Origin of the sequence: Streptomyces roseochromogenus subsp. oscitans DS 12.976 (genome assembly GCF_000497445.1) — a bacterium.
GTDB classification, from domain to species: Bacteria; Actinomycetota; Actinomycetes; order Streptomycetales; family Streptomycetaceae; genus Streptomyces; species Streptomyces oscitans.
Genome location: NZ_CM002285.1, coordinates 1446830 through 1504500, shown reverse-complemented (window position 1 = coordinate 1504500; position 57671 = coordinate 1446830). Strand labels below are relative to the sequence as shown.

The following is a 57671-nucleotide window of genomic DNA, read 5'->3' as shown; positions in this document are numbered from 1 at the left end:
GCAACAGAATCGAGGTCTCGATTTCCCCCGCGTGCATGTCGGTGAGCAGCGAGGTGCGCACCCCCGCCCGCTCCCGCGCCGCCTCCCAGTCCTCGACGGCCGGGAACAGCGCCATCCGCTCACCGCGCGCGGATGCCTCCTGGACTACGTTGCCCAGGACGTAGTTGCCACCGTGCCCGTTGACCACGACGAGCGCGTCGACGCCCGAACGGCGCAGCGACGCCGCGATGTCCGAGACCACCGCATGCAGGGTCACGGCGGAGATGCTGACGGTCCCCGGCCATTGCGCATGTTCGTGCGAGCAGGAGACCGTCACCGGAGGAAGGAGGTGCACCGGGTACGCGGCGGCGATCTCCCGCGCCACGGCACAGGCGACCAGCGTGTCGGTCGCCAGCGGAAGGAACGGACCGTGCTGTTCGAAACTGCCGACGGGAAGGACGGCGACCTGTGCTGAGACGCCCGCCCCCCGCGCCCTCACGTCGTCCGTGGTGTCCGTCGGGACCACCCCGTACGCCACGCTGTTCGTCCCCCCGCCTGCCGCCGCACGCGCGCCCGAACCACTCATCTTTTCATGGCCTTTCGTCTCTGTTTAGGAATCAGATCATGACAGAAAACACCGGCGTCAACCTCGGCGTACTCGGCACGAAGTCCTCGCGGCGTTCGGGTGCGGAACGTGTGGTGAATGCGCCGCTGCCCACCGTGTACGGGAAATTCCAGGCGATCGGCTACCTGGACCACGACCGCGGTGACGAGCAAGTGGCTCTGGTGTACGGCGAGATCGGCACCGAGAACGTACTGACCCGGCTGCACTCGGAGTGCCTGACCGGGGACGCGTTCGGCTCCCGGCACTGCGAGTGCGGCGACCAGCTGGCGTCGGCGCTGCGCGCCGTCGTCGCCGAAGGCAGCGGCATCGTCGTCTACTTGAGGGGCCACGAGGGCCGCGGCATCGGACTGCTCGCCAAGCTGCGTGCGATGGCCCTGCAGGCGGAGGGCCTGGACACGGTGGAGGCGAACCTCGCGCTCGGCCTGCCCGTCGACGCCCGCGACTACCGCGTCGCGGCCGAGATCCTGCGCGACCTCGGGGTGCGCTCGGTACGCCTGATGTCCAACAACCCGCGCAAGCGGGAGGCGCTGGTACGGCACGGCGTCCAGGTCGCCGAGCGGGTGCCGCTGCTGATCGAGCCGTGCGAGAGCAACATCACCTATCTGCGCACCAAGCGGGAGCGGCTGGACCACATCCTGCCCCATCTGGACGCCGTCGCCCACGGCTCCTGAAGACTGGACGGCCGGCTCGGCGCCCGCCGCCTCCCCCACGGGCGGCGGGCCCCCGGCCGGTCAGTCCACCAGCGCCTCGTGCACCAGCCGCCGCAGCTCCGGGAAGATCTTCAGCGTCTTCGGGCGCACCTGCGTCATGAACTGCACGGTCAGCTCCTGCGCCGGATCGACCCAGAACGCGGTCGTGGCCGCGCCCGTCCAGCCGTACGTGCCGAGGCTGGACGGGGCCAGGGTGCGGGACGGGTCGGTCACCACCGACACGTTGAAGCCGAAGCCGAGCCCGTCGTTGCCTGGCTCCTGGTGGACGGGGGCGCCGAAGGTGCGCAGGACGGCGTCGCCGGGCAGCTGGTTGCGGGTCATCAGCGCGACCGAGTCCGCGGACAGCAGCCGGACGCCGTCCAGTTCGCCGCCGCGGCGCAGCATCTCCATGAACCGGTGGAAGTCGTACGCCGAGGAGACCAGGCCGCCGCTGCCGGACAGGAACCGCGGCCGGCCGCGCACCGGCAGCCCCGGCACCGGCGTGATCCCGCCGTCGTCGGTCTCGCCGTACAACTCGGCCAGCCTGTCCGCCTGTCCGGGCTCGATGTGGAAGCCGGTGTCGGTCATGCCGAGCGGACGCAGGATCCGTTCGGCGAAGAACGTGTCCAGCGGCCGCCCCGACACCACCTCGATCACCCGGCCCAGCACATTCGAGGCGACCGAGTAGTTCCACTGTGTGCCCGGTTCGAACTGCAACGGCCTTCGCGCGTACACCTCGACCGTCTCGGCCAGATCCGCGCCCGGCGGGACCGAGTACTCCAGCCCGGACGCGCGATAGAGGGCGTCGACCGGGTGCCGGTGGTAGAAACCGAACGTCAGGCCCGCGGTGTGGGTGAGCAGATGCCGGATCAGGATCGGGCCGGCCGCCGGGCGGGTGCGCATGTCCGTGCCCGAACCGCTCTCGTACACAACGGGTTCGGCGAACGCCGGCACGTAGCGGTGAAGCGGGTCGTCCAGCGACAGCCCGCCCTCCTCCGCCAGCAGCAGCACGGCGACCGCTGTGACCGGCTTGGTCATCGAGTAGATCCGCCACAGGGTGTCCGTCTCGACCGGCAGCCCGGCCGCCACATCGCGCCGGCCGTACGTGGTGAGATGGGCGATCCGGCCGCCGCGGGACACGGCCACGAGAAAGCCGGGCAGCCGGCCCCGGTCGACATATTCGGCGACCTCCCGGTCCAGGCGGTCCAGCGCCTTGCCGTCCAGCCCCGCCTCGTCCGGGCCGACTTCCTGCCGCAGCTCTGCCATCGCTCTCCTCCGGTCGCCTGGTCCACGGTGTCTCCCCGACTTCCGCCGGGAACACACCCGTTGCTCATCGTCCCGCAGGAGCACCACCACGGACCCGCTCATCAGCGGCGTGTGTGATCGACGCGACGCCATCGGCGGCGGACGTGGCACGCTCGCCGCCGGCCCCCGGGAGCGCCTCCTCGCCGTCGGTTCCGGGCAGCGCACGCGCCAGCGGCACGCCCAGCGCCGCGACCGCCGCCAGCGCGAGCAGTGCGGGCCCGGTTCCGGTGCCCATCAGCGTGCTCGCCGTCGCCACCCCCACCGCCGGGCCGACGTTCAGCGCCGTCTGCTGCAGCCCGCCAGCCACTCCGGCATCCGTCACCTCAGCCCGTCGTACGACCACCTGGGTGGCCGCCACCATCACCGTCCCGAACCCGGCGCCGAGCAGCGCGAACGCGCAGCCGAACGCCGGCGCGGATGTGGCCCCGGACAGCACGAGGACACCGAGCGCGAGCAGCGCCGTCGCCGCCGTCGTCGTACCGCGCGCCCCGAGGCGGCGCAGCAGTACGGGGCACAGCGCGGCGGACGCCACCATCAGCACCGCCAGCGGCAGACTGCGCAGCGCGCTGTGCAACGGGTCGAGTCCGAGGCGGCATTGCAGGACGTACGTGGCCACGAAGAGGGTGCCGAACAGGGCCGCGGAGACAACGATCAGGACGCCGAGGGCCGCCCCGATCGCCCGCGAGCCGATGACCGCGGGCGCCAGCAGCGGGCTCGCCGTACGCCGTTCGTGCCGTACGAGGACGACGGCGGCGACCGCGGCGACGCCGAGCCCCGCCCAGGAGACCGGCCGTGCGGTCAGCGCCTGCACCAGGCAGCACAGGGTCACCGCGAGCAGCACGGCACCCGGCACGTCCAGTGGTGTCCGGGGGCCCGCAGGGTTGCGCCGCGTTCCTGAGGGGCGCGGGGCTGCGTCTGATGTGCGGCTACCGCCGTGTGGGCGCGACCGGCCACTACGGCGCCGCGGACGAACGACGACACATCGCGGCCGTTCCAGCGGAACGCGGGGGCCCGCAGGCGTGCGCTGTGGACGCGACAGGGCCGGCAGGCCGAAGACGAGCGCGGGCAGTACGCTGACGAAGAACACCGCCCGCCAGCCCAGAGTCGTCACCAGCGCCCCGCCCATCAGCGGACCCGCGGCCGCCGCCAGCCCGATCGCGGCGGTCCGCACGGCGAGCGGCGTGGCCAGCCGGTCCGGTGGGAACGCGGCTCGCAGCATGCCCAGCGTGGCCGGCTGCAACAGCGCCCCGAACACCCCCTGGAGCGCCCGCAGTCCGATCACCCAGCCCACACCGGGCGCGACCCCGATCCCCGCTGACGCCGCCCCGAACCCCAGCATGCCGAGCGCGAACACCCGCCGCTGACCGTACCGGTCACCGAGCCGCCCCGCGAACACCAGCAGACTCGCCACCGCGACGAGATACGCCGTACTGGTCCACTGCACCTCGGCGAGCGACGCGCCCAACTCCCTTTGCAGACGCGGCTGCGCGACCGTGAGGACCGTACCGTCCAACGCGACGACCACCGCCCCCGCGACGCTGCTCGCCAGGGTCCACCGCCGGTTCACCGGCCGCCCTCCGCGCCCAGGTGCGCCGCCAGTACCGCGTCGAGCAGCGCCCCCAAGTCCTCGTTTCCGACGGCGAGTTGCAGGCTGCGCCAGCGCCACAGCTGGGCGAGCCCGTGCAGGTTCGCCCACAGCGCGCCCGCCACCCGGCGCGTGTCGGCCTCGGGCCGTGCCTCGCCGACCAGCCCCGCGAGCACTTCGAACAAGGGAACGCTTGCCTCCCGCAGCCCCAGATGCCCGCTCTCCAGCAGGTCGTGACGGAACATCAGCTCGTACATGCCGGGGTTGTCCAGCGCGAACTCCAGATACGTCCGCGCCAGCGCCGCCACCCGTGCCCGGGGCGCGGCCGGCGCGTGCGCGAGCGTCGTCCGCGCCCGCTCGGCCAGGCCGGTGAAGCCGCGCCGCGCGATGGCCGACAGCAGTTCCAGATGCGTGGGGAAGTAGCGGCGCGGCGCCCCGTGCGAGACGCCGGCGCGCCGGGCGATCTCCCGCAGGGTCAGCGCCCGCAGCCCCTCGGCGGCCAGCAGTTCCACGCCCACGTCGACCAGACGCTCCCGCAACCCGATGTCCGACTCAGTCATAGACGGTGTCTACCATTCGCCAGTAGACACTGTCTACCAAGTGTCTGGTGTGGGGAATGCGGTGCCCGCTCCGGCGAGTTGACGGTGTTATGACTCACGACACCACGCAGGACGCACTGCTCGAACTGCTCTCGGCGGGCCACGGCGGCGTCCTGGTCACGCTCAAGCGCGACGGCCGCCCCCAGCTGTCCAACGTCAGCCACGCCTACGACCCCGACGAGCGGATCATCCGGATCTCCGTCACCGACGACCGCGCCAAGACCCGCAACCTGCGCCGCGACCCCCGCGCCTCGTACCACGTCACCAGCGCCGACCGCTGGGCGTACACCGTCGCCGAGGGCACGGCCGAACTGTCCCCGGTCGCCGCGGACCCGCACGACGACACCGTCGAGGAACTGATCCGCCTCTACCGGGACGTGCTCGGCGAGCACCCGGACTGGGACGACTACCGGGCCGCGATGGTCCGAGACCGGCGCCTCGTGGTGCGCCTGCACGTGGACCGGGTCTACGGCGCCCCGAAGCGCTGACCCGCGGCGACCGGCTACGACACCCCGGCGGTCCGCGCCTCGATCGCGCGCAGCACGGCGACCATGTCCTCGCCGCCGTGCCCCTGCGCCACCGTCTCCTCGAACAGCGCGTGGCACACGTCGAGGAGCGGTGAGGCCAGCCGCGCCTTGCGGGCCGCCTCGGCGATGAGCCGGTTGTTCTTCAGTACGTCCAGCGCGGCCGCCTGCACCGCGAAGTCCCGCTCGCGCAGCTTCGGAGCCTTCATCCGGGAGACGCCGCTTGCCATGGGTCCCGCGTCCAGGACCTCCAGGAACAGCCGCCGGTCCAGGCCCTGCCGCTCGGCGAAGTGGAATGCCTCGGTCAGTCCGGTCACCAGGGTGATCAGGAAGAGGTTCACGGACAGCTTCATCAGCAGCGCGCCGGGCGCCGGCCCGCACACGAACGTCTCCCGGCACAGCGGCGCGAGCAGCGGTCGTACGGCGGCCACGGCGTCCTGCTCGCCGGCGAGCATCGCCACCAGCTGTCCCTCCTCCGCCGGGACCCGTGATCCTGAGACGGGCGCCTCGACGTACCGGCCGCCGGCGGCGCGGATGCCGGTCTCCAGCGCGTGGGAGTACTCGGGGGAGGTGGTGCCCATGTGGACGACGGTGCGTCCCGCGACGCGGGCGGCGAGGGCGGGGGTGCCGCGGCCGAGCACGGCGTCGAGCGCGGCCTCGTCGGCGAGCATCAGCAGCACCACGTCCGCCCGCGCGAACACCTCGTCGGCGTCCGCGGCGACCGTGGCCCCGGCCGCGCGCAGGGGTGCGGTGCGCTCCGGGGTCCGGTTCCAGACCACCAGAGGAGTGCCGGCGGACAGCAGGCGCTGTGCCATGGGCCGGCCCATCACTCCGAGGCCGATGAAACCGACGTTCACGAGGACCGCCCTTCGCTCCGGCAGCCGACTATGACCGCTGTCATAGTAGCCGCCGTTATGACGCCGGTCATAGAGTGGCGTTCACAGCGTCGGGGCCGCGGCGAGGAACGGAGGAACGGAGGTCGGCGATGGGCGAGGCGCGACGGGGGCCGCGGGAGCGGATGGTCTTCAGCGCGGCCCAGCTCATCCGGCGTGACGGCGTCGCCGCGACCGGTATGCGCGAGGTCGCCGCGCACGCCGGCGCACCACGCGGCTCGCTCCAGCACTACTTCCCGGGCGGGAAGGAACAGCTGGTCAACGAGGCGGTCGGGTGGGCCGGACGGTATGCGGGCCAACGGATCGCGCGCTTTCTCCAAGGGCTCGACGAGCCGGCACCGAGCGGGCTGTTCGCGGCGATGGTCGCGCAGTGGACCGACGAGTACACGGCGGACGGCTTCGCGACGGGCTGCCCGGTCGCCGCCGCCATCGTCGACTGCGCTTCCGCCGGCGGCTCGACCCGGGAGGCCGTCGCTGCCGCGTTCACGGCCTGGCGGACCCCGCTGGCCGAGGCCCTGACCGGCCTGGGCGTCCCCACAGACCGGGCCGACTCCCTGGCCACACTGATGATCAGCACCCTGGAGGGCGCGATCCTGATGTCCCGCGCCGCACACGACGTACGCCCCCTGACCACGGCGGTACGGGAACTGGGGCCGCTGCTCGACGGGGCGGTGGTCCCGGCCGCCTGAGCTCGGCCGCATGGGAACGCGGCGCCCTGGGCCCTGCCGTGCGGCGGGTCGTCGGCGGCCGGTGCTTGTCCGGCTCCGTTCGCCGCACTAGCCTCCGCGCGTGATCAACGGTGCACATGTGGTGCTCTACAGCCGGGACCCGGAGGCCGACCGGGCCTTTCTGCGCGGCATCCTCTGCTGGAACTACGTCGACGCGGGCCGCGGATGGCTCATCTTCAAGGCGCCCCCCGCCGAGGTGGCCTGTCACCCCATCGACGGTGAGCCCTCGCACGAGCTGATGCTGATGTGCGACGACCTGGACGAGACACGGCGTCAACTCGCCGAGCGGGGGGCGGAGTTCTGCCGCCCGGTGGAGGAGGCCCGCTGGGGCCGGGTGACGGCTCTCCGCCTGCCCGGCGGCGGCGAACTCGCCCTGTACGAGCCACGTCACCCGCGCCCGTAGCGGACACCGGCCTTGGATCGGCCCCCGGCCTCGGATCGGCCCCCGGCCTCGGATCGGCCCCCGGCCCCGTAGCGGCTCCCGGCCTCGGAGCGGCCTCGCCTCAAGCCGTGACCCGCTCCGCTCGTCTCGACTGCCGCCCGGCCCGCGCCCCGAGCAGTTCCGTCGGGACCGTGTGCGTCTCGCGGGCGGAGAGCGCGGCCAGGGCCGGCGGGAGGCACAGCGCGGCCGTGAACAGGGCCACCGCCGACCAGTCGTCGCCGCCCGGACCGGCGATCCCCGCGGCGAAGGTCACCGCGAACCCGGCTACCGCGAAGCCGGTCTGTGTGCCGATCGCCACGCCCGACAGCCGGACCCGGGTCGCGAACATCTCGCCGTAGAAGGCGGGCCACACCCCGTTCGCGGCGCTGTAGACGAGCCCGAAGGCGACGATCCCGAGGACCAGGGTCAGCGGGCGGGAACCGGTGGAGATCGCCCACAGATACCCGGCCATCGCGATCGCGCTGCCCACCGCGCCGATCAGGAACACCGGCCGGCGCCCGATCCGGTCCGACAGCGTGGCCCACAGCGGGATCGCGCCCAGCGCGGCGAGGTTGGCCAGCGCGCCCACCCACAGCATGAACGTGCGCGACATGCCGACCGCGTCGCTGGTGGCGTACGACAGCGCCCACACCGTGAAGACCGTGCTGACCGAGGCGATGAGCGCGCCCGCGACCACCCGCAGCACATCCGCCCAGTGCTCCCGCACCAGCACCACCAGCGGCAGCCGGACCACGCCCTCGGTCGCCGCCTGCCGGACGAAGGCCGGAGTCTCGCGCAGCCGGCGCCGGATGACGTAACCGGCGACGGCGACCGCGACACTCAGCCAGAACGGGACCCGCCAGCCCCAGGACAGCAGCTGGTGCTCGGGGAGCCCGGCCACCGGGATGAAGACGAGGGTGGCGATGAGCTGACCGCCCTGGGTGCCGCTGAGCGTGAAGCTGGTGAAGAACCCGCGCCGGTCCGGCGGCGCGTGCTCCAGGCTCATCGAACTCGCGCTCGCCTGCTCGCCCGCCGCCGACATGCCCTGCAGCACACGGCAGAGCACCAGCAGCACCGGGGCGAGCGAGCCGGCCTGGGCGCGGGTGGGCAGACAGCCGATCAGGCAGGTCGACAGACCCATCAGGATCAGCGTGAACACCATGATCTTCTTGCGGCCGAGCCGGTCGCCGATGTGCCCGAGGGCGAGTGCCCCGAGCGGCCGGGCGGCATAGGCGACGCCGAAGGTGGCGAGCGACAGCAGGGTCGCGGTGGCCGGGGCGGAGGAGTCGAAGAACACCTTCGGGAAGATCAGCGCGGCGGCGCTGCCGTAGACGAAGAAGTCGTAGTACTCCAGGGCGCTGCCGATCCAGGCGGCCGTCGCCGCCTTCCAGGGCTGGCCGGGAGGGGCGTCGGAGGCGGGCGCGGGGGCGGGGACGGACACGGCGGCTCCTACGGGGAAACTAATTAACCCACTGGATAGTTAGTCGTGGTGGGTGGGATGCTGCGCCCGCGCTTCCCCGGTGTCAAGAGTCCGTGCGTGCGCCGTCAGCCGGCCGCCCGCTCCGCCGTCAGATAGGCGATCACCATGTCGCCGAGCATGGCCCGGTAGTGCTCCCGCTGGGCGGGGTCCACCAGGTCCCGGCCGAACAGGGCGCCGAAGGTGTGCCGGTTGGCGACCCGGAAGAAGCAGAACGAGCTGATCATCGCGTGCAGGTCGATGGCGTCCACGTCGGCTGTGAACAGCCCCGACTCCTGCCCCGCTGCGAGGATCCGGCGGATCACCTCCAGGGCCGGCGAGCCGATCCTGCCGAGCTTCTCGGAGGCCGCGATGTGCTCCGCGTCGTGGATGTTCTCGATGCTGACCAGGCGGATGAAGTCCGGGTGCTGCTCATGGTGGTCGAAGGTCAGCTCGGCGAGCCGCCGGATCGCCGCGACCGGGTCCAGATGCTCGACGTCCAGCTGCTGCTCGGCCTCGCGGATCACCCCGTACGCCCGCTCCAGCACGGCCGTGAACAGCTGCTCCTTGCCGCCGAAGTAGTAGTAGATCATCCGCTTGGTGGTGCGGGTGCGGGCCGCTATCTCGTCCACCCGGGCGCCGTCGTAGCCGGCCCGGGCGAACTCCTGCGTGGCCACGTCGAGGATCTCTGCCTTGGTGCGGACGGCGTCGCGCACCCGTCCCCCGGGTCGTACCGGTTCTTCGACGCTGGTCATCGCTTTCCTTCGGGCCGGGGGACGCCTCGTCGGCGTGCGCTCGTGCGCGTGCCGGTGATTGTAGAAGCAGCGCGCCCGAGGCCGCCGGGGTCTTCCACGCGGCTTGCGCGGCTGATATAGCTAACGTACTGGTTCGTACATTAGCGCCGCCTCGGGAGGGCCACGTGGCCAAGGACGCGTATCTCGTCGGGCTGATCGGGGCCGGCGTCGGCCCCTCGCTCAGCCCCGCCCTGCATCAGCGGGAGGCGGACCGGCAGGGCCTGCGCTATCTGTACCGGCTCCTCGACCTCGATGTCCTCGGACGGGCGCCGGAGGCGGTCGGCGATCTGGTCCGCGCCGCCCGCGACCTCGGCTACGACGGGCTGAACATCACGCACCCCTGTAAGCAGCTGGTCATCGACCACCTCGACGCGCTCTCCCCGCAGGCCGAGGCGCTCGGCGCCGTCAACACCGTGGTGTTCGAGGGTGTGCGGGCCGTCGGACACAACACCGACGTGACCGGGTTCGCCGCGTCCTTCGCCCGCGGTCTGCCGGACGCCCCGCTGGAGCGGGTCGTCCAGCTCGGCGCGGGGGGTGCGGGGACGGCGGTCGCCCATGCCGTGCTCACTCTGGGCGCGGGGCGGGTGACCGTCGTCGACGCGGTGCCCGCGCGGGCGGCCGGCCTGGCCGACTCCCTCGTCCGGCACTTCGGCCCTGGCCGGGCGGAGGCGGCGACGCTTGATCGGGTGGCCGGGCTGCTTGGCGAGGCCGACGGCAGAGGGGGGCTGGTGCATGCCACCCCGACCGGAATGGCTGCGCACCCTGGACTGCCCCTCCCCGCAGAGCTGCTGCATCCCGGTTTGTGGGTCGCGGAAGTCGTTTATCGGCCGCTGGAGACAGAACTGCTGCGGGCCGCCGTCGCACGAGGCTGCGCCGTTCTGGGCGGGGGTGGGATGGCTGTGTTTCAGGCTGCCGATGCGTTTCGGTTGTTCACGGGGCGGATGCCGGACAGCGGGCGGATGCTGGCCGATTTCTCGGAGTTGGCGGGCGTCGAGAGTTCGGGGAGTCCTGTGGGATGACGGGTGCGGGTCGTTCGTGGTTGATCGCTCCCCCGAGTTCTCGGCTTCGCTCGAACCCGGGGGTACAGGAACTCTGGGGAGTACAGGTATGCACACGTCCATCGCCACTGTCTCCCTCAGTGGTTCCCTCACCGAGAAGCTCGCCGCCGCCGCTCGTGCCGGGTTCGGCGGGGTGGAGATCTTCGAGAACGACCTTCTCGCCAGCCCTCTCACTCCCGAGGAGATCCGGGCCCGCTGCGCCGACCTCGGGCTCAGCGTCGACCTCTACCAGCCGCTGCGCGACATCGAGGCCGTTCCGGACCACGTCTTCGCCCGCAATCTGCGCCGTGCTCGGCACAAGTTCGCGCTGATGAACCGGCTCGGCGCCGACACGGTCCTCGTGTGCTCCAGCGTCTCGCCCGACGCCGTGGACGACGATTCGCTGGCGGCCCGTCAGCTTTCTCAACTAGCTGATTCAGCCCATGAGTTCGGAATCCGGGTGGCCTACGAGGCGCTCGCCTGGGGACGGCACGTCAACACCTACGACCACGCATGGCGCATCGTCGAGGCCGCCGGCCATCCTGCGCTCGGCGTCTGTCTGGACAGCTTCCACATCCTCTCCCGCGGCTCTGAACCCGAGGACCTCGAAGGAATTGCGGACATACCCGGCGAGAAGATCTTCTTCCTGCAGCTCGCGGATGCCCCGCTGCTCGCCATGGACGTCCTGCAGTGGAGCCGCCACCACCGCTGTTTCCCCGGCCAGGGCGGGTTCGACCTCGCCGGGCTGCTCCGGCATGTCCTCGCCGCCGGCTATCGCGGCCCGCTGTCCCTGGAGGTGTTCAACGACGTCTTCCGGCAGGCCGACGCCGGCTCCACCGCCGTCGACGCCCACCGCTCGCTGCTGCTCCTGCGGGAGGCCGCCGGCGCCGGTGCGCTGCCGCCGGCCGTCGTGCCCACCGGGGTCGCCTTCGCCGAACTCCTCACCCCGGACGCCGAACCCGTCACCGGGCTGCTGACCGCCCTCGGCTTCACCCGTGCCGCCCGGCACCGGGGCAAGCCCGTCGATCTGTGGCAGTGGGGCGAAGCCCGGATCCTGGTCAACACCGCCGCCACTGCCCGCCGCGACGGCACCCGGCTCGCCGCGATCGGCCTCGAATCCCCGGATCCGGCCGGTGCCGCCCGTCGCGCGGAGGCCCTGCTCGCCCCCGTGCTGCCCCGCCGACGCGGCCCCGAGGACGCCCCGCTCGACGCCGTCGCGGCCCCCGACGGCACGGAACTGTTCTTCTGTGCAACAGCAACAGCAACAGCAACAGCAACAGCAACAGCAACAGCAACAGCAACAGCCACCGGCGCCAGCGCCACCGCCTCCGCCACCGTCGCCGACCCCGAACTCCCTGACTGGCGCGCTGACTTCACCGACCTGCCCGACACCGCGGTGCCCTCCGCCACCCGGATCGATCACCTCGCCCTCACCCAGCCCTGGCACCACTTCGACGAGGCCACGCTCTTCCACCGCAGTGTCCTCGGCCTGACCGCGCAGGAGAGCGTCGACCTCGCCGACCCCTACGGCCTGCTGCGCAGCCGCGCGGTCGCCGCCGGCGACGGGAGCGTTCGGATCGCGCTGTCCGTGGGCGCGGCGCCTGGTGACGACACGGTGCACGCCCAGCACATCGCCCTGGCGACGGACGACGTGATGGCGGCCGCCCGTCGCTTCCGGGACGCGGGCGGTCGCCTGCTGCCGGTGCCCGCGAACTACTACGACGACCTCGCCGCCCGCTACGAGTTCGCCGACGGCGAGCTGGACACGTACCGCGAACTGGGCATCCTCTACGACCACGACGCCCACGGCGCGTTCCGGCACTGCTACACCGAGATCGTCGGCCGGGTCTTCTTCGAACTCGTGCAGCGGGACGGCGGCTACCAGGGGTACGGCGCCGCTAACGCTCCGGTGCGGCTCGCGGCCCAGCAGGCCGGGCGGCGGTGAGGAGCTCGGAAGGAAGTGGTGAGTCCGCGGTGAGACCTCGGTGAGACCGGGCACCGTCACGCGCCGCCCCACGGCACAGCGGCCGATACTCGCACGGTCCGGGACATGCGCGTCGCCCCGGACCCGAGGGTCCCGGTCCGGACCCGTGCGCCTGGAAGGCCGTTCATGCCGAGCCCCGTCGCCCAGCAGCCGCTGAGCCACGCCCCGCCACCGACCGCACCCGCCCCGCCGATATCCACCCGCGCCGACCGCTACGAGCGGCCGGTCCTCGCCGCCATCGTCGTGCTCGCCGCCGCGCTGTGCCTGTGGGGCCTCGGCCACAGCACCTATCACGCGTTCTACGCGAGCGCGGTGCGCAGCATGACCGACAGCCCCTCCGACTTCTTCTACGGCGCCTTCGACCCGGCGGGCTCCATCACCCTGGACAAGCTGCCCGGCTTCCTGTGGCCGCAGGCCCTCTCGGCGCTGGTGTTCGGCTTCCACCCGTGGGCGCTGGTGCTGCCTCAGGCCCTGGAGATGGTGGGCTGTGTCCTGCTGCTCCATCTGCTGGTGCGCCGGTGGGCCGGGGTGCCCGCCGGGCTGCTGGCCGCCGCCTTCTTCACTCTCACCCCGGTGACGGTGGGCCTCGGCCGCTCGGTCACCGAGGACGCGCCGTTCGTGCTCCTTCTGCTGCTGGCCGCCGAGGCCACCTGGCGGGCCACCGAGCGGGCCCGCCCGCGCACCCTGCTGCTCGCGGGCGTCTGGGTGGGGCTCGCCTTCCAGTGCAAGATGCTGGAGGCGTGGGCGGTGGTGCCCGCGCTGGCCGCGACCTACCTCGTCGCCGCCCCCGTCGCACGGCGCCGCCGGATCGGCCATGTGGCCCTGGCCGGCGCGGTGACCGTGGCGGTGTCGCTGTCGTGGATGCTGGTGGCGGCCCTCACTCCGACCGGCGCCCGTCCGTACCTCGACGGGACCACGGACGACTCGCCGTTCGCGCTGGTCGTCGGCTACAACTTCCTGACCCGTTTCCGCGCCGTCGGCATAGACGCGGCCGGCAGCGGCAGCATAGTGGCGGACCGGGCGGCCCACGCGGGTCAGCACCTGGGACCGGGGATGGGCGACGGCCTGGGGAAGATGTTCAGCCCGGGGCTGGCCACCCAGACCGGCTGGCTGTATCCGCTGGCCGCGCTCGGTCTCGTCGGCGGGCTGCTGGCGCTGCGCCGCGGCCGCGTACCGCGCACCGACCGGCTGTTCGCCGGGTATGTGCTCTGGGGCGTGTGGTGCGTGACCTTCTTCGCCGTGTTCAGTTTCGGCAGCGTCACCGGCCACACGTACTACATGGGTGTCGTCGCGGTGGCCGTGGCCGCGCTCGCCGCCGTGGGGGTCGCCCGGGCCCGCCGCTCCCGCGCGCTCGTCGTCATCGCCGTGAACGTCGTCTGGTGTGCGGCCCTGGCGCTGCGGTACCCGCACTTCCAGCCCTGGTCGGCGCCGTTCGCGGTCGCCCTCGGGCTGATCGCCCTGCTCCTCGCGGGCCTGCGCCGGCCGGCCGCGCTGGCCACCGCCCTCGCCGCCGTCCTGCTGGTCCCGGCCGTGTGGACGGCCTCCGCGCTGTCCCTGCGCTACAACCAGCCTGGCGCCTTCGGCCGGGTCGGCCCCACCAGCACCCGCGCCGGCACCCCACCGGCCCCCCTCGGGCCCCAGCACCGGCGACTGCTCGCCTACCTGACCGCGCACCGCGACGGCGCCCGCTATCTGGCCGCCGTCCCCGGCTGGCAGAGCGCCGCGCCGTACATCCTCGCCGCCGACGCACCTGTGCTGCCGATGGGCGGCTTCACCGGCGAGGTCCCGTACCCGGCGCCAGCCGCCTTCCGCCACCTCCTGGACACCGGACAGCTGCGGTACGTCGTCCTGACCGCCGGTACCTTCCGGGCCCGCACCCCGGCCGGGGACCTGGCCCGATGGACCGCCGCCCACTGCGCGCTCGTCCCGTCGGCCGCCTACGACCCCCTCGACCGGACCCGGCTGCTGTACCACTGCGGCCCGGCCCACCAGGGGTGAACCGGGCCGTGTGAAGGGGCCGTTACGGCCGCCTGTTCCACTCCGCGATCACGGGTCGCCCGTGTTCGGTGGACAGCCGGCTGACCGTGCCCGTGGCCAGCTGGAACAGCCGGCCCTCGGCGGGCGGCAGGCCCAGCCGGCGGGCGGTGAGCACCCGCAGGACATGGGCGTGGGCGACGAGGATCACGTCCCCGTCGGCCAGGGCCGGGGCCAGGCGGGCCAGCACCCGGTCGGCGCGGGCGCCGATCTGCTCGGGTGACTCGCCGGGATGGCCCTCGGGGCCCGGCGGTACGCCGTCGGTCCACAGGTCCCAGTCGGGGTGTGCCCGGTGGATGTCGACGGTGGTGATGCCCTCGTAGCCGCCGTAGTCCCACTCGTGCAGGTCGGGGTCGGGCACGGCCCCGGTCAGGCCCGCCAGTTCGGCGGTGCGTGTCGCGCGGCCCAGCGGGCTGGCCAGCGCGAGAGCGTAGGTCCGGTCGGTGAGCAGCGGGGCGAGGGACTTGGCCTGTTCCTCGCCGTGCTGGGTCAGGGGCAGGTCGGTCCAGCTGGTGTGCCGGCCCGACCTGCTCCACTCCGTCTCACCGTGGCGGACCAGCAGGAGGTCCCCCACGGCGGGTCAGCCCTTCGTCTCGACCGCGTGGCCACCGAACTGGTTGCGCAGCGCGGCGATCATCTTCATCTGCGGGGAGTCGTCCTGGCGCGAGGCGAACCGAGCGAAGAGGGAGGCCGTGATCGCGGGCAGCGGCACTGCGTTGTCAATGGCCGCCTCGACCGTCCAGCGGCCCTCGCCGGAGTCCTCCGCGTAACCGCGCAGCTTGTGAAGGTGCTCGTCCTCGTCCAGGGCGTTGACCGCGAGGTCAAGGAGCCAGGAGCGAATGACGGTCCCTTCCTGCCAGGAGCGGAACACCTCGCGGACGTTCTCCACCGAGTGCACCTTCTCCAGCAGCTCCCAGCCCTCGGCGTACGCCTGCATCATGGCGTACTCGATGCCGTTGTGGACCATCTTGGAGAAGTGCCCGGCACCGACCCGGCCCGCGTGGACATAGCCGTACGGGCCCTCCGGCTTGAGCGCCTCGAAGATCGGGTGCAGCCGCTCCACGTGCTCCTTGTCGCCGCCGACCATGAGCGCGTAGCCGTTCTGCAGGCCCCACACACCGCCGGAGACACCGGCGTCGACGAAGCCGATGCCCTTGATGGCCAGCGCGGCGGCGTGCTTCTCGTCGTCCGTCCAGCGGGAGTTGCCGCCGTCGATCACCGTGTCACCGGGCTCCAGCAGATCGCCCAGCTCGTCGACGACGGTCTGTGTGGCGGTGCCGGCCGGGACCATCACCCACACGTTGCGCGGCGCGTCCAGCTTCTCGACCAGTTCGGCGAGGCTCTTGACGTCGGAGACCTCGGGATTGCGGTCGTAGCCGATGACGGTGTGGCCGGCGCGGCGGATCCGCTCGCGCATGTTGCCGCCCATCTTGCCGAGACCGATGAGACCGAGTTGCATGATCAGTTCTCCTGAGCGTTCTTGAGGGTGCGGTAGGCGGCGACGAGGGCCGTGGTGGACGGGTCGAGACCGGGGACGTCCGCGCCTTGGGTGAGGGCGGGCTCGACCCGCTTGGCGAGGACCTTGCCGAGTTCCACGCCCCACTGGTCGAAGGAGTCGATGTTCCACACCGCGCCCTGCACGAACACCTTGTGCTCGTAGAGGGCGATCAGCTGGCCGAGCACGGACGGGGTCAGCTCGCCGGCGAGGATCGTGGTGGTGGGGTGGTCGCCGCGGAAGGTGCGGTGCGCCACCTGCTCCTCGGGAACGCCCTCCGCGCGGACCTCCTCGGCGGTCTTGCCGAAGGCGAGGGCCTGGGTCTGGGCGAAGAAGTTGGCCATCAACAGGTCGTGCTGGGCCTTGAGTTCACCGCTCAGCTCGCCGACGGGCCGGGCGAAGCCGATGAAGTCCGCCGGGATCAGCCTGGTGCCCTGGTGGATCAACTGGTAGTAAGCGTGCTGCCCGTTGGTGCCCGGGGTGCCCCAGACGACCGGCCCGGTCTGCCATTCCACCGGCTCGCCGCCGCGCTGCACCGACTTGCCGTTGGACTCCATGTCCAGCTGCTGCAGGTAGGCGGTGAACTTGGACAGATAGTGGCTGTACGGCAGCACCGCGTGCGACTGGGCGTCGTAGAAGTTGCCGTACCAGATGCCCAGCAGGCCCAGCAGCAGTGGGGCGTTGGCCTCGGCGGGCGCGGTGCGGAAGTGGTCGTCCATCAGCCGGAAGCCGTCGAGCATCTCGCGGAAACGGCCGGGTCCGATCGCGATCATGAGGGACAGCCCGATCGCGGAGTCGTACGAGTAGCGGCCGCCGACCCAGTCCCAGAACTCGAACATGTTGTCCGGGTCGATGCCGAACCCGGTGACCTTCTCGCCGTTCGTCGACAGGGCGACAAAGTGCTTGGCCACCGCCTTTTCTCCCCCATTCTCGAATTCGCTCGAATGGGAGGTGCCCCCATCGTCGAAGGCCTTCAGCAGCCAGGAGCGCGCCGAGGTGGCGTTCGTGATCGTCTCGATCGTGGTGAACGTCTTGGACGCCACGATGAACAGGGTCTCCGCCGGGTCCAGGTCGCGGGTGGCCTCGTGCAGGTCGGCGCCGTCCACGTTCGACACGAACCGGAACGTCAACTCCCGTGCGGTGTACGGGCGCAGCACCTCGTAGGCCATCGCCGGGCCGAGGTCGGAGCCGCCGATGCCGATGTTGACGACGTTCCTGATCCGCTTGCCGGTGTGGCCGAGCCACTCGCCGGAGCGGATCCGGTCGGCGAAGCCGGCCATCTTGTCCAGCACCGCGTGCACCTTCGGGACGACATTCTCGCCGTCGACCTCGATCACCGCGTCCCGCGGGGCGCGCAGCGCGGTGTGCAGCACCGCCCGCCGCTCGGTGACGTTGATCTTCTCGCCGCGGAACATGGCGTCACGCAGCGCGAACACGCCCGTGGCGGTGGCGAGTTCCTGGAGCAGGGCCAGGGTCTCGTCGGTGATCAGGTGCTTGCTGTAGTCGAGGTACAGGTCGCCGGCCCGTACGGCATACCGCTGGGCGCGGCCGGGGTCCGCCGCGAACAGCTCGCGCAGATGCGGCTGCCCCTCGGCGCGGTGGTCGGCGAGCGCCGTCCACTGGGGCCGGTGGGTGAGCTTCGGAAACTCGGACTCTGCCATGTCAGGCGTTCTCCTTGACGGCCTCGCCCTTGAGGGCGATGGCGTACATCTCGTCGGCGTCGAGGCGGCGCAGCTCCTCGGCGATGAGTTCGGAGGTGGGGCGGACTTTCAGGGCCAGGGTGCGCGGCGGCTGGCCCGGCAGGGTCAGGGTCGCGAGGGGGCCTTCGGGGCGGTCGATGACGATCTCGCCGCCCGCGGTGCCGAGGCGCACGGCCGTGACGACCGGGCCCGCGGTGACCACGCGGTCCACCGGGACGTTCAGGCGGGCCTCCAGCCAGCGCGAGAGCAGCTCGGCGCTGGGGTTGTCGGCCTCGGCCTCGACGGCCGCCGAGGTCACCTGGGTCCGGGCCTGGTCCAGGGCGGCGGCCAGCATCGACCGCCACAGGGTGAGCCGGGTCCAGGCGAGGTCGGTGTCGCCGGGGGCGTAGTTGCGGGCGCGGGTCTCCAGGACCTCCATCGGCCGCAGAGCCGCGTACAGGTCGGTGATCCGGCGCTGCGCGAGCGCACCGAGCGGGTCCTCGGACGGGGCGTCGGGCGCGTCCACCGGCCACCACACGACGACCGGCGCGTCCGGCAGCAGCAGCGGCAGCACCACCGAGTCGGCGTGGTCGGACACCTCGCCGTAGGTGCGCAGCACGACCGTCTCGCCGGTGCCGGCCTCGGAGCCGACCCGCACCTCGGCGTCGAGCCGGGAGTGGGTGCGGTCGCGCAGGGTGCGCACGTGCCGCTTGATGACGACCAGGGTCCGCATGGGGTGCTCGTGCGAGGCGTCCTCGGCGGCCTTGATCGAGTCGTAGGCGTTCTCCTCGTCCGTGACGATGACCATCGTCAGGACCATGCCCACGGCCGGGGTGCCGATGGCGCGGCGGCCCTGCACCAGCGCCTTGTTGATCTTGCTTGCCGTGGTGTCGGTCAGGTCGATCTTCATGGCCTGCGCCAGCTCCGTCCGTCTCGTGCGAGCATCTCGTCCGCTTCCCTCGGTCCCCAGCTGCCCGACGCGTACTGTGCAGGCCTGCCGTGCGCCGCCCAGTACTCCTCGATCGGGTCGAGGATCTTCCAGGACTCTTCCACTTCCTGGTGACGGGGGAACAAATTCGCGTCGCCGAGCAGCACGTCCAGGATGAGCCGCTCGTACGCCTCCGGGCTGGACTCGGTGAACGACTCGCCGTAGGCGAAGTCCATCGACACGTCCCGGATCTCCATCGACGTACCGGGCACCTTGGAGCCGAACCGGACGGTCATGCCCTCGTCGGGCTGGACGCGGATGACGATCGCGTTCTGGCCCAGCTCCTCGGTGGCGGTGGAGTCGAACGGGGAGTGCGGGGCCCGCTTGAAGACCACCGCGATCTCGGTGACCCGGCGGCCCAGCCGCTTGCCGGTGCGCAGGTAGAAGGGGACGCCCGCCCAGCGGCGGTTGTCGATGCCCAGCTTGATCGCGGCGAAGGTGTCGGTCTTCGACTTGGGGTCGATACCGTCCTCCTCCAGATAGCCGACGACCTTCTCGCCGCCCTGCCAACCGGTCGCGTACTGGCCGCGCACGGTGTGCCTGCCGAGCTCCTCCGGCAGCCGTACCGACTTCAGCACCTTCAGCTTCTCGGTGAGCAGCGCCTCCGCGTCGAACGCGATCGGCTCCTCCATGGCGGTGAGCGCCATCAGCTGCAGCAGGTGGTTCTGGATGACGTCACGGGCGGCGCCGATGCCGTCGTAGTAGCCCGCCCGGCCGCCGATGCCGATGTCCTCGGCCATGGTGATCTGCACATGGTCGACGTACGACCGGTTCCAGATCGGTTCGTACATCTGGTTGGCGAAGCGCAGCGCCAGGATGTTCTGGACCGTCTCCTTGCCGAGGTAGTGGTCGATGCGGAACACCTGGTCCGGCTCGAACACGTCGTGCACGATCGCGTTCAGCTCGATGGCGCTGGCCAGGTCGTGGCCGAACGGCTTCTCGATGACCGCGCGCCGCCAGGAACCCTTGGGCGGGCTCGCCAGGCCGTGCTTCTTCAGCTGCTGCACGACCTTCGGGAAGAACTTCGGCGGCACCGAGAGATAGAACGCGAAGTTGCCGCCGGTGCCGCGGGAGGCGTCCAGCTCCTCGACGGCGTCCTTCAGCTGCTTGAACGCGGTGTCGTCGTCGAAGTCGCCGGGGATGAACCGCATGCCCTCGGCTAGCTGCTGCCACACCTCCTCGCGGAACGGGGTGCGGGCGTGCTCGCGCACGGAGTCGTGCACGACCTGCGCGAAGTCCTGGTCCTCCCACTCCCGGCGGGCGAAGCCGACGAGGGAGAAGCCCGGCGGCAGCAGACCGCGGTTGGCGAGGTCGTACACCGCCGGCATCAGCTTCTTGCGGGAGAGGTCACCGGTCACACCGAAGATGACCAGCCCGGACGGGCCCGCGATCCGGGGCAGCCGCCGGTCGCGGGTGTCCCGCAGCGGGTTCACCCAGTCGGCCGCCGGGGCCACCGGGACCCGCACCGTCTCGGGTGCGGGCGCCTGAGGTGCGGGTGCCTCGGCGGCGGGGGCGTTCTCGGTCATCGGGCGTCAACTCCCTTGCTCTTCAGGGACTTCGCTACGGCGTCCAGCAGTTCCTGCCAAGCCGCCTCGAACTTCGCGACGCCCTCGTCCTCCAGTTGCTGGACGACCTCGTCGTAGGAGATGCCGAGCCGCTCGATGGCGGCCAGGTCGGCGCGGGCCTGGGCGTAGCCGCCGGTCACCGTGTCGCCGGTGATCTCGCCGTGGTCGGCGACGGCGTTCAGGGTGGCCTCCGGCATGGTGTTGACGGTGCCCGGCGCGACCAGCTCGTCCACGTACAGGGTGTCCTTGTACGCGGGATCCTTCACCCCGGTGGACGCCCACAGCGGACGCTGCTTGTTGGCCCGGTCCCCGCCGAGAGCCAGCCAGCGGTCCGCGGCGAAGACGTCCTCGTACGCCTCGTAGGCGAGCCGGGCGTTGGCGAGGGCCGCGCGGCCCTTGAGGCCGAGGGCCTCCTCGGTGCCGAGGGCGGTCAGCCGCTTGTCGATCTCGGAGTCCACGCGGGAGACGAAGAAGGACGCCACCGAGTGGATCACGGACAGGTCGATGCCGCGCTCGCGGGCCTGCTCCAGGCCGGCCAGGTAGGCGGCCATGACCTCGCGGTAGCGCTCCAGGGAGAAGATCAGGGTCACGTTGACGCTGATGCCGAGGCCGATGACCTCGGTGATCGCCGGCAGGCCCGCCTCGGTGGCAGGGATCTTGATCATCACGTTGGGGCGGTCGACCAGCCAGGCGAGCTGCTTGGCCTCGGCGACGGTGGCCGCGGTGTCGTGGGCGAGGCGCGGGTCCACCTCGATGGAGACCCGGCCGTCACGCCCGGCGGAGGCGTCGTAGACCGGGCGCAGGATGTCGGCGGCGTCGCGCACATCGGCGGTCGTCATCATCCGCACGGCCTCGTCGACCGTGACCCCCCGTACGGCGAGGTCGGTGAGCTGCTCCTCGTAGCCCTCGCCGGAGCCGATGGCGGCCTGGAAGATCGACGGGTTCGTCGTGACACCGACGGCGCTGCCGCTCGCCACCAGATCGGCGAGGCTGCCCGAGGTGATCCGCTTCCGCGACAGGTCGTCGAGCCAGATCGACACGCCCTCGTCGGCGAGGCGCTTGAGGGCTCCCGGGGTCGCGATTGCTTCGGTCACAGTGATCATCTTTCCTTCGGGAAGGTAGCGGGTGTCGGTGTCAGGCGCGCGCGGCGGCGAGCGATTCGCGGGCCGCCGCGGCGACGTTCTCGGAGGTGAAGCCGAACTCGGCGAAGAGGGTCCCCGCGTCCGCGGAGGCGCCGAAGTGTTCGAGGGAGACGACGCGGCCGGCGTCGCCGACGTACCGGTACCAGGTCAGACCGATCCCGGCCTCGACGGCGACCCGGGCCCTCACGGCCGGCGGCAGCACCCGCTCGCGGTACTCACGGGGCTGCTCCTCGAACCACTCCACGGACGGCATCGACACCACGCGCGTGCCGATCCCCTCGGCCTCCAGCTGCTCACGCGCGGCCACGGCCAGCTGCACCTCGGAGCCCGTCGCGATGATGATCACCTCCGGGACCTCGGTCGAGGACTCGCGCAGCACATAGCCGCCCTTGGCCGCGTCCTCGTTCGGCGCGTACACCGGCACGCCCTGGCGGGTGAGCGCGAGCCCGTGCGGGGCGGGGTTCACGGCGTGCCTCTTCAGGATCTCGGCCCAGGCCACCGCGGTCTCGTTGGCGTCGGCCGGGCGGACGACGTTCAGGCCCGGGATCGCGCGCAGGGAGGCCAGGTGCTCGACCGGCTGGTGGGTGGGGCCGTCCTCGCCGAGGCCGATGGAGTCGTGCGTCCACACGTAGGTCACCGGCAGCTGCATCAGCGCCGACATGCGGACGGCGTTGCGCATGTAGTCGGAGAAGACGAGGAAGGTGCCGCCGTAGATCCGGGTGTTGCCGTGCAGGGCGATGCCGTTCATTTCCGCGGCCATGGAGAACTCGCGGATGCCGAAGTGCACGGTACGGCCGTAGGGGTCGGCCTCGGGCAACGGGTTGCCCTTCGGCAGGAAGGAACTGGTCTTGTCGATGGTGGTGTTGTTCGAGCCGGCGAGGTCGGCGGAGCCGCCCCACAGCTCGGGGAGGACCGGGCCGAGGGCCTCAAGCACCTTGCCGGAGGCGGCACGGGTCGCGACCGACTTGCCTTCCTCGAAGACCGGGACCTTCTCCTCCCAGCCCTCGGGCAGCTCGCCCTTGCTGACGCGCTCGAAGAGCTCGGCGCGCTCCGGCTGCGCGGTGCGCCACTCGGCGATCCGCTTGTCCCAGGCCGCGTGCGCCTCGGCGCCCCGGTCCAGGGCCCGCCGGCTGTGCTTCAGGACCTCGTCCTCGACCTGGAAGGACTCCTCCGGCTCGAAGCCGAGGACGCGCTTGGTGGCGGCGATCTCGTCCGCGCCGAGCGCGGAGCCGTGGGACGCCTCGGTGTTCTGTGCGTTCGGGGCGGGCCAGGCGATGATCGTGCGCATCGCGATGATCGAGGGCCGCTCGGTTTCGGCCTGCGCGGCCGTCAGCGCCGCGTACAGGGCGGGTACGTCGACGTCGCCGTCGGCGGTGGGCTCGATGCGCTGGGTGTGCCAGCCGTAGGCCTCGTACCGCTTCAGCACGTCCTCGGAGAACGCGGTCGCGGTGTCGCCCTCGATGGAGATGTGGTTGTCGTCGTAGAGGAAGACCAGGTTGCCGAGCTTCTGGTGGCCGGCCAGGGAGGAGGCCTCGGCGGAGACGCCCTCCTCCAGGTCGCCGTCGGAGACGATCGCCCAGATGGTGTGGTCGAAGGGAGAGGTGCCCTCGGGGGCCTCGGGGTCGAACAGGCCGCGCTCGTAGCGGGCGGCCATCGCCATGCCCACCGCGTTGGCGACACCCTGGCCGAGCGGGCCGGTGGTGGTCTCGACGCCGGCGGTGTGGCCGTACTCCGGGTGGCCGGGGGTCTTCGAACCCTGCGTACGGAACGCCTTCAGGTCGTCCAGCTCCAGCTCGTAGCCGGAGAGGAACAGCTGGGTGTACAGGGTCAGCGAGGTGTGCCCGGGGGAGAGGACGAAGCGGTCGCGACCGGCCCACTCCGGGTCGGCCGGGTCATGACGCATCACCTTCTGAAAGATCGTGTACGCGGCAGGCGCCAGGCTCATCGCCGTGCCCGGGTGGCCGTTGCCCACCTTCTGCACCGCGTCGGCCGCCAGCAGGCGGGCTGTGTCCACGGCACGCCGGTCGAGGTCGGTCCACTCGAAGCCATCGGATGTCTGCGCGGTCATCTTCAAGAAGTCCTCGTTCAGTGCGGGTGTGCTGACCTGACGCGTTCAAACTTAAAAGTCTGACTTTTTCGAAGAAAGGTCGGGGTGTGTCAGCCTGTGGTGAATCTGGGACAGTGATCGGGCGATGGGACGGCACGAAAAGGACATGGCAGGCACAACACCTCAAGCTGAGGGATCCGGCGCGGGCGGCGAGGGCATCAGAACCTTCCCCTTCCCGGCCGAACTGTCCGTCGGCGGCGTCGGCATACAGATCGGCCCCATGGGAACCGACCGCACCTGGCACGCCGACGCCCCACTGCATCGCGTCCACCGCATCGACTTCCACGTCGTCATGCTCTTCACCGGCGACCCCGTACGCCACATGATCGACTTCGCCGAGTACGAGGCCGGCCCCGGCGACCTGCTGTGGATCCGCCCCGGACAGGTCCACCGGTTCTCCCGGACGAGCGAGTACCGCGGAACCGTCCTGACCATGCAGCCCGGCTTTCTGCCGCGTGCCACCGTCGAGGCAACCGGCCTGTACCGCTACGACCTCCCGCCCCTGCTGCATCCCGACCCGCCCCGGCTCGCCGCCCTCCAGGCGGCCCTCGACCAGCTGCGCCGTGAGTACGAGGACACCGCCACGCTCCCGCTCAGTCTGCACACCGCCGTCCTCCGCCACACCCTGACCGCGTTCCTGCTGCGCCTCGCCCACCTCGCGGCCAGCTCCGCGGAAGCCACCCGGCAGCAGACGGACAGCACCTTCACCCGCTTCCGGGACGCCGTCGAGCACGGCTTCGCCACCAACCACAGCGTCAGCGCCTACGCCGACGCCCTCGGCTACTCCCGCCGCACCCTCGTCCGCGCCGTCCGCGCCGCCACCGGTGAGACCCCCAAGGGATTCATCGACAAACGCGTCGTCCTGGAGGCCAAGCGCCTCCTCGCCCACACGGACATGCCGATCGGCCGCGTGGGCGTGGCCGTCGGCTTCCCCGACGCGGCGAACTTCTCGAAGTTCTTCCAACTGCACACCGGGCAGACGCCGGTGGGGTTCCGGGCGGAACTGCGGTGACGGAACCGCGGTAGGGGCACAAGGCCGTGACAGTCCGGCCGTGCTTGTAGCGCCGCTGTGACAGGGAACGGGTGAATCCGCCGAAAGCGATCAATAGGTTCGATCAGGCAAGACGCCGATTCTTCACCCATTCTTCAGTTGAGGAGACCCGCATGTCGATGTGGAGGGCGCCCCGCCGCGCCACGCTCCGTGCCGTGGCAGGAACGATTCTGACGGCCGTTCTGGTAGCGCCCGCCGCGAGCGCCGTCGCCGCGACACCGGCCGCGCAACGGGCGGGGGCCACGGCGACGGTCGCACCCGCGGCGGCGTCGCCCTGGCGCACCGTGAAGCTGGTGGACGGCAGCACGGGCAAGATCTACAAGCTCGGAGCCCATCACTACCGCATGGAGATCGTCTACCGGGGTGAGGTCTACGCCCGGCTGGAGGCGAACCAGCACGACGCGGGCGTGGACGGCAACGGCATGTACGTCGTGCTCACCCTCGACGGGAAGGTGCACTCCTGGACCGGTGGTACCCACCAGGGCCCCGGCAGCTTCCGGCTCCCCGACGGCTCGACCGCCGTGGTCACACGGGTCGGGCTCGGCCACTACCGCGCTCAGATCGTCTACCGGGGTGAGGTCTACGCCCGGCTGGAGGCGAACCAGCACGACGCCGGCGTGGACGGCAACGGCATGTTCGTCGTGCTCTCGATGGGCGGGCAGATCAGCGCATCCGTCCGGTGACGAGCCGGGGGTCGCCCCGGAGCTGAGGGGCGACCCCCGGCCGCGGTGCTCAGTGCCCGAAGTCGAACCAGTTCACGTTCACGAAGTCCGCCGGCTGGCCGCTGGAGAAGGTCAGATAGACGTCGTGGGTGCCCGTCACGGAGCTGATGTTGGCCGGGACGGTCTGCCAGGACTGCCAGCCGCCTGTGTTGCCCACCGCGAAACTGCCGATCGGTGTGCTGGTGGGACTGTCCAGACGTACCTGGACCAGACCGCTGACACCGCTCGCGGCCCCGCTGGCGACCCGGCCGTAGAACTGTGTGGCCGGTGCAGAGCCGAAGTTGACGCCCTTGTACAGCGCCCAGTCGCCGTTCGCGATCCAGCCCATGTCCTGGCCGCCGCCGGTGTCGGTGGTGGTCTCCGTGCTCACACCGGACTGGCTGTCGTAGGACTCGGCCTGGATGGGGCTGTAGGCGTCGCGGTTGCCGGACGGCGGGGGAGTGGTGCCGCCTCCGCCCGAGGACTGCAGGACCTGGACGTAGTCGACGACCATCGGGTGGCCCGGCTCCGTGGCGCCGGTCGGGCCGCCGCCGAAGGCCGCGGGGAAGCCGCCGCCCATCGCCACGTTCAGGATGACGAAGAAGCCGTGGTTCGTGGCGTTGGCCCAGGTCGTCGCGTCCACCTGGTTCGCCGTCACGGTCTGGTAGTTCACGCCGTCGACGGAGAAGCGGATCGCCTCCGGGCTCACCGAGCGGTCCCACTCCATCGTGTAGGTGTGGAAGCCCGACTGGCAGGTGCTGTTCGGGCAGGCGGTGGAATTGCCCAGGCCCGTGGTCTCGTTGCAGGGGCCGCCGGGGTTGGTGCCACAGTGCATGGTGGCCCACGTCTTGTTCAGGCCGTTGACGTTCTCCATGATGTCCAGCTCGCCGACGCTCGGCCAGTTCTGGTAGTTGCCGCGGTACGGCGCGCCCAGCATCCAGAAGGCCGGCCAGTAACCCGCGGCCGCGTCCCCGGTCACGTTCGGCATCTGGATCCGGGCCTCCACGCGCAGCTTGCCGCCGGCCGGGGGCTGGAAGTCGGTGCGGGTGGTCTCGATCCGCCCGGACGTCCAGTTGCCGGAGGCGTCGCGGCGCGGGGTGATGAGCAGGTTGCCGTTGCCGTCGAGTGCGACGTTGTTCGTGCCGGACGTCATCGACTCGACCTCGCCGGTGCCCCAGTTCGCGGCACCGCCCGGATAGGAAGTACCGGTGTCGTACTGCCAGTCGGAGGTGTTGACCCCGGAGCCCGCAGCGCCGTTGAAGTCGTCCAGGAAGACCTGGGTCCAGCCGGACGGCACGCCGGGTGCGGAGGCGCTGGCGGGGAGAGCGGCGGTCGTGGCGGCCGCGGCCGCCAGGCCGATGGTGGCAAGTGCGGCGACGAGGGCGTGACGGAATGAGCGCCGCCGTCTGTGATCCGCGGGGGATATGCCGGAGGTTTCACTCATGGGGGTGCCTCTCGGGTACGGAGTGGGTGCTGGGGTGCGCGGGGGTGTCGCTGAGAGCGCCGGGACGTGCTGAGAGCGCTCTCAAAGTGGGCCCAATGTGCTCTCCGTGCCTGCGGTCGTCAAGAGTTAAAACGAAGAATCTCCCTGATTCTCAAGGGAGTTCACGCCGTGAAGCCGACCATGTGGCCGGGTCACCGTTCGCGGCGTCCCGGGCGCCAGCCCAGGGCCCGGGAGATGCCCCGGGCAGCCAGTCGTACCGCCGGGGTCAGCGCCGGTACCTGGGCGGTCGCCTGGGGCACCACCACCGACACCGCCGCGACCACGTCGCCGTCCGGTCCGCGCACCGGTGCCGCCACCGACAGCGCGTCCAGAGTCACCTGACGTTCACTCACCGCGACGCCCGAGCGGCGTACCTCGGCGAGTGCGCGCCGCAGCCGCGCCGGGTCGGTGATCGTGTACGGGGTGAAGGCGGGCAGCGGTCCGGCGCAGTACTCCGCCTGCGCGTCCGGGGTGTCGTGGGCGAGGAGGGCGAGGCCGACACCGGTGGCGTGCAGCGGCCAGCGCCCGCCGACCCGGATGTGCACGCCCACCGCCGAACGGCCCGACAGCCACTCGATGTAGACGACCTCGGCCCCGTCGCGCACTGCCAACTGCACGTTCTCGTGCGTCGCTTCGTACAGATCCTCCAGGTACGGCAGCGCCAGCTGGCGCAGGCCCAGGCCGCGCGGGGCGAGCGCGGCGGCCTCCCACAGCCGCAGCCCCACGTGGTACACCCCGGACGCGTCGCGTTCCAGCGCGCCCCACGCGGTCAGGGCGGCCGCCAGCCGGTGCGCGGTGGTCAGGCTGAGCCCGGCCCGGCGGCTGATGTCCGTCAGCGACAGGGCCGGGTGCTCGTGATCGAACGCGGCGAGCACGGCCAGCAGCCGGTCGGCGGCGGACCGCTCGCCCACGCACACCTCACCCTGTCGCCGTACGTCCCGGCCCGGATCGTAGCCGACCACTGCCGAGGGCGAAGGGGCGGCGCTTCACCGGCCGCCGGGCACCGGCCCTCAGCCGCCACCCCTGCCCCCGGTCACCACCCCCCGGTCACGTCGACGAAGACGGGATTGGAGTAGAACCAGGTGCCGGCCCACGGGTCGCCGTGGCCGGGCTCGTGCGGGATCGGGCCGTGCGGGTCGACGGCCGCCCCGAGGCAGCCCGTGCCGTGCCGGTTGCCGTCGCTGCCGCGCAGCCGGACGTAGAAGGACTCGTCACCGGCGGTGAGCGGGATGTGCAGGGTGTACGTCCCCGTACGGCCCGACACGTCCGCCGTGCGCACGACCCGGGTGTCCGGCGCCTGCCAGCTGTCCCGGTCGGTCACCGGCCCGCGCACCGCGCCCCGGATCACGTCCACGTGCGCCGACTGAGGGAGAATCCCCCGGGGGTTGGTCCGGGAGGCGGTCGTCACTGTCACATACAGGGTGATCCTCTCGCCCTTGCGGACGCGCAGCCGGCCACCGAGGGTGACGCCTCGCCCGGGGTCGCAGTCGCGCTTCAGCCGTACGTCGAGCCCGTCGAGCAGATGCCCGTGGTCGACCCAGACACGGCCCGCACGCAGGCCCGCCATCACCGCGCGGTAGCCGTAGCCGGTCACGCCGACGTGGGTGCGACTGAACTCGCCGGGCCAGAAGTCGCTGCCGGGCTGCGGGGTGTCGGTCTGGACGGGATCCGGCAGCTTGCCGGTGGTGTCGAAGTTCTGGCCGGGCGGCCAGTCGCCGTTCTTCCAGGTGTCGAAGACGGTCCGGTGGTTGTCGGAGTTGGAGGTGATCGTGAACAGCCGGCCCTCGGCCAGCATCGAGTCCCACAGCCCGCCGACCGTCGCCGTCGCCCAGTCGAAGCCCCCGTACGTCAGATACGCGTCCGCCGGATAGCCCGCCCAGGACTGGGCGGAGGGCTTGTTCTCGTACTCGCCCCGGATCGATGTGGCGCCCCGCCAGCCGGGGATCGCCGCGCCCTGGGCGCCGGGCGCGCCCTCCATGCCGATCATGATCTCGGGCGCCGCGTCCCGCCAGCCGCGCATCTCGTGCGGGGAGTCGATGCCGAGGCGCAGCGGGTGGTTGGCGAGGACGAGGACGTCGTTCACATAGCCGGAGCGGCGCTGCTCCGCCAGCCACCGAATGGCCTTTACAGCGTGGGCCTCGTTGCGCGCGGTGTCCGCGTCGGCGGCGCCGCCCTTGTCGTAGCCGAGGAGCTTGCCGTCGTAGGCCAGCTCGAACCGGGTGAGCGGGTCCACCTCGTTCGGGCCGGGTGCGGCGAACACCGTGCCGTGCTCGGCGGCCGGGATGTACCACTCCAGGCCCTGGAAGATCAGCTGGCGCGGGTTCTCGGCGCGGGCCTTGAGGATCTCCTGGTGCTCCAGCGCGGCGCCGTGGCGGGCGTGCCCGAAGTTGGCGTGCTCGTTGAAGACCATCCAGTCCAGGCCGTACTCGGCGGCGGCCCTGGCCTGCTGCGAGAACGTGTACTTGGCGTCGTGGCTGTAGACGGAGTGGACGTGGTGGTCGCCGACGAGGTGGGCGAGCCGCGGTTCATCGCCGCCGAAACGGGGTGGTGTGAAGGCGAGCGCGGGGGTGGCCGCCGGTCCGAGGGCGAAGGCGGCGCCGAACAGGCCGGCGCGGCGGAGGAGTTGGCGTCTCGACACGCCCTGGGCGTCGAGGTCGGCGGGGGGGCACCGCCGGGTCGGCCCAGACGGGCAGCTGCTGCTCGGTCACGGTGCTCCTCGTCGGGGATCAGTGGGTCATGAAGGAGGTGACGGGCAGCGCTCGGGAGACGATCCGGACGTCGCCGAGCCGTCCGTGCAGGATCTGGTCGATCTTCCCGCCGTACTGGTAGCCGCCGATCAGCCAGGGCTGCCCGGCCGACGCGAGACCGACCGCGGAGGCGTGCGGATTGCGTACCACCGGGCAGCCCTGGACGTACATCGTCGTGTGCCGTCCGTCGTTGACCACGGCGACGTGCCACCAGGTCTCCCGCGCGGTCTCGTCACCCCAGTTGGTGAGGAGCGCCCGCTGGCCGAGCGGCCGGGCCGCCCACTGCGGGCCCGGCCCGTCGGTGATCGACAGGGTGGCGGGCGGCTCGTCCGGATCGTCCGTCGGCCGGCCGATGTCGCCGTTGCGGCCGGCCCGGCCGACCAGCCCGGACCACGAGTTGTGGGCGGCGTCCCAGCCGGCGGGCAGCCAGTAGAAGGCCTCAATGGTGTAACCGTCCTTGAAGGCGGCCGAGTTGAGGGGTGCGCCGTCGGCCGTACGCAGGTAGGCGCCTTGCAGCGGCGACTTGTAGCCCTGGAACTCCAGGCTGCCGTGGGCCGGCTGGTCGGGGTGGTGGTCCGCCGACCAGCCGAGCGAGCCGCCGCCCACCGAGACCATGGTGAGGTCGTTGCCGTGGCCGGACAGGTCGCGGACCGTGCCGGAGACGGGTGACTCGAAGCGCCAGTAGGCGACCGTGCCCGGGATCAGCATCCGCGACGCCGGCCGTGCCGGGCGGGCCGGCACGGGGTCGAAGCCGGAGAAGCGGGCGGCGAAGTCGATGCCGACCGAGAAGCGGTCCGCGTCGCCGCTCAGCTCGATCTCCTGCCGCTCCAGCTCGTTGAGCCCCTTCCCCACCCGGCCGAGGATCCACGGCGAGACCGTCTCCACGTCGATGACGTCCCGGTCCAGGTCGAAGTGGTAGAGGCGGATCATGGCGGCGCCCCCGAAGTAGCGGTTCTGGTAGTTCGTCAGATGCAGATGGACGTCGTGGCCCGCCGCGTTCTTGCGGACCGCCCGGCCGGCGGGCCAGAAGTGGCCGTTGAGGGTGAGGAAGATCTGGTCGTGGCCGGCGATCAGCCGGTCCCACAGCTGCTGCCCGTAGTCCGACAACGCGTCGTCACCGGCGACCAGTTCGTGCGTGGTGAGGACGACCGGCGTCTTCGGATGCCGGGCCAGGACGTCCTTCGCCCAGGCGTACCCCTGCGCCGACAGCCGCCAGTCCAGAGCGAGCACCATCCACTCGCGACCGGCAGCCCTGAACAGGTGGTACGTGTTGTAGCCGTCGGCGGAGGAGCCGCCGAACGTCGGCTTGTTCCGGAAGCGCTGCGGCCCGAAGGTGTCCAGGTAGGGCGTCGGGCCGCGCCGGTCGTCCGTCGACGACTTGATGTCGTGGTTGCCGGCCAGCACGCTGTAGCCCACACCGTGCCGGTCGAGGATCCCGAACGCCTCGCCGATCGCCGCGCATTCCTCCTCGGCGCCGTTCTGGGTGAGGTCGCCCAGGTGGGTCAGGAAGACGATGTTGTCGTTCTCACCGTGCTCCAGGAGATAGCGCAACGACGCCTCCAGCGGCGCCGGACAGATGCTGGGGCCGTCGAACAGGTACTGGGTGTCGGGCATCACCGCGAGCGTGAACCGGCGGCTGTCCGCGTCCGGCCGCCGGCCGCTCCGCCCGGCCGCCTCCCCGACGGCCGCGTCCGCGACCGACGGCAGGGCGACCGACGGCAGGGCGACACCCGCCGTGGCGGCGGCGCTCAGCAGCGCGGTGGCCCTGAGGAAACCGCGTCTTCCGGCACCGGCCTGCGCGGCCTCGGCCTGGGGTTGCTCATGCGACGTACACACGTGTGCTCCGTGAAGGTGAGGTGACGGGAAAGACAGGCGCTGAGGACGCTCAGGGGCTACGGAACGCGCAGGGTCCGGCTCCGGCGATGGACATCCGCCGCCATGCGGTACGCGGGGAGGGCATCGAGTCCGTACGACTCCGCGCCCGGCCCTCCCCCTGTCGCTTCGGCGTGACGGCGAAGGACCGAACCCTGCTGCCGGGGCTCCTCCGGCTCGGCCACGGACCGCGCCGGAACATCCCGTCGCAGCCGGATCCGCGGCGCGCACAGCTCCGTACCGCGCGGTGCCCACGGCTCGTCCTCGGCCGTCGTCACCCGCAGGGTCAGCCACATCGCACCGCCGTCCGCCGGCAGCGCGAAGGGCAGAGGTACGGCCGCCGTCTCGCCCGGCCGCAGATCAGGCAGCACGGCCGGAGCGGTCAGGGCACAGCCGTGGGCCGGCGCCAGCTCCCACGCCGCCGCCAGCCAGGCGAGGCCCCGGGCAGGCTGCAGGTTGGCGACGACGATGCCCTCGTGCCGGTGGCACCGGATCCGGACCACGTTCTCACCGCCGTATGCCCAGCGGCAGCCGGCCGCGCTGACACCGTTGCCGTACGGCCCGGCACTCGCGCGTCCGGGCGGTCTCCCGTCGCTCACGCGCTTCTCCCGTCGCTCACGCGCTGCAGCATCGCGCCACCCCAGAACTCCCGGATGAAGCCGCCCTGAAGGCCCGGGGTGGACTCGATGTCCGCCCAGTTGTCCGACGAGCGCGGGGACCGCGGCCGGCCGCTCCGGCACCATGAAGATCAATGGCAGGAGATCAACGGCAGTCGAACAACCTCACGAAAGCCGGTGTCGAGGTGGTCGTGGCAGGAGTTCCGGGAAGGGTGCAGACGTGAAGCTCACGATTCTGGGCGGCGGCGGTTTCCGCGTGCCGCTCGTGTACGGTGCACTGCTGGCCGACCGTGCCGAAGGGCGGGTCACCGAGGTCGTCCTCCATGACCTGGACGACCGTCGACTGTATGCGGTAGGCCGCGTACTGGACGAACAGGCCGCCGGCATCCCCGACGCACCCCGGGTGACCGCCACCACCGACCTGGACGAGGCCCTCACCGGCGCCGACTTCGTCTTCTCCGCGATCCGCGTCGGCGGCCTGGAAGGCCGGGCGGACGACGAACGAGTGGCGCTCGCCGAGGGCGTGCTCGGCCAGGAGACCGTCGGCGCGGGCGGCATCGCCTACGGTCTGCGTACCGTCCCCGTCGCCGTCGACATCGCCCGGCGCGTCGCCCGCCTCGCCCCCGACGCCTGGGTCATCAACTTCACCAACCCGGCCGGCCTGGTCACCGAGGCCATGTCCCGGCACCTCGGCGACCGCGTCATCGGCATCTGCGACTCTCCCGTCGGCCTCGGCCGCCGTATCGCCCGTGCCCTCGGCGCCGACGCGAGGCAGGCCTTCGTCGACTACGTCGGCCTCAACCACCTGGGCTGGGTACGCGGCCTGCGCGTCGCCGGACGCGACGAACTCCCGCGCCTGCTGGCAGACCCCGCCCTGCTGGGCTCCTTCGAGGAGGGAAGGCTGTTCGGCGTCGACTGGCTGCGGTCGCTCGGCGCGATCCCCAACGAGTACCTGCACTACTACTACTTCAACCGGGAAGCCGTACACGCCTACCAGCAGGCCGGGCAGACCCGGGGTGCCTTCCTGCACGACCAGCAGGCCCGGTTCTACGCCGAGGCGCTGCGCACGGACCGGTCCGCACTCCAGGCGTGGGACCGCACTCGTGCCGAACGCGAGGCCACCTACATGGCGGAGAACCGGGAGAGCGCCGGCGCGGGCGAGCGTGAGGCCGACGATCTGTCCGGCGGCTATGAGAAGGTCGCGCTCGCGCTGATGCGGGCCATCGCCCGCGACGAGCGGACCACGCTGATCCTCAACGTGCGCAACGGCCACACGCTCTCCGCGCTCGACGGCGACGCGGTGATCGAGGTCCCCTGCCTGGTCGACGCGGGCGGCGCGCACCCGCTGGCCGTCGCCCCCCTGCCCGGTCATGCCACCGGGCTGGTCTGCTCGGTCAAGGCCGTCGAGCGGGAGGTGCTCGCCGCCGCTGAGTCCGGCTCCCGGCAGACGGCTGTGAAGGCCTTCGCGTTGCACCCGTTGGTCGACTCGGTCACCGTGGCCCGCAGGCTGGTCGAGGGCTACCGCGAGGTCCATCCTGGCCTGGCGTACCTTGAGTGAGCAGTATCAGCAAGCGCTTTCCATCTCTTTGCTCGCCTCTCCCTCCTGGAGACCGCCATGCACGACGAACGCCGCCGGATCGAGGAGCGTGTCGCACGCCTCCACACCCAGCGCATCAAGCCCGCGATCTACGCGGCCTGCGTCCCCCTGGACGTCGCGGCCTGGCAGGCCCCAGGGGAACCGGTGCCCTTCGAGGAGGCCACGGCCGCCCTGTACACACCGTTCGCCATGGACACCCCATGGGGCCCGCCCTGGGGGACGACCTGGTTCCGGATGCGCGGCCGGGTGCCCGCGGAGTGGGCCGGCAGGCGGGTGGAGGCGGTCATCGACCTCGGCTTCGTCGGCGACTGGCCCGGCAGCCAGGCCGAGGCGCTCGTCCACGACGCCGACGGCACCCCGCTGAAGGCCGTCAACCCGCTCAACCAGTACGTGCCGGTCGCCCACCCGGCGGCGGGCGGTGAAGAGGTCGAGTATCTGGTGGAGGCGGCCTCCAACCCGGACGTCCTCGCGAACGGCTTCGCCGGGCCGACCCCGCTCGGCGATGTACGGACAGCGGGCGACCGTCGGCTGTATACATTCCGCCGCGCCGATCTCGCCGTCCTCGACGAGCAGGTCTGGCACCTCGACCTCGACCTCCAGGTGCTGCGCGAACTCATGGCGGAACTCGGCGAGCACGAGCCACGCCGGCACGAGATCGCGCACGCCCTCGACCGGGCCATGGACCTGCTCGACCTGGACGACATCTCCGGCTCGGCCCCCGCCGTGCGCGACGCCCTGCGCCCGGTGCTCGCCAAGCCCGCCCACGCCAGCGCACACCTTGTCTCCGGCGTCGGACACGCGCACATCGACACGGCCTGGCTCTGGCCGATCCGCGAGACCAAGCGCAAGACGTCCCGGACCTTCTCCAACGTCACCGCGCTCGCTGACGAGTACGAGGAGTTCGTCTTCGCCTGCTCCCAGGCCCAGCAGTACGAGTGGGTGCGGGACAACCACCCCCACATCTGGGAGCGGATCAAGAAGTCGGTGGCGAAGGGCCAGTGGGCGCCGGTCGGCGGCATGTGGGTGGAGGCCGACGGCAATCTGCCCGGCGGTGAGGCCCTCGCCCGCCAACTGGTGCACGGCAAACGGTTCTTCATGGAGCACTTCGGCATCGAGACCAAGGGTGTCTGGCTGCCGGACTCCTTCGGCTACACCGCGGCCTACCCGCAGCTGGCGAAGCTCGCCGGCAACGAGTGGTTCCTCACCCAGAAGATCTCCTGGAACCAGACCAACGCCTTCCCCCACCACACCTTCTGGTGGGAGGGTATCGACGGCACTCGCATCTTCACCCACTTCCCGCCCATCGACACCTACAACGCCCGCTTCAGCGGGGAGGAGATGGCCCGCGCGGTCCGCAACTACGCCGAGAAGGGCGGCGCCACCCGCTCCCTCGCCCCCTTCGGCTGGGGCGACGGCGGAGGCGGCCCCACCCGCGAGATCATGGAACGCGCCCGGCGGCTGCGGGACCTGGAGGGTTCGGCGAAGGTCGAGATCGAACATCCCGACGCGTTCTTCGCCAAGGCCCGCGCCGAGTACCCGGACGCCCCGGTCTGGGCCGGCGAGCTGTACCTGGAGCTGCACCGTGCCACCTACACCACCCAGGCCCGCACCAAGCAGGGCAACCGCCGCTGCGAACACCTGCTGCGCGAGGCCGAGTTGTGGGCCAGCACGGCCGCCCTGCACGCGCCGGGCTACAGCTATCCGTACGAGAAGCTGGACCGCCTGTGGAAGACGGTACTGCTGCACCAGTTCCACGACATCCTGCCCGGCTCCTCCATCGCCTGGGTGCACCGCGAGGCCGAGGCCGAATACACCCGCGTGGCAGGGGAGTTGCGTGACCTCACCGGCGAGGCGATCGCCGCGCTGGGCAGCGGCGGGCCCCGGGTGTTCAACACCAGCCCCCGGGACCGCGCCGAGGTGGTCCGCACCCCCGAGGGCACACCGGTGTACGTACAGGTGCCCGCGAACGGCTCCGCGCCCCTCACACCCGCCGAACCCCCGCATCCGGTCACGGTCAGCGGACGCACCCTGGACAACGGAATCGTCCGTGTACAGGTGGCGGACGACGGAACACTGTCGTCTGTATATGATCTACGATCCGGTCGCGAAGTCCTCGCCGGCCAGGGCAATCTGCTTCGCCTCCACACGGACCTGCCCAACTGCTGGGATGCCTGGGACATCGACAAGCACTACCGCAACCGCTATACCGACCTGCTGGAGTCCGACTCGGTCACGGTGGCCGAGCAGGACCCCCTCGTGGGCGCGATCCGGGTGATCCGCTCCTTCGGCAAGGGTTCCCGGATCACCCAGACGATCACCGTCCGCGCCGGCAGCGCCCGGATCGACGTCGAGACGGACATCGACTGGCATGAGACGGAGAAGATCCTCAAGGCGGGTTTCCCGGTCGACCTGCGCGCCCCGCACTCCTCCGCCGAGATCCAGTTCGGCCACGTCCAGCGGCCCACCCACACCAACACCTCCTGGGAGGCGGCCCGTTTCGAGGTCTCCGGCCACCGCTGGGTGCACATCGCCGAACCCGGCTACGGCGTCGCCGTCCTCAACGACTCCACCTACGGCCACGACATCACCCGCACCGTCCGCGACGACGGGGGTACGACCACCACGGTCCGCCTCAGCCTGGTCCGCGCCCCACGCGTCCCCGACCCCGAGGCCGACCAGGGCCGGCACCGGTTCACCTACGCCGTGCTGCCCGGCGCGAGCATCGACGACGCGGTCGCCGAGGGGTACGCCCTCAACCTCCCGCTCCGCGTGGCCGATTCGGCAGGCGAGCCCGAGCCGGTCGTCTCCGTCGAGGGGGAGGGGGTGACCGTGGAGGCCGTCAAGCTGGCCGACGACGGCTCCGGGGACGTGGTGGTACGGCTCTACGAGTCCCGGGGCGGCCGGGCCCATGGCGTACTGCGCACCGGCTTCCCGTCGACCGGCGCCCAGGTCACCGACCTGCTGGAGCGACCGCTGGGCGACGCGCAGACCGACGCGAGCGGCGGCGTCCCGCTCACGCTGCGGCCCTTCCAGATCCTGACGCTGCGCCTGCGGCGGGCCTAGGCGCCAAGGCCTGAGGCGTCGAGGGAGGCTCATCGCCCAGGCAGTGAGCCCGCCGCGCCGCACCCTGGACGCGGTGCCGTCACCTCGCGCTCCGGGCCCCGCACGAGACGCGTCTGCGGACGGTCCATGCGCGGCTGACGTGGGAGTTCACCGCGCCGCGATGGGGGGGAACTCGGTCCCGACAGACGAGAGCTGGAGCACGTGCTATGGGTCCGGATCGCACGGAGCCGGCCCAGGCAGTCACACGCTCCGAGGTCCTCGGCTCTTGCCAGAAGCTGGGGGAGGCGCGGCAGAGCCTCGCAGCGCACGTGTTCACGTACGAACAGCTCACGGCCGAGCCGGAGCGCGGGATGCGTGGGTAGTGCGCGTACCTCGGAGTGCCCTGGGAGCCCACGATGCTCGACTGCGGCAGCAAGGAGCACGGCAGGCACCTGCCGGCCCGGTTCGGGGACTGGTCCGGCACGATCAGGAACGGCCGCATCCAGCCCGCCCGGCAGGCGGCCCGGTGACGGAACTCCCGCCGCGCCTGGCGGAGACAGACCGGTTCTGGGGTTACTGAACCCGGCCGCCGCGAGGCCCCGCGAGACCACGCCGGGCCGGTCGGTCGCCCCCCGTGACCGCGACCGACCGACCCGTTCCCCCGTGGCATCCCCCGTTCGCCCCCCCCGCGGGTTCTCCGGTGCCGTTATGGAGAGCACCGGGGCCGCGCTCTGATACACCCCGATTCCACCCCGACGAAAAAATCTCCCCCGGAGCGGGAACCCGCCGCCGCTGACGCCGCCGACTGGTCCATCCCGGTGAGACGGCTCATCTGGGGGCGCGGGGGTCTGCGCGAGGAACCGCGAACGGACCCGTACTCGGGCCACGGCCTAGAGCGGCAGGGCCTCCACCGCCGAAGCCGCCTGCACAGGCACCGTCGGAACGGCGATCCCCGCCTCCCGCTGCCGAGGAACCCCCGCGGGCACGGGCAACAGAGACCGCGGCCCCGACACCACCGTGTAGTCCTGCCCCAGGAACGGCGGCTCGATCACCCCCGGATCCTCACCCAGCGCCAACCGCACGGCCGCCCACGGCACGTTCACCCCGCACAGTGACAGCTGGTGCAAGCCCCCGGAGGGCCTCGTGTTGACGTCGAGCAGCACCGGCCGGTCCCCGAGCATCCGGAACTGGATGTTGGACAGGTGGTGCAGCCCGAAGCCCTCCGCGATCAGCCGGGCCGGTTCCAGCCACCGCTCGTCCAGGGTGAAGCCGCGCCGCCGGCCGTTCTTGGTGCGGCCCACCGCGAGCCGCAGCAGATTGTCCGGGCCGGTCAGGCAGTCGACCGACACCTCGGGCTGCTCCAGGCGCGGCATCACCAGCCAGTCCACCGGCTGCCCGGCCCGCCGCAGCGCCTCGACGACCAGATCCAGCTGGACGTACGGGCTCGGGAACCCGTCGAGGCCGGCCAGCGAGAACGGGGAACGGGTGATCATCCGGAAGCCGACCCCGCCGGCACCGGCCGCCGGCTTGAAGCACGCCTTGTGCCCGGCCGCCTCCAACTCCTCAACAGCGGCGAGGAGTTCGTCGGCCGAGCGCACCCGCCACCACGGCGGCACCGGGACACCGACCGAGCGGACCGCCTCGTACGCGATCGCCTTGTCCTCGAACACGGCCACCGCCTCGGCGGTCGGCGCCAGCAGCGCCGTACCGGCCGCCGCGAACTCCGCGCGGTGCGCGACGAGCGCCGCCTGGTGCAGCCGGGGCACGAACACGTCGATGCCGCGCCGGACGCACTGGTCCAGGGCGTACTCGACGTACGCGGCCGGGGACAGGCCCTCCGGCTCCAGATCGGCGGTGTCGGCGGCGGCCAGCACGGGGGAGTCGGGGTCCCCGTGCGTGGCATGGATCTCCACGGCGCGATCGCTGGGATTTCTGCGCAGCTGATCCATGAAGAACACGTTCTCCGCGTACGTGCGATTGAGCCAGACGCGTACGCGAGAGAGCATGCAAGCCGCCTTTCACGGTTTTCGGGCAGGGCTCGGCGGCCCGTGCCCGGGCAGGAGGAAGGAAGGGACACCAAACAACCCCTGCGAAAGGGAGGTTGGGGTGTCGGTGTCGGGGCGATCATACGGCTTTCAAGAGCCCGCGCGTGCAACGCGGATGTTACGGATTCCTGGCGGCTGCCCAGACGGCTCCTGAAGCCTTCGGCCACCCGTGCTCGGCCGGAACGTGACGCACCGCCAGACGCCACTTGTCGGGTGTCCGGGAATGTGTTCTTGTGGTCCCGGCAGAGGATCACCGGAAGGGGCGTGGGGTGGAGTCTGGGGCCGGGGCCGGGCAGCTGCTGGCCATCAGCGACCTGCACATCAGCTATCCGGAGAACCGCGCCCTGGTCGAGGAGATGCGGCCCACGAGCGACGAGGACTGGCTGCTCGTGGCCGGTGACATCGCCGAGACGGTCGCCGACATCCGCTGGACCCTCGAAAAGCTCTCGGCCCGCTTCCGCAAGGTCGTGTGGGCCCCGGGCAACCACGAGCTGTGGACCCACCCGAAGGACCCCGTCACCCTGCGCGGCGTCGCCCGCTACGACCACCTGGTCGAGCTCTGCCGCGAGCTGGGCGTCGTCACCCCCGAGGACCCCTACCCGGTGTGGCAGGGCCCCGGCGGCCCGGTCGCCGTCGCCCCGCTGTTCCTGCTGTACGACTACTCGTACCTGCCGCCCGGCTGCGCCACCAAGGCCGAGGGCCTGGCCTACGCGGAGAGCACGGGCATCGTCTGCAACGACGAGTACCTGCTGCACCCCGACCCCTACCCGAGCCGCGACGCCTGGTGCCGGGCACGGGTCGCCGAGACCGAGCGCAGGCTCGCCGAGCTGCCCGCGGACCTGCCCGTCGTACCGGTCAACCACTATCCGCTGCACCGGCACCCCACCGAGGTGCTGTGGCACCCCGAGTTCGCCATGTGGTGCGGCACCCTGCTGACCGCAGACTGGCACCGGCGCTTCCCGGTCGCGACCATGGTCTACGGCCATCTGCACATCCCGCGCACCACCTGGCACGACGGAGTCCGCTTCGAAGAGGTCTCCGTAGGCTATCCCCGAGAATGGCGCAAGCGTCCGGACCCGCCGGGCAGGCTGCGCCGCATCCTGCCGATGGAGGTCGAACCCGGTGATCGAGGAGCTGCTCCCGGAGTCGGTCGTGGTCGTGGAGGCACACGCTGACGACCCGCTGTGGGACGCCCCGCTCTACCCCGAGGAGGCGGCGATCGTCGAGCGGGCGGTGGACAAGCGCCGCCGCGAGTTCGCCGCTGTACGTGGCTGCGCCCGGCGCGCCATGGAGAAGCTCGGCGTGCCGGCGCAGCCGGTGGTCACCGGCGAGCGGGGCGCACCGCGCTGGCCGGACGGCCTGATCGGCAGCATGACCCACTGCGACGACTTCTGCGCCGCCGCCCTGGCCCGCGCCGGCGAGCCGGTCTCCCTCGGCATCGACACCGAACCGCACGGCCCGCTCCCTGAAGGCGTCGGCCCCTCCGTCTTCCTGCCCGCCGAGACCGAGCGGCTCGCCCGGCTCGCCCGCCGGCAGCCGGCCGTGCACTGGGACCGGATCCTGTTCAGCGCCAAGGAGTCCGTCTACAAGGCGTGGTTCCCGCTCACCCGTGCGTGGCTGGACTTCTCCGAGGCCGACATCACCCTCCACCCGGGCCCCGGCGACGAGCCGTACGGCACCCTGCGCGCCGAGCTTCTCGTCCCCGGGCCCCGGGTCGGCGACCGCCGGCTCCAGGCCTTCGACGGCCGGTGGATCGTACGCGACGGACTGGTCGCCACCGCCGTGGTCGTCCCGTAGCCCTGGAGTCCTGGCCGCGGCGGTTCGCGGCACGCGGCTCAGCGGGTCACGCCGGCGGGCACCAGTCGCGCAGCAGACGGAAGAACTCCGCCTCGTTGCCCGCGAGACCCGCCCGCGCCAGAGCCTGCTCCGCCTCGGCCAGCACGGCGGGCGGCACCACGGAGGGCCGGCCGCCGTCCGGTGGGCCGTCGAAGGCGGCGCGCACGGTGTGCAGCAGCCGCAGATAGGCCTGTACGGCGGTGCGCTCACGGTCGGTCAGTACGGCGGTGGGCATCGGTCGGCTCTCCCCGAGTAGGCGTCACGGTCACGCGCGCTGCGGCGCACCCTCCAGCTTGCCGCTCACCACTGACAACGCCCTTCGGGTCCGCACCGGATCGCCCGCTCAGCGGAGGCGAAACCTCCTGATGAGGGCCTTAGGGGTGGCCGGGACGACCCCAGATCCGCCGCGTGGGTGCGCCCCCCGCAGAGCCTGTGTCACATCCCTGGCTCCGCTCGAGCGGGGGACCCCCGGACGCCGCGGGCTGATCCGACCGGGGGGGGTGACACAGGTTCTCAGGTCAGCCCTGCGCCCCCGGATACCCCAGGGAGGCCTCGATCCGGCCGGCCACGTCGTCGCGCAGCACCGGGACCCGCAGGGCCGAACCGGCCAGCCAGGTACGGCACTTGCTGGCCAGCAGCAGGCCGAAGGTCTCGGCCGCGCGCTCCTCGGCGAGGTCGAAGCGGGTCCGGGCCGCGACCCGCTGCACCGTGGCTTGCAGCGCGTCCTGGTCGGTGTCGTCCTGCACCAGCCGCGTGGCGACCCCGATGCCGTCGACATGGTGTCCGCGGTGGTCGGCCTGCATGTGCCACAGCTCGTGTCCGAGGATCACCAACTGATGGTCGGGCGCGGTGCGTTCCTCCACCACGACGAGGTCGCGGTCGCTCAGGTCCAGCCACAGTCCGCTCGCGGTTCCCGGCGGGAAGGCGGCCGCACGGAAGTGCACCGGGCGGCCGCGGCGGCGGCCCATCGTGTCGCACAGCGCGCGGTACAGCTCCCGCGGTGGCGCCGGCGCGGACAGCTTCAGCCCGCCCACCAGCTCGTTGCACAGCCGGCGCATGTCCCTGCCGATGCCCACAGTCCTCCCCCGGCTCACGACTCGGGCCGCTTGACGCTCTCCAGGAGCATGTCGAGCCATTCGGCGACCTTGTCCCGGTGCTGGTCGGTGGGCAACTGCGCGGCCCGCCACGCTATACCGCGCACCCCGTGGTCCTGCAGCAGCCGCTCCAGCGGATCCTGGGCGGCCCCTGCGGCGGCCCGCTCCCGGTCGGCGAGCTTCTGCAGCAGCTCCTGCTCGGTGCGCTGCAGCGCGCCCGCCAGCGCCTCGGGGTCCTCCGCGGTCAGGAACCCGGCGTGCACCCGGAAGAAGCGCTGCAGCGCGTCGCAGTGCTCCATGGTGGGCCGCCGGTCGCCGTTGATGAGCGCGCCGGCCTGCTGCCGGGACATGCCCGCGCCGTCGGCGATCTCCTGCTGCGTGTACTTGCGGCCGTTGGGTTTCAGCCGGGTGCGCCGCAGCAGACCCAGGCGCTGCAGAAAGCGCGCCTGGACGTCCGGTTCGCCCGCCGGCCGGCCGGCGAGCAGGGCCTTGACCACCGCCTCCGGGACACCACAGGCCACGGAGAGCCGCCCCACGTCGAAGACCTCGGCCTGCGCCACGCCGAGCCGGTCGGCGAGCGCGGCGACGCGGGCGACGACGGCCGGCAGCTGGGCGGTCGCCGTGGCGCCCGGATCCTCGTAGCCATCCGTCACCGACAGAACTCCTACGTCTCTCAAGGGCTTCAGATGCGTCCGTACTTCACATTCTCACGGGCGATCGCCGTGAACTTCCCGGAGAGTAGCGGGTGCCTCGAACTCACATCCAGGTGTCGCCACAACTGTGGCGAATTTCAGCCGTCAACGGGCACGAAATGCCACGATAGTTGACACGCGCTCGTCGCGAGCCGCAGGATCGCAGAGCCGCGTGAAGGCCGCAGAGGCAAGAGGGGTGACCTCCCGATGGCACATCAGGCAGGAGGGCAGCGGCCGGCACCGCGGCCCGTCCCCGAGACCTGCGAGAGCCAGGCGTACCTCCAGGACTACGCCGTCCTGCTGGACGCCCTCGCCTGTCCGTCCCTGGTCGTCGACCACCGCTGGGACGTGGTCATGGCCAACCGCGCGTTCGAGACACTTTTCCGCGGGGTGCGCCCGCAGGCGACGGCCATGCCCGGGGACAACTTCCTGCGGTTCGTCCTGTTCCACCCGGACGCGGGCGACGTCCTCGGCGAGCACGAGCAGGGCTGGTGCCTGCCGATGCTCGCCCACCTGAGGTCCGCCCTGGAGACGTACGGTCATGACCCCGAACTCCAGGCGGTCCGCCGCGACATCGCCCAGGACCCGCTCATGGAGGCCGCCTACCGGCAGGGCCTGCCGCACTGGATCCGGGCCGTCGGCGAGAGCGCGACCCGGCTCGACGGGGCCGTCCGGCTGCTGTTCCACCCCGACCCGCGCCGTGGCCCCACCGAGTGCCGCATCGTCGAGGAGACGCCCGAGATCCTGCGGGAGCTGGGCTACCGGCGCCTGTCGCTGGTCCTGCGCGAGAACCGCCGCCCCGCCGCGCCCGCACGCCGCCAGCACCGGCCCCGGGTGCCGCGGGGTACGACGGGGCACCTCACGGTCGTCCGGGCCCCCCAGGACTGACCCGGCACCGCCGGCGTTCAGGTCGCCGGCGGCGCCGGGTCGGAGACGCACCCCACTCACTCCGAAGCCGAGTGCCCACGCCTGAGGTCGTGTGCTTACGCACGCACCCTTACGCAAGCGACTTGCATCACTTGCGCTACTCTTGCGCGCATGACGCGACGACTTGCGGAAGTGGCCAAGAAGGTCGGGGTCAGCGAGGCCACGGTCAGCCGGGTGCTCAACGGCAAGCCCGGGGTCTCCGACGCCACCCGGCAGGCGGTGCTGACAGCCCTCGACGTCCTCGGCTACGAGCGCCCCACCCAGCTGCGCGGGGAACGCGCCCGGCTCGTCGGCCTGGTCCTGCCGGAGCTGCAGAACCCCATCTTCCCGGCGTTCGCCGAGGTCATCGGTGGCGCGCTCGCCCAGCTCGGGCTCACCCCGGTGCTGTGCACACAGACCAAGGGCGGCGTCTCGGAGGCGGACTACGTCGAGCTGCTGCTGCAACAGCAGGTCTCTGGCGTCGTCTTCGCCGGCGGCCTGTACGCGCAGGCGGACGCCCCGCACGACCACTACCGGGCCCTCGCCGAGCGCAACATCCCCGTCGTACTGGTCAACGCGGCCATCGAGGACCTCGGTTTCCCGGGCGTGTCCTGTGACGACGCCGTCGCCGTCGAGCAGGCGTGGCGGCATCTGGCCTCCCTCGGCCACGAGCGCATCGGGCTCGTCCTCGGCCCCGGCGACCATGTGCCCTCGGCGCGCAAGCTGGCCGCCGCGCGGGCGATCGCCGGTGACCTGCCGGTGGACTTCGTCGCCCGCGCGATCTTCTCCATCGAGGGCGGTCACGCGGCCGCGTCCCGGCTGATCGACCGGGGTGTCACCGGCATCATCTGCGCCAGCGACCCCCTGGCGCTCGGCGCGATCAGGGCCGCGCGCCGCAAGGGGTACGACATCCCGGGCCGGATCTCCGTCGTCGGCTATGACGACTCGGCGTTCATGAACTGCACCGAACCCCCGCTGACCACCGTCCGCCAGCCCATCGAGGCCATGGGCCGCGCGGCCGTCGAGCTCCTGAACGCGCAGATCGGCGGCACCGCCGTACCCGCCGAGGAGCTGCTGTTCGAGCCCGAGCTGGTGGTGCGCGGATCCACCGCGCAAGCCCCGCGCGGCTGAGGGCGAGAGGATCCGCGCGGCTGAGGGCGGGAAGATCCGGCCGACTGTCAAATAATTGCAGTTTCTGCACGACATCTTGCACCCTGATGTCGGCGGTGCTTGAGTGTGCGGCGCCCACCGCTCCTGCCATGAGTGCCCATCAGGGGGTCCACCGTGAGAAGTACCGGGTTCCGCCGTACCTTCGTCGCGATCGGCGTCTGTTCCTCGCTCGCTCTGGCCGCCACCGCCTGCGGCGCGGGCGGCGACGGCTCGGCGAGCGGCAAGACGCGCATCACCGTCAACTGCGAGCCGCCCAGGAGCGCCCAGGCCGACCGCGCGTTCTTCGAGGAGGACATCGCCTCCTTCGCGAAGCAGAACCCGGACATCGACGTCGTCGCGCACGACGCCTTCCCCTGCCAGGACCCGAAGACCTTCGACGCCAAGCTTGCCGGCGGTCAGATGGAAGACGTCTTCTACACGTACTTCACCGACGCCAAGCACGTCGTGGACATCAACCAGGCGGCCGATCTCACGCCGTATCTGAGGGAGTTGAAGTCCTACGACACCATCCAGAAGCAGCTGCGGGACATCTACACAGTGGACGGAAAGGTCTACGGCGTCCCGCGTACCGGATACAGCATGGGGCTGATCTACAACCGCACCCTGTTTCAGAAGGCCGGCCTCGACTCCGACAAGCCCCCCACCACCTGGGACGAGGTCCGCGCCGACGCCAAGAAGATCGCCGCCCTCGGCAACGGCACCGTCGGCTACGCCGACTACAGCGCCCAGAACCAGGGCGGCTGGCACTTCACCGCCGAGCTGTACTCCCAGGGCGGCGACGTGGTCGGCGCGGACGGCAAGAAGGCCACCATCGACACCCCCGAGGGCCACGCCGTCCTGCAGAACCTGCACGACATGCGGTGGACCGACAACTCCATGGGCAGCAAGCAGCTGCTCGTCATCAACGACGCGCAGCAGATGATGGGTTCGGGCAGGCTCGGCATGTATCTCGCCGCCCCCGACAACATCCCGATCCTGGTCAAGGAGAAGGGCGCGAACTACGACGACATCGCCATCGGCCCCATGCCCGGCGGCAAGGCCACTCTCATCGGCGGCGACGGCTACATGTTCGACAAGCGCGACACGCCGGCCCAGATCCGGGCCGGCCTGAAGTGGCTCGACCACATGTTCCTCACCCCCGGATCGGGCTTCCTCGGCGACTACGCCCGTGCCAAGAAGTACCACGCCCCCGTCGGCCTGCCCGAGCCGCGCCTGTTCACCGGCGCCGCCGACGCCAAGGATCAGCAGGTCAAGAAGGCCAACGCCAATGTCCCGGTGGGCAACTACCAGGCATTCCTCGACGGCAACCAGCAGCTGACGATGAAGATCGAGCCGCCGGACGCCCAGCAGATCTACTCCGTCCTCGACAGCGTCGTCTCCGCCGTCCTCACCAAGAAGGACGCCGACCCGGACCAGCTCCTCAAGGACGCGTCCGGCAAGATCGACAGCATCCTGGCCCGGAGCTGACCGCGATGACGAAGACGGCCGGGCAGCAGCGCGTGACAAAGGCCGCCGTCCCCCTGGTCCCGGCGCCGCCCCCGGCAGGGGGCCGGAGGCGGCGCCGCCTCGCCGACCAGGCCCGCGCCTACGCCTTCCTCCTCGGCGGCCTCGTCTGCTTCGCCCTGTTCTCCTGGTACCCGGCGATCCGCGCGGTCGTCATCGCCTTCCAGAAGTACACGCCCGGCTCGCATCCCCAGTGGGCCGGCACCGCCAACTTCACCCGCGTCCTGCACGACCCCGAGTTCGGCGCGGCCTGGCGCAACACCCTCACCTTCACCCTGCTGGCCCTGCTCGCCGGCTTCGCGATCCCCTTCCTGCTCGCCCTCGTCCTGGGCGAACTACGGCACGCCAAGGCGTTCTTCCGAGTCGTGGTCTACCTGCCGGTGATGATCCCGCCGGTGGTCAGCGCCCTGCTGTGGAAGTGGTTCTACGACCCCGGAGCCGGCCTCGCCAACGAGACGCTGCGCTTCCTGCACCTGCCGACGTCCAACTGGTCCAACGGCACCGGCACCGCGCTCATCTCCCTGGTGATCGTGGCGACCTGGGCCAACATGGGCGGCACCGTCCTGATCTACCTCGCCGCCCTGCAGTCCATCCCGGGCGAGCTGTACGAGGCCGCCGAACTGGACGGCGCGAACCTGCTCCAGCGCGTCAGGCATGTCACGGTCCCGCAGACCCGGTTCGTGATCCTGATGCTGATGCTCCTTCAGATCATCGCCACCATGCAGGTGTTCACCGAACCGTTCGTCATCACCGGCGGCGGCCCGGAGAACGCCACGGTGACCGTCCTCTACCTCATCTACAAATACGCCTTCCTCTACAACGACTTCGGCGGCGCCTGCGCCCTCAGCGTCATGCTCCTGGTCCTGCTCGGCGCGTTCTCCGCCCTCTATCTGCGGCTCACCCGCACCGAGGGGGACACCGCATGAGCAGCACCCGCACCCTGATCTCCCCGGCCGCCCTCGCCCGCCCGCGCGGCAAGGCGATCTACTGGACGGTGTTCACGGCCGTCGTCGTCCTCTTCGCGCTCGCCTTCCTCTTCCCCGTCTACTGGATGGTGACCGGCGCGATGAAGTCCCCCGACGAGGTGGCCCAGACCCCGCCCACCCTCCTCCCGCACCACTGGCACCTCGGCGGCTACACCGACGCCTGGGACCTGATGCAGCTCCCTCGGCACCTGTGCAACACCGTCGTACAGGCCGCCGGCGCCTGGGCGTTCCAGCTGGTGTTCTGCACGGCCGCCGCCTACGCCCTGTCCAAGCTGCGGCCGGCCTTCGGCAAGGTGATCCTCGGCGGCATCCTGGCCACCCTGATGGTCCCGGCGCAGGCGCTGGTCGTACCCAAGTACCTGACGGCCGCCGACCTCCCGCTGATCCACACCAGCCTGCTGAACGACCCCCTCGGCATCTGGCTGCCGGCCGTTGCCAACGCCTTCAACCTCTACCTGCTCAAACGGTTCTTCGACCAGCTGCCGCGCGATGTGCTGGCGGCCGCCGAGATCGACGGCGCCGGCAAGCTGCGCATCCTTTGGTCGGTGGTGCTGCCCATGTCCCGGCCGGTCCTCGGCGTGGTGTCGATCTTCGCGCTGGTCGCCGTCTGGCAGGACTTCCTGTGGCCGCTGATGGTCTTCTCCGACACCGACGAGCAGCCCATCAGCGTGGCCCTGGTCCAGCTGTCGCAGAACATCCAGCTCACCGTGCTCATCGCCGCGATGGTGATCGCGAGCATCCCGATGGTGGCGCTGTTCCTCGTCTTCCAGCGGCACATCATCGCCGGGATCAGCGCGGACAGCACCAAAGGCTGACGCACCGCACCGCCTCGCCTAAGGCGCCGCACCGCCTCACAGAAAGGTCAAGCTCCGTGGGACAGCCCGCCTATGCCCGCAAGGACCGCGACTGGTGGCGCTCGGCCGTCATCTACCAGGTCTACGTCCGCAGCTTCGCGGACGGCGACGGCGACGGAACCGGCGACCTCGCCGGCGTCCGAGCCCGGCTGCCGTATCTCGCCGAACTCGGCGTGGACGCCCTGTGGTTCAGCCCCTGGTACCTGTCGCCCATGAAGGACGGCGGCTACGACGTCGCCGACTACCGCGCCATCGACCCGGTCTTCGGTACTCTCGCCGAGGCCGAGAAACTCATCGCCGAGGCGCGCGAGCTGGGTATCCGGACCATCGTCGACATCGTGCCCAACCACGTCTCCGACCAGCACCCGTGGTTCCGGGCCGCGCTCGCCGCCGGGCCCGGCAGCCCCGAGCGCGAGCTGTTCCACTTCCGGCCCGGGCGCGGTGCGCACGGCGAACTCCCGCCCACCGACTGGCCGTCCCAGTTCGTCGGTTCCGGCGAACCGGTCTGGACGCGCCTCGCCGACGGCGACTGGTACCTGCACCTGTTCACGCCCGAGCAGCCGGACCTCAACTGGGCCCACCCGGCGGTGCGCCAGGAACACGAGGACATCCTGCGCTTCTGGTTCGAACGCGGTGTCGCCGGTGTCCGCATCGACTCCGCGGCCCTGCTCGCCAAGGACCCGGACCTGCCCGACCTCTCCGGGCACCCCGAGCCGCACCCGTTCGTCGACCGCGACGAACTCCACGGAATCTACCGCGCCTGGCGGCGCGTGGCCGACGCCTACGACGGTGTCTTCGTCGGCGAGGTCTGGCTCCCCGACGCCGAACGCTTCGCCCGCTATCTGCGCCCCGACGAGCTCCACACCGCCTTCAACTTCTCCTTTCTGTCCTGCCCCTGGGACGCCGCCCGGCTGCGCGCCGCCGTCGACGCCACTCTCGCCCAGCACGCCCCCGTCGGCGCCCCGGCCACCTGGGTGCTCTGCAACCACGACGTCACCCGCACGGTCACCCGCTACGGGCGCGCGGACACCGGCTTCGACTTCGCCACCAGAGCCTTCGGCACCCCGACGGACCTGGCACTCGGCACCCGGCGGGCGCGGGCCGCCGCCCTGCTGTCGCTGGCGCTGCCCGGTGCGGTGTACCTGTACCAGGGGGAGGAGCTGGGGTTGCCGGAGGCCGAGATCCCGGTCGACCGCATACAGGATCCGATGTACTTCCGGTCGCATGGAGTCGACCCCGGCCGGGACGGATGCCGGGTACCGCTGCCGTGGGCCGCCGATATGCCGTATGCGGGATTCGGTTCACAGCAGGAGCCATGGCTGCCGCAGCCGGCCCACTGGGCATCGTATGCAGTCGACCGGCAGCGGAACGACCCGGACTCCATGCTCACCCTCTACCGCCAGGCCATCGCCGCCCGCCCCCTCTTCGGCGTTTGCCCGCTGACCTGGTTGCCCACCCCCGAGGGCGTCCTCGCCTTCACCCGCGCCGAGGGCGTGACCTGCATCGTCAACCTCGCGCCCACCCCCGCCGAGTTTCCCCGGCACTCCCAACTCTTGCTCTCCAGCGGCCTGTTGGACGACGAGGGCCGACTGCCGCAGGACACGGCGGCCTGGCTGCGGAGCTGAGCCGCCGACGCACCGCGCCATCCCCGCACCCCACCCCGAAGGGATCAGAAACATGCAGAGCACCACGGTCAGATATGTCAGGAACATGGCAAACATGCCAACCGTACAGGCCATGCCCGCCATTGCGGCCGCTGTGGCCCTCGCTGCCGGCATGCTCGTCGCCGTCGCGCCCGCCGCCCACGCGGCCGTCGGCGCCAGCCTCCCCTTCACCTCGGTGGAGGCGGAGTCGGCGACCACCACCGGCACCAAGATCGGCCCCGATTACACCCAGGGCACGCTCGCCTCCGAGGCCTCCGGACGGCAGGCCGTGCGCCTCGCCTCCGGACAGCGCGTCGAGTTCACGGCGCCCCAGGCCGCCAACGCCGTGAACGTCTCCTACAGCGTCCCCGACGGCCAGTCCGGCACGCTCAACGTGTACGTCAACGGGGTCAAGCTCGCGAAGACCCTGACCGTCACCTCCAAGTACTCCTACATCGACACCGGCTGGATCCCCGGAGCCAAGCAGCATCACTTCTTCGACGACGCTCGCCTGATGCTCGGCCAGAACATCCAGGCGGGCGACAAGGTCGCCTTCGAGTCGACCGGCACCCAGGTCACCGTCGACGTGGCCGACTTCGAGCAGGTCGCGGCCGCCGCCTCCCAGCCCGCCGGCTCGGTGTCCGTCGTGTCCGAGGGTGCCGACCCCACCGGGGCCGGCGACTCCACCCAGGCCTTCCGTGACGCCATCGCCGCCGCCCAGGGCGGAACGGTGTGGATCCCGCCCGGCGACTACCGCATCACCTCCTCCCTGAACGGCGTACAGAACGTCACCCTCCAGGGCGCCGGCAGCTGGTACTCGGTCGTGCACACCTCCCGCTTCATCGACCAGTCCAGCTCCTCCGGGAACGTCCACATCAAGGACTTCGCCGTCATCGGCGAGGTCACCGAGCGCGTCGACTCCAACCCCGACAACTTCGTCAACGGCTCGCTCGGCCCCAACTCGTCCGTCTCCGGCATGTGGATCCAGCACATGAAGTGCGGCATGTGGCTGATGGGCAACGACGACAACCTGGTCGTGGAGAACAACCGCATCCTCGACACCACCGCCGACGGCATCAACCTCAACGGCACCGCCAAGGGCGTCGTCGTCCGTAACAACTTCCTGCGCAACCAGGGCGACGACGCCCTCGCCATGTGGTCGCTGTACTCACCGGACACGAACTCCAGCTTCGAGAACAACACGATCTCGCAGCCCAACCTGGCCAACGGCATCGCAATCTACGGCGGCACCGACCTCTCGGTGAAGAACAACCTGATCTCCGACACCAACGCCCTCGGCAGCGGTATCGCGATCTCCAACCAGAAGTTCCTCGACCCCTTCTCCCCGCTCTCCGGCACCATCACGGTCGACGGCAACACCCTGGTGCGCACCGGCGCGATGAACCCCAACTGGAACCACCCGATGGGCGCGCTGCGGGTCGACTCCTACGACAGCGCCATCGACGCGACCGTCAACATCACCAACACCACGATCACCGACAGCCCCTACAGCGCCTTCGAGTTCGTCTCCGGCGGCGGGCACGGATACGCGGTGCGGAACGTCAACGTGACCGGTGCGACCGTGCGGAACACCGGTACGGTCGTCGTCCAGGCCGAGGCACAGGGCGCGGCCGCCTTCAAGAACGTCACCGCCGCTCAGGTCGGCGCCGCCGGCGTCTACAACTGCCCCTACCCGGCGAACTCCGGCTCCTTCACCCTCACCGACAACGGCGGCAACTCCGGCTGGAACAGCACCTGGTCGGACTGCTCCACCTGGCCCCAGCCCGGCCAGGGCAACCCCGCTCCCGACCCGAACCGCAACCTCGCCAAGGGCCGACCGGCCAGTGCGACGGGTTCCCAGGACGTGTACACGCCCGGCAACGCGGTCGACGGTGACGCCAACTCCTACTGGGAGTCGACCAACAACGCCTTCCCGCAGTCCTGGACGGTCGACCTCGGCTCGTCCTACGCCGTGCGCCGGCTGGTGCTGAAGCTGCCCCCGTCCCCGGCCTGGGGCGCCCGCACCCAGACCATCACCGTGCTCGGCAGCACCGACGGCTCGAACTACTCCACCGTCGCCGGCTCCCAGGGGTACCGCTTCGACCCGGCCACCGGCAACACCGCCACCGTCCCGCTGCCGAGCAGCACCGACCTGCGCTACCTCCGCCTCACCGTCAGCGCCAACACGGGCTGGCCGGCGGGGCAGTTCAGTGAGGTGGAGGCGTACCTGACGTCCTGAGCCGGTCCCGCCTCACAGGTCCAGCACGATACGGGCGCCCCGGCACCGGGACACACAGATCATCATCGTGTCGCCCGCGGCCCGCTCCTCCTCGGTGAGGACCGAGTCCCGGTGCTCCGGGGCGCCCTCCAGCACGTCCGTCTCGCAGGTGCCGCACGTCCCCTCCGTGCAGGAGTACAGCACCTCGACCCCGGCGGCGCGCGCCGCGTCCAGCACGGACACGTCCGGCGGGACGGGGACGGTACGGCCGCTGCGGGCGAGCACGACCTCGAACTCCATGTCCATGGAAGCCTGTTGGTCTTTCGGCCGGAAGCGCTCGATCCGCAGTGCTCCGGCCGGGCAGCGCTCCTCGACGGCGTCCAGCAGCGGGCCGGGACCGCAGCAGTACACCAGGGTGCCGTCGGGAAGACCGGCCAGCACCGGGTCCAGATCGAGCAGACCGGTCGCGTCCTGCGGGGCGAGGGTGACCCTGTCGCCGTAGCGCGCCAGTTCTCCGGTGAACGCCATGGACGAGCGGGTCCGTCCGCCGTAGAGCAGGGTCCACTCGGCGCCGGACCGCTCGGCCGCCGCCAGCATCGGCAGGATCGGCGTGATGCCGATGCCGCCGGCGAGGAACCGGTAGCGGGGCGCGGGCTCCAGCCGGAAGTGGTTGCGCGGCCCGCGCACCCGTACCTTCCCGCCCTCGCCCAGCTGCTCGTGGACGCGGGCCGAGCCTCCGCGCCCCGCCGGTTCGCGCAGTACCGCGATCCGCCACGCCGACCGGTCCGCCGGATCGCCGCACAGCGAGTACTGGCGCTCCAGGCCCGGCCCGAGCAGCAGATCCACATGGGCGCCGGGCTCCCAGTCGGGCAGCGCACGGCCCAGCGGATCGCGCAGTGTCAGGGCCAGTACCTCTTCGGCAGCGAACTCCCTGGCTTTTACGACGAGTTCGAGTTCGCTCACGGTACGGCCCCTTCGCTGTCGTCGCCGATGCCGGGGCTCACCGGACCCCCTCGGCCGGCTTGTCGCCCTCCTCGACCAGCCGGGCCAGGATGCGCCGGGCGGCCAGACCGCCGGAGTCGATGTCGATGCTCAGCTCCTGGTACCCGGTGCGTTCGGTGCCGAGGGTGCGCTGCAGCAGGTTGAGCGCGTCCACGTCCTGCATGACCACCGTGTGGTTGTTGGCCCGCAGGAACTCGGTCACCTCGGCGTCGTCCGTCGCCCAGTCCCGGGACACCGCCCAGAAGTCGTACACCGTGCCGCCCGTCGACGGGGTGATGGCATAGGTGATCTCGGTGTGGAAGCCGTGCGGGTCGCCGCCGTCCGGCTCCGGGGCGGCGCCCACCGGCGCGATCCGGCTGTGCAGCAGATACAGACATGGCGCGTGGTACTCGATGTCCTGCCGGCGGGTGATCCGGCCCGCGATCCCGGTCGAGCGGGCGTAGAAGGGCGGGCACTCGGCGTCGGCCATGTGCCGGCTGACCCGGACCACGCCCGCGCCCTCGTCCACCTCTGTGGTGATGGGCGTCTCGGCGACCTCGGGGGTGCCGATGTGGCCGCCGTGCAGATATGTCTCGTGGGACAGGTCGAGGAGGTTGTCGACGAGCAGGCCGTAGTCGGCGTCGATCGGTTCCATGCCGCGTACGGTGGTCCAGCCGGGGGAGTCGAGGTGCCGGGCCCGCGGGATCGTGTCCGGGTCGGCGAGCGCAGGGTCGCCGACCCACACCCAGACCAGCGAGTCCTGTTCCGCGACCGGGTAGGCGGCGACGCGCGCGGTGCGCGGGACACGTTTCTGGCCCGGCACGTACACACAGGTGCCGGTGCGGTCGTAGGTGAAACCGTGGTAGCCGCAGACGATCCGGTCCCCGTCCAGGCCGCTCGCGGAGAGCGGGTAGCGGCGGTGCACGCACCGGTCGTGCAGGGCGACCGGGGTGCCGTCCTCCTCCGCGCGGTAGAAGACGAGCGGTTCCCCGAGGATCGTCCGGCCGAGCAGCTCGCGCCCGATCTCCTCGCTGTAGGCGGCGACGTACCACTGATTCCTGGCAAAAGCGGTCATATGTGGCATGGCTGCGGCTCCCGTCCGTGGGTGGTGGCCACATCGTCGGGAGACGCCGTACGGCGCGCAACGCCAACTTCCGTCAGACGGAAGGCCTCGTGCAAGCGGTTGCTCGCACCGCGCCGACCGTTGGGTTTCACACAGATGCCACCAGGCCCTTCCCTGACGTTTGTTGCTCTTGGAACACTCGCACCGCGCAGATTCCGTCATTCGCACGGCATCACGACGGCATCACGTACGTCAGGACGAGAGGACCCTCAGACCCATGGCCGAAGTCAACCGGCGCCGCTTCCTCCAACTCGCGGGCGCCACCACGGCGTTCACCGCGCTGAACAGCAGCATCCAGCGCGCCGCCGCCCTGCCCGCGCACCATCGCACCGGGACGGTCAAGGACGTCGAGCACATCGTCGTCCTCATGCAGGAGAACCGATCCTTCGACCACTACTTCGGCACGCTTCGCGGCGTCCGCGGCTTCGGCGACCCCCGCTCCGTCTCGCAGAACGGGAAGTCCGTCTGGAAGCAGTCCGACGGCACGAAGGACATCCTGCCCTTCCACCCCGACGCCGACGACCTGGGCCTCGCCTTCATCCAGGACCTGCCGCACGGCTGGAACGACACACATGCGGCCTTCAACGACGGCAAGTATGACAAGTGGGTGCCGGCCAAGGGCACCACGACCATGGCGTACCTGACCCGCAAGGACATACCGTTCCACTACGCGCTCGCCGACGCCTTCACCCTCTGCGACGCCTACCACTGCTCGTTCATGGGCTCCACCGACCCCAACCGCTACTACATGTGGACGGGGTACGTCGGCAACGACGGCAAGGGCGGCGGCCCGGTCCTCGGCAACGACGAGAAGGGCTACGGCTGGACGACGTACCCCGAGCGGCTGGAGAAGGCCGGGGTCTCCTGGAAGATCTACCAGGACATCGGCGACGGCCTCGACGCGAACGGCTCCTGGGGCTGGATCCAGGACGCCTACCGTGGCAACTACGGCGACAACTCGCTCCTCTACTTCAACCAGTACCGCGATGCCAAGCCCGGTGACGCCCTGTACGACAAGGCCCGCACCGGCACCGACGCCAAGAAGGGCGAGGGCTTCTTCGACCAGCTGAAGGCCGACGTCAAGGCCGGCAAGCTGCCGCAGGTCTCCTGGGTCGTCGCCCCCGAGGCCTTCACCGAGCACCCCAACTGGCCCGCCAACTACGGCGCCTGGTATGTCTCCCAGGTCCTGGACGCGCTCACCGCCGACCCGGACGTCTGGGCCAAGACCGCGCTGTTCATCACCTACGACGAGAACGACGGCTTCTTCGACCACGTCGTCCCGCCCTTCCCGCCGGCCTCCGGTGCCCAGGGCAAGTCGACCCTGGACGCCTCGCTCGACCTGTTCAAGGGCGACGCCGGCCATGTCGCCGGCGCCTACGGCCTCGGCCAGCGGGTGCCGATGCTCGTCGTCTCCCCGTGGAGCAAGGGCGGCTACGTCTGCTCCGAGACCCTCGACCACACCTCGATCATCCGGTTCATCGAGAGCCGCTTCGGTGTGCACGAGCCGAACATCTCGCCCTGGCGCCGCGCCATCACCGGCGATCTGACCACCGCCTTCGACTTCTCCCGCAAGGACACCAAGCCGGTCGCGCTGCCGTCCACGGCCGGCTACCAGCCGCCGGACCACAACCGGCACCCCGACTACGTGCCGAAGCCGCCCGCCAACCCCTCGCTGCCCAAGCAGGAGCGCGGCCACCGGCCCACCCGTCCGCTGAAGTACGCCCCGCTGGTGGACGCCTCCGCGGACACCTCGACCGGCAAGCTCACGCTCACGTTCGCCTCGGGGGCCCACGCGGGCGCCGCCTTCCTCGTGACCTCCGGCAACCGCACCGACGGCCCCTGGACCTACACCACCGAGGCCGGCAAGTCCCTCTCCGACGCCTGGAACTCGGTCTACTCCGGCGGCACCCACGACCTCGCCGTGCACGGACCCAACGGCTTCCTGCGCGTCTTCAAGGGCAAGGGCAAGACCGCCGGACCGGAGGCGACCGCCCGGCACGTCGGCGACCACCTGGAACTCACCTTCGCCAACAAGGGTTCCGGCACCGTGAAGTTGAAGGTGGTGAACGGCTACGGTGGCCGGCCGGTCACCGTCACCGTACGGCCCGGCGCGACCGTCAAGCACACCGTCGACCTCACCGCGAGCAAGCGCTGGTACGACGTGACGGTCACCTGCGACGCCGACCCGGCGTTCCTGCGCGGCTTCGCCGGCCACGTGGAGAACGGGCTTCCCGGCGTCAGCGACCCGGCGATCGCCGCGGAGTGAACGAGCGATGAACAGCGCTCCGTGCGGACTGGTCAGGTACCGGTCACATCAAGGTAGTGTGCCTCGGTGACCACGCAATCGAACACTCCTGCAGGCTGGTACCCGGATCCGCACGGAGCGCCGCAGACGCTGCGCTACTGGGACGGCGCGCAGTGGACCCAGCACACGAACCCGGAGCAGGCGCCAGCCGGTCAGGTGCCGCAGCAGCCGGTCCTTCCCCAGCAGCCGGTCGCTCCTCAGCACTACGGCGCGCCGCAGGCGCCGGCCGCCGACCCCAAGGTGCAGCGCCAGGTGCAGCAGCAGGCCGGGGTCGCGGCCGGCGGCCCCGGCGGCGGCACCCTCTTCACCGAGCCCGTCCTGGTCGTGAACCAGAAGGCCAAGCTGATCGAGCTGACCAACGAGTACAAGGTCATGGATCAGCACGGCCGGGACATCGGGTCGGTCACCGAGGTCGGGCAGGGCGCGCTGAAGAAGATCTTCCGATTCGTCTCCAGCCTCGACCAGTTCATGACCCACAAGCTGGAGATCCGCGATGCCTACGGCCAGCCGCAGCTGCTGCTGACCCGGCCCGCGAAGTTCTTCAAGTCCAGGGTCGTCGTGACGCGCCCGGACGGCTCGACCGTCGGTGAGATCGTCCAGCAGAACATGATCGGGAAGATCAACTTCGCGATGAACGCGAACGGCCAGCAGGTCGGCGCGATCAAGGCGGAGAACTGGCGGGCGTGGAACTTCGCGATCGTCGACCACGCGGACAACGAGGTCGCCCGGATCACCAAGACCTGGGAGGGCCTGGCCAAGACGCTCTTCACGACCGCGGACAACTATGTCCTGCAGATCCACTACCAGCTGCCCGAGCCGCTGCTGAGCCTCGTGGTGGCGACGGCCCTGACCGTCGACACCGCTCTCAAGCAGGACTCACGGGGCTGGAACTGAGCGGGCCCCGACGGGGGAGTACGGCGACGGCGGCCGGTGCGCGAGGGATGCGCACCGGCCGCCGTGTGTTCTCACCGTGAGGTGAGGTGTCCCGGCAGCTCCGGCTGCCTCGGGACCAGCGGCTGTTGCGGCTGCCGTGGCACCAGTGACTGTTCCGGCCTGCGTGGCACCAGGGCCGGTTCGCTGGTCGCCGTACCCGGTTCCAGGGCCAGGACCGCGGCCACGGGGTGGTCCTCGTCCTCGTCCACCTGGTCCACCGGCACTGGTACGACCCCTGGTGTGACCCGGGTGAGCAGGACCACACCGCGGGAGGCCAGGCCCGCTCCGGCGAGGGCCAGCAGCACACCGGCCGGGCCACCCCGCAGCCCCTGGCCGAGCAGGGTGAGGCCGATCACCGCCGCGGCCACCGGGTTGGCGAGGGTGACCACGGCCAGCGGTGCGCCGAGGCCGCCCCGGTAGGCGGTCTGCGACAGCAGCAGCCCGCCGACGGCGAACGCGGCGACCAGCACGGCGACCACGATCACCTCGGTGCTCAGCGGCGGGCCCGTGCGGTCCGTCGCCGCCACGGTCACCGTCTGCGTCAGTGCCGAGGCGACACCGGAGGCGAAACCGGACGCCGTCGCGTGCCGGAGGCCCGGCCGGGCGCCGGGCCGGGAGAGCGTACCGATCGCGGCCGCGGTCG

The 57671-nt window shown here is 71.2% G+C and carries 43 protein-coding genes and 5 pseudogenes (1 of these 48 cut by a window edge); 22 read left to right on the top strand and 26 right to left on the bottom strand.

Features of this window, described 5'->3' with window-relative positions; genetic code table 11:
* Positions 1–565 (bottom strand): annotated as a pseudogene (locus M878_RS93780) (creatininase family protein) (its annotated part extends 206 nt beyond the left edge of the window); the annotation flags it as partial.
* Positions 566–603: 38 nt separating this feature from the next.
* On the opposite strand from M878_RS93780, the gene ribA reads away from it, so the two are divergent.
* Positions 604–1275: a GTP cyclohydrolase II gene (gene ribA, locus M878_RS56750; RefSeq protein ID WP_023545412.1), complete on the top strand. Its 672-nt coding sequence runs from the start codon at positions 604–606 to the stop codon at positions 1273–1275.
* A 60-nt stretch (positions 1276–1335) separates the two neighbouring features.
* Here ribA and M878_RS56745 read toward each other — a convergent pair whose 3' ends face one another.
* The 3 genes from M878_RS56745 to M878_RS56735 form a co-directional block, all read right to left on the bottom strand.
* Positions 1336–2559 (bottom strand): serine hydrolase domain-containing protein, encoded by a 1224-nt coding sequence (locus M878_RS56745; RefSeq protein ID WP_023545411.1) that lies wholly within the window; start codon positions 2557–2559, stop codon positions 1336–1338.
* A 64-nt stretch (positions 2560–2623) separates the two neighbouring features.
* Positions 2624–4165 (bottom strand): MFS transporter, encoded by a 1542-nt coding sequence (locus M878_RS56740; RefSeq protein WP_023545410.1) that lies wholly within the window; start codon positions 4163–4165, stop codon positions 2624–2626.
* Complete coding sequence (locus M878_RS56735; protein WP_023545409.1) at positions 4162–4743, bottom strand: TetR/AcrR family transcriptional regulator; 582 nt, start codon at positions 4741–4743, stop codon at positions 4162–4164. The genes M878_RS56740 and M878_RS56735 overlap by 4 nt, the downstream gene beginning before the upstream one ends.
* An 89-nt stretch (positions 4744–4832) precedes the next feature.
* Here M878_RS56735 and M878_RS56730 point away from each other — a divergent pair, with 89 nt between their 5' ends.
* Positions 4833–5270, top strand: a complete 438-nt coding sequence (locus M878_RS56730; protein ID WP_023545408.1) for a PPOX class F420-dependent oxidoreductase — start codon at positions 4833–4835, stop codon at positions 5268–5270.
* Between the two features lie 14 nt (positions 5271–5284).
* Here M878_RS56730 and M878_RS56725 read toward each other — a convergent pair.
* A pseudogene (locus M878_RS56725) lies at positions 5285–6190 on the bottom strand (NAD(P)-dependent oxidoreductase); the annotation flags it as partial.
* Positions 6191–6291: 101 nt separating this feature from the next.
* On the opposite strand from M878_RS56725, the gene M878_RS56720 reads away from it, so the two are divergent.
* Positions 6292–6888, top strand: a complete 597-nt coding sequence (locus M878_RS56720; RefSeq protein ID WP_031224333.1) for a TetR/AcrR family transcriptional regulator — start codon at positions 6292–6294, stop codon at positions 6886–6888.
* Between the two features lie 100 nt (positions 6889–6988).
* Entirely contained in the window at positions 6989–7330 is a 342-nt protein-coding gene (locus M878_RS56715; RefSeq protein ID WP_031224331.1) for a VOC family protein, read from the top strand.
* 100 nt (positions 7331–7430) lie between these two features.
* Here the strand turns inward: M878_RS56715 and M878_RS56710 are convergent, their stop codons facing one another.
* Together M878_RS56710 and M878_RS56705 are read right to left on the bottom strand one after the other, a co-directional pair.
* A complete protein-coding gene (locus M878_RS56710) occupies positions 7431–8789 on the bottom strand; it encodes an MFS transporter (RefSeq protein WP_023545404.1) in 1359 nt (452 codons plus the stop codon).
* A 104-nt stretch (positions 8790–8893) separates the two neighbouring features.
* A complete protein-coding gene (locus M878_RS56705; RefSeq protein ID WP_023545403.1) occupies positions 8894–9559 on the bottom strand; it encodes a TetR/AcrR family transcriptional regulator in 666 nt (221 codons plus the stop codon).
* A gap of 164 nt (positions 9560–9723) precedes the next feature.
* Here M878_RS56705 and M878_RS56700 point away from each other — a divergent pair, with 164 nt between their 5' ends.
* The 3 genes from M878_RS56700 to M878_RS56690 all read left to right on the top strand — a co-directional run bounded on the left by M878_RS56700 (position 9724) and on the right by M878_RS56690 (position 14617).
* The gene (locus tag M878_RS56700) at positions 9724–10617 is read left to right on the top strand and encodes a shikimate dehydrogenase (RefSeq protein ID WP_023545402.1); all 894 of its coding nucleotides are present in this window, start codon (positions 9724–9726) and stop codon (positions 10615–10617) included.
* An 88-nt stretch (positions 10618–10705) separates the two neighbouring features.
* On the top strand, positions 10706–12580 hold the full coding sequence (locus M878_RS56695) for a bifunctional sugar phosphate isomerase/epimerase/4-hydroxyphenylpyruvate dioxygenase family protein (RefSeq protein ID WP_023545401.1): 1875 nt from the start codon (positions 10706–10708) through the stop codon (positions 12578–12580).
* A 165-nt stretch (positions 12581–12745) separates the two neighbouring features.
* Entirely contained in the window at positions 12746–14617 is a 1872-nt protein-coding gene (locus M878_RS56690; protein WP_023545400.1) for an ArnT family glycosyltransferase, read from the top strand.
* 22 nt (positions 14618–14639) lie between these two features.
* Here the strand turns inward: M878_RS56690 and M878_RS56685 are convergent, their stop codons facing one another.
* The 7 genes from M878_RS56685 to tkt are packed head-to-tail and all read right to left on the bottom strand — an operon-like array spanning position 14640 to position 23590.
* Positions 14640–15227, bottom strand: coding sequence for a histidine phosphatase family protein (locus tag M878_RS56685; RefSeq protein WP_023545399.1), 588 nt, complete (start codon positions 15225–15227; stop codon positions 14640–14642).
* A 6-nt stretch (positions 15228–15233) separates the two neighbouring features.
* On the bottom strand, positions 15234–16112 hold the full coding sequence (gnd, locus tag M878_RS56680; protein ID WP_031224327.1) for a phosphogluconate dehydrogenase (NAD(+)-dependent, decarboxylating): 879 nt from the start codon (positions 16110–16112) through the stop codon (positions 15234–15236).
* Positions 16113–16114: 2 nt separating this feature from the next.
* The gene (pgi, locus tag M878_RS56675) at positions 16115–17809 is read right to left on the bottom strand and encodes a glucose-6-phosphate isomerase (protein WP_023545397.1); all 1695 of its coding nucleotides are present in this window, start codon (positions 17807–17809) and stop codon (positions 16115–16117) included.
* 1 nt (position 17810) lies between these two features.
* Complete coding sequence (gene opcA / locus M878_RS56670) at positions 17811–18737, bottom strand: glucose-6-phosphate dehydrogenase assembly protein OpcA (protein ID WP_023545396.1); 927 nt, start codon at positions 18735–18737, stop codon at positions 17811–17813.
* Complete coding sequence (zwf, locus tag M878_RS56665; RefSeq protein WP_023545395.1) at positions 18734–20341, bottom strand: glucose-6-phosphate dehydrogenase; 1608 nt, start codon at positions 20339–20341, stop codon at positions 18734–18736. Before zwf ends, opcA begins: the two co-directional genes overlap by 4 nt.
* Positions 20338–21483 (bottom strand): transaldolase, encoded by a 1146-nt coding sequence (gene tal, locus M878_RS56660; RefSeq protein ID WP_023545394.1) that lies wholly within the window; start codon positions 21481–21483, stop codon positions 20338–20340. The genes zwf and tal overlap by 4 nt, the downstream gene beginning before the upstream one ends.
* A gap of 31 nt (positions 21484–21514) precedes the next feature.
* Positions 21515–23590 carry a transketolase gene (gene tkt, locus M878_RS56655; RefSeq protein WP_023545393.1) on the bottom strand — a complete coding sequence of 692 codons (2076 nt, stop codon included), beginning with the start codon at positions 23588–23590 and terminating at the stop codon, positions 21515–21517.
* A gap of 145 nt (positions 23591–23735) precedes the next feature.
* Between tkt and M878_RS56650 the strand changes: the two genes are divergently transcribed.
* Together M878_RS56650 and M878_RS47185 are read left to right on the top strand one after the other, a co-directional pair.
* A complete protein-coding gene (locus tag M878_RS56650) occupies positions 23736–24641 on the top strand; it encodes a helix-turn-helix domain-containing protein (protein WP_031224325.1) in 906 nt (301 codons plus the stop codon).
* Between the two features lie 194 nt (positions 24642–24835).
* Complete coding sequence (locus M878_RS47185; RefSeq protein WP_245238053.1) at positions 24836–25363, top strand: hypothetical protein; 528 nt, start codon at positions 24836–24838, stop codon at positions 25361–25363.
* Positions 25364–25412: 49 nt separating this feature from the next.
* Here M878_RS47185 and M878_RS56645 read toward each other — a convergent pair whose 3' ends face one another.
* The 5 genes and pseudogenes from M878_RS56645 to M878_RS56625 form a co-directional block, all read right to left on the bottom strand.
* Positions 25413–26825 (bottom strand): glycoside hydrolase family 16 protein, encoded by a 1413-nt coding sequence (locus M878_RS56645; protein WP_023545390.1) that lies wholly within the window; start codon positions 26823–26825, stop codon positions 25413–25415.
* 191 nt (positions 26826–27016) lie between these two features.
* Entirely contained in the window at positions 27017–27775 is a 759-nt protein-coding gene (locus M878_RS56640) for an IclR family transcriptional regulator (protein WP_106962813.1), read from the bottom strand.
* Positions 27776–27897: 122 nt separating this feature from the next.
* Positions 27898–29572, bottom strand: a pseudogene (locus M878_RS56635) (CehA/McbA family metallohydrolase domain-containing protein).
* An 18-nt stretch (positions 29573–29590) separates the two neighbouring features.
* Complete coding sequence (locus tag M878_RS56630; RefSeq protein ID WP_023545387.1) at positions 29591–31447, bottom strand: LamG-like jellyroll fold domain-containing protein; 1857 nt, start codon at positions 31445–31447, stop codon at positions 29591–29593.
* A 215-nt stretch (positions 31448–31662) separates the two neighbouring features.
* Positions 31663–32189: pseudogene (locus M878_RS56625) on the bottom strand (DUF4981 domain-containing protein); the annotation flags it as partial.
* A gap of 131 nt (positions 32190–32320) precedes the next feature.
* On the opposite strand from M878_RS56625, the gene M878_RS56620 reads away from it, so the two are divergent.
* Together M878_RS56620 and M878_RS56615 are read left to right on the top strand one after the other, a co-directional pair.
* Entirely contained in the window at positions 32321–33658 is a 1338-nt protein-coding gene (locus M878_RS56620; protein ID WP_023545385.1) for a 6-phospho-beta-glucosidase, read from the top strand.
* 57 nt (positions 33659–33715) lie between these two features.
* A complete protein-coding gene (locus tag M878_RS56615) occupies positions 33716–36760 on the top strand; it encodes an alpha-mannosidase (protein ID WP_023545384.1) in 3045 nt (1014 codons plus the stop codon).
* 869 nt (positions 36761–37629) lie between these two features.
* Here the strand turns inward: M878_RS56615 and M878_RS56610 are convergent.
* Complete coding sequence (locus M878_RS56610; protein ID WP_023545381.1) at positions 37630–38745, bottom strand: ATP-grasp domain-containing protein; 1116 nt, start codon at positions 38743–38745, stop codon at positions 37630–37632.
* A gap of 308 nt (positions 38746–39053) precedes the next feature.
* Here M878_RS56610 and M878_RS56605 point away from each other — a divergent pair, with 308 nt between their 5' ends.
* Complete coding sequence (locus M878_RS56605; RefSeq protein WP_023545380.1) at positions 39054–39959, top strand: metallophosphoesterase family protein; 906 nt, start codon at positions 39054–39056, stop codon at positions 39957–39959.
* The gene (locus tag M878_RS56600; protein ID WP_023545379.1) at positions 39907–40581 is read left to right on the top strand and encodes a 4'-phosphopantetheinyl transferase family protein; all 675 of its coding nucleotides are present in this window, start codon (positions 39907–39909) and stop codon (positions 40579–40581) included. The genes M878_RS56605 and M878_RS56600 overlap by 53 nt, the downstream gene beginning before the upstream one ends.
* A gap of 46 nt (positions 40582–40627) precedes the next feature.
* Here the strand turns inward: M878_RS56600 and M878_RS56595 are convergent, their stop codons facing one another.
* The 3 genes from M878_RS56595 to M878_RS56585 all read right to left on the bottom strand — a co-directional run bounded on the left by M878_RS56595 (position 40628) and on the right by M878_RS56585 (position 42367).
* On the bottom strand, positions 40628–40855 hold the full coding sequence (locus tag M878_RS56595) for a hypothetical protein (RefSeq protein WP_023545378.1): 228 nt from the start codon (positions 40853–40855) through the stop codon (positions 40628–40630).
* Positions 40856–41138: 283 nt separating this feature from the next.
* On the bottom strand, positions 41139–41678 hold the full coding sequence (locus M878_RS56590) for a toxin-antitoxin system, toxin component (protein WP_078630581.1): 540 nt from the start codon (positions 41676–41678) through the stop codon (positions 41139–41141).
* A 32-nt stretch (positions 41679–41710) separates the two neighbouring features.
* On the bottom strand, positions 41711–42367 hold the full coding sequence (locus M878_RS56585; RefSeq protein ID WP_023545376.1) for a helix-turn-helix domain-containing protein: 657 nt from the start codon (positions 42365–42367) through the stop codon (positions 41711–41713).
* 246 nt (positions 42368–42613) lie between these two features.
* On the opposite strand from M878_RS56585, the gene M878_RS56580 reads away from it, so the two are divergent.
* From M878_RS56580 to M878_RS56550, 7 genes are all read left to right on the top strand, one after another.
* Positions 42614–43294 carry an MmyB family transcriptional regulator gene (locus M878_RS56580; RefSeq protein WP_023545375.1) on the top strand — a complete coding sequence of 227 codons (681 nt, stop codon included), beginning with the start codon at positions 42614–42616 and terminating at the stop codon, positions 43292–43294.
* Between the two features lie 150 nt (positions 43295–43444).
* A complete protein-coding gene (locus tag M878_RS56575; RefSeq protein ID WP_031224313.1) occupies positions 43445–44443 on the top strand; it encodes a LacI family DNA-binding transcriptional regulator in 999 nt (332 codons plus the stop codon).
* A 153-nt stretch (positions 44444–44596) separates the two neighbouring features.
* The gene (locus tag M878_RS56570; protein ID WP_023545373.1) at positions 44597–45949 is read left to right on the top strand and encodes an ABC transporter substrate-binding protein; all 1353 of its coding nucleotides are present in this window, start codon (positions 44597–44599) and stop codon (positions 45947–45949) included.
* Positions 45950–45954: 5 nt separating this feature from the next.
* A complete protein-coding gene (locus M878_RS56565; RefSeq protein ID WP_023545372.1) occupies positions 45955–46911 on the top strand; it encodes a carbohydrate ABC transporter permease in 957 nt (318 codons plus the stop codon).
* Entirely contained in the window at positions 46908–47786 is an 879-nt protein-coding gene (locus tag M878_RS56560) for a carbohydrate ABC transporter permease (protein ID WP_023545371.1), read from the top strand. Before M878_RS56565 ends, M878_RS56560 begins: the two co-directional genes overlap by 4 nt.
* Positions 47787–47842: 56 nt before the next feature.
* Positions 47843–49450: a glycoside hydrolase family 13 protein gene (locus M878_RS56555; RefSeq protein WP_023545370.1), complete on the top strand. Its 1608-nt coding sequence runs from the start codon at positions 47843–47845 to the stop codon at positions 49448–49450.
* 112 nt (positions 49451–49562) lie between these two features.
* Positions 49563–51707, top strand: a complete 2145-nt coding sequence (locus M878_RS56550) for a galactose-binding domain-containing protein (protein WP_023545369.1) — start codon at positions 49563–49565, stop codon at positions 51705–51707.
* A 12-nt stretch (positions 51708–51719) separates the two neighbouring features.
* On the opposite strand, the gene M878_RS56545 is transcribed toward M878_RS56550, so the two are convergent.
* Both M878_RS56545 and M878_RS56540 read right to left on the bottom strand, forming a co-directional pair.
* Positions 51720–52649, bottom strand: coding sequence for a PDR/VanB family oxidoreductase (locus M878_RS56545; RefSeq protein WP_023545368.1), 930 nt, complete (start codon positions 52647–52649; stop codon positions 51720–51722).
* A gap of 37 nt (positions 52650–52686) precedes the next feature.
* A complete protein-coding gene (locus M878_RS56540) occupies positions 52687–53751 on the bottom strand; it encodes an aromatic ring-hydroxylating oxygenase subunit alpha (protein WP_031224309.1) in 1065 nt (354 codons plus the stop codon).
* Positions 53752–54007: 256 nt separating this feature from the next.
* Between M878_RS56540 and M878_RS56535 the strand changes: the two genes are divergently transcribed.
* Positions 54008–56056, top strand: coding sequence for a phosphocholine-specific phospholipase C (locus M878_RS56535; protein WP_023545366.1), 2049 nt, complete (start codon positions 54008–54010; stop codon positions 56054–56056).
* Positions 56057–56122: 66 nt separating this feature from the next.
* Entirely contained in the window at positions 56123–56989 is an 867-nt protein-coding gene (locus M878_RS56530) for an LURP-one-related family protein (RefSeq protein ID WP_023545365.1), read from the top strand.
* Between the two features lie 71 nt (positions 56990–57060).
* On the opposite strand, the pseudogene M878_RS56525 reads toward M878_RS56530, so the two are convergent.
* A pseudogene (locus tag M878_RS56525) lies at positions 57061–57671 on the bottom strand (hypothetical protein); the annotation flags it as partial.

Coding starts and splice junctions, on each gene's coding strand:
- ribA (WP_023545412.1), top strand. CDS start 604: ATGACAGAAAACACCGGCGTCAACCTCGGCGTACTCGGCACGAAGTCC.
- M878_RS56745 (WP_023545411.1), bottom strand. CDS start 2,559: ATGGCAGAGCTGCGGCAGGAAGTCGGCCCGGACGAGGCGGGGCTGGAC.
- M878_RS56735 (WP_023545409.1), bottom strand. CDS start 4,743: ATGACTGAGTCGGACATCGGGTTGCGGGAGCGTCTGGTCGACGTGGGC.
- M878_RS56730 (WP_023545408.1), top strand. CDS start 4,833: ATGACTCACGACACCACGCAGGACGCACTGCTCGAACTGCTCTCGGCG.
- M878_RS56720 (WP_031224333.1), top strand. CDS start 6,292: ATGGGCGAGGCGCGACGGGGGCCGCGGGAGCGGATGGTCTTCAGCGCG.
- M878_RS56705 (WP_023545403.1), bottom strand. CDS start 9,559: ATGACCAGCGTCGAAGAACCGGTACGACCCGGGGGACGGGTGCGCGAC.
- M878_RS56695 (WP_023545401.1), top strand. CDS start 10,706: ATGCACACGTCCATCGCCACTGTCTCCCTCAGTGGTTCCCTCACCGAG.
- M878_RS56690 (WP_023545400.1), top strand. CDS start 12,746: ATGCCGAGCCCCGTCGCCCAGCAGCCGCTGAGCCACGCCCCGCCACCG.
- gnd (WP_031224327.1), bottom strand. CDS start 16,112: ATGCAACTCGGTCTCATCGGTCTCGGCAAGATGGGCGGCAACATGCGC.
- pgi (WP_023545397.1), bottom strand. CDS start 17,809: ATGGCAGAGTCCGAGTTTCCGAAGCTCACCCACCGGCCCCAGTGGACG.
- opcA (WP_023545396.1), bottom strand. CDS start 18,737: ATGAAGATCGACCTGACCGACACCACGGCAAGCAAGATCAACAAGGCG.
- zwf (WP_023545395.1), bottom strand. CDS start 20,341: ATGACCGAGAACGCCCCCGCCGCCGAGGCACCCGCACCTCAGGCGCCC.
- tal (WP_023545394.1), bottom strand. CDS start 21,483: ATGATCACTGTGACCGAAGCAATCGCGACCCCGGGAGCCCTCAAGCGC.
- tkt (WP_023545393.1), bottom strand. CDS start 23,590: ATGACCGCGCAGACATCCGATGGCTTCGAGTGGACCGACCTCGACCGG.
- M878_RS56650 (WP_031224325.1), top strand. CDS start 23,736: ATGGCAGGCACAACACCTCAAGCTGAGGGATCCGGCGCGGGCGGCGAG.
- M878_RS56645 (WP_023545390.1), bottom strand. CDS start 26,825: ATGAGTGAAACCTCCGGCATATCCCCCGCGGATCACAGACGGCGGCGC.
- M878_RS56615 (WP_023545384.1), top strand. CDS start 33,716: ATGCACGACGAACGCCGCCGGATCGAGGAGCGTGTCGCACGCCTCCAC.
- M878_RS56610 (WP_023545381.1), bottom strand. CDS start 38,745: ATGCTCTCTCGCGTACGCGTCTGGCTCAATCGCACGTACGCGGAGAAC.
- M878_RS56595 (WP_023545378.1), bottom strand. CDS start 40,855: ATGCCCACCGCCGTACTGACCGACCGTGAGCGCACCGCCGTACAGGCC.
- M878_RS56590 (WP_078630581.1), bottom strand. CDS start 41,678: ATGCGCCGGCTGTGCAACGAGCTGGTGGGCGGGCTGAAGCTGTCCGCG.
- M878_RS56580 (WP_023545375.1), top strand. CDS start 42,614: ATGGCACATCAGGCAGGAGGGCAGCGGCCGGCACCGCGGCCCGTCCCC.
- M878_RS56575 (WP_031224313.1), top strand. CDS start 43,445: ATGACGCGACGACTTGCGGAAGTGGCCAAGAAGGTCGGGGTCAGCGAG.
- M878_RS56565 (WP_023545372.1), top strand. CDS start 45,955: ATGACGAAGACGGCCGGGCAGCAGCGCGTGACAAAGGCCGCCGTCCCC.
- M878_RS56560 (WP_023545371.1), top strand. CDS start 46,908: ATGAGCAGCACCCGCACCCTGATCTCCCCGGCCGCCCTCGCCCGCCCG.
- M878_RS56550 (WP_023545369.1), top strand. CDS start 49,563: ATGCCCGCCATTGCGGCCGCTGTGGCCCTCGCTGCCGGCATGCTCGTC.
- M878_RS56540 (WP_031224309.1), bottom strand. CDS start 53,751: ATGCCACATATGACCGCTTTTGCCAGGAATCAGTGGTACGTCGCCGCC.
- M878_RS56535 (WP_023545366.1), top strand. CDS start 54,008: ATGGCCGAAGTCAACCGGCGCCGCTTCCTCCAACTCGCGGGCGCCACC.